This is a genomic window from Fictibacillus nanhaiensis, from assembly GCF_042686385.1.
GTDB classification, from domain to species: Bacteria; Bacillota; Bacilli; order Bacillales; family Fictibacillaceae; genus Fictibacillus; species Fictibacillus nanhaiensis.
In genome coordinates this window covers 1-57,671 of the sequence record NZ_JBHUPF010000002.1, presented here as the reverse complement: position 1 = coordinate 57,671, position 57,671 = coordinate 1, and the positions used below count along the sequence as shown (strand labels likewise).

Genomic DNA, 57,671 nt, shown 5'->3' with positions numbered 1-57,671 from the left:
TCTTTCTCAGCTTAAGCAACCAAAAGAAGCCATTCGAGATGAGAAGATGTTTAAGCTTTCATGGATCATATTAGCTGTTCTACTGATCGGGTACTTAACAAGTGAATTTATCGGTATTCCAGTATCGTTTGTTGTAGGAGCTGCGGCGCTATTCTTTATAATCGTCGCTCGAAAAAGTCCTGCGATACACACAAAAAAAGTAATCAAAGATGCACCATGGACTGTTGTCGTCTTTTCAATTGGTATGTATGTAGTGGTTTACGGTCTTCGTAATGCAGGACTTACAGATTTACTCGGCAGCTGGATTCAAGTGATCGCTGATCAAGGTTTGTTCTCCGCTACAATTGGAATGGGATTCTTGGCCGCTGTTTTATCATCAGTTATGAACAACATGCCAACGGTTATGATCGATGCACTAGCTATACAGGGAACGGAAACATCAGGCGTTATACGAGAAGCATTGATCTATGCGAATGTCATTGGTTCTGATCTAGGACCAAAGATTACACCGATCGGTTCACTTGCCACTCTTTTATGGCTGCACGTCTTATTGAAAAAAGGTGTGAAAATCACTTGGGGCTACTATTTCAAAGTCGGAATCATCTTAACTGTCCCAACACTTTTCATTACGCTTACCGGCCTTTACTTATGGTTATTGTTACTATCTTAATTCAGAGGGAGAGATCACGATGATTCAACGCATGCATGTTGCAGTAAATTGTTCAGACTTAGAAAAATCCCTAGAATTCTATAAAAGTTTTTTCGGTACAGAACCCACAAAGGTAAAAGAGAACTACGCGAAATTTGAGCTTGATCAACCCGCTCTTCACTTTTCATTGAATGTGCGTCCCTTTTCAAAAGACGGAGTTCTTAATCACCTCGGTTTCCAGGTTAATAACACGGAAGATGTTCTAGCTATGGGAGAAAGACTTAGAGAATCAGGATTGCTGTTGATCGACGAGATGGATACAACTTGCTGTTACGCCGTTCAAGATAAAGTATGGGTATATGATCCTGACGGCAACGCTTGGGAGATTTTCTATACGAAGGAAGACTCTGAATTTGAATCTGCTGGTGATGCACGAGATTTATCTTTATGCTGTGCACCCCCTCAACAACCTCAGCCCATAACGCTAGGTTTCACAAAAAAATAAACAAAAAATCCCTCTGCACTATTTAAGGTGCGAGGGATTTTTTTATGATCAAATGGTAGATATCGCAACAATCTCCTCAATACGAATAATGATCTGATCCCAATAGTTATGGCTATCGCTCATCACACATAGCGTAATATAATCTCTTTCAACTGCTCTAAGTCTGCCTTCGTAAGAATGATTTGTTGTATCCACCACAACCTGCCTCTCCAAAAGACACTTTGCTTCTCTTCTGAAGTTCTTCAACACCAATCACCTTCCCTATTTTGCACTGCAAGCAAGGGGCTTTCTATACTATTACATGCAAAAAAGAGAAAAGAGACACGGACAAACACCCTGTGCAGATGACTATTCTTGTACAACCAAGCATATTATATAGAAATAATCTTAGACAGGGTGAATGCCATGTTTGAACGGACGATAGCGATTTTCTTAGGAAGCGTGTTACTTGGCATAGGCATCAATGGTTTCATTGTTCCCTTTCATCTTCTCGATGGAGGCATGATCGGCATTAGTCTTCTCGTAAAGTATGTATGGGGTTATAAAGTCGGGCTTACAATCATTATTTTAAGCATTCCTATCTATTTAATAGCTTGGAAACTAGAACGTCGATATTTCATAAACAGCATTCATGGCTTACTCGTATCTTCTCTGATCATTGACTTATTATCTCCATTAAGAGGTGTGTTTTCCGTTTCTGTGATGGAAGGTTCTGTGATCGGAGGACTGTTCATCGGAACAGGGATTGGTTGGATGCTACGTCATGAAACGAGTACAGGTGGAACGGACCTGATTGCCCTCTTTCTGTCCAGATGGTTTTCCATTAATGTTGGGATGGTAATCTTCTTGATTGATGCTGCAGTCATCATTGCTGGTCTTTACGTGATGGGAGAAGGTATTCTCTTCTACTCGCTCGTAACGATTCTTTCCGTCGGTTTCGCAACCATGACGATGACACTGATCCGGTCGATCAATTTCTATAGAAGCATCTAGGGGGACTGACCCCTTACAATTTATTTCCCTTTCTTCAATTTGCTCTTCGAAAGCTATGCATATGCTCAATATCATATAGTCTTTGATATTGCTTTCAATTTTGTTAGGTAAGTCAATCACACTATTTCCTACTACTAGTTCAAGAATTATAAAGGGACCTGAAGTACTCTTAGAGTATTTCAGGTCCCTTCATTCTTCTCGACTATCTTAAAGCTTTAACTTCAACCAAGTATATCCCACCAAATTTTGATTCGACGTAGCGATAATAAGTGCTGCTAAGATAAATTGAAGAATTCTTGTATTTATCTTTTTCCCAAACTGTGCCCCAAGTGGAGACGCGATCAGACTAGGTACCACCATAATCACAGCTGGCCATAATAACACTTGCCCAGTCGTAATCTTACCTACAATAGCACCGATTGAAGAAATAAAAGTAATGGCAAGTGATGTTGCAATCGTCATTCGTGTCGGTATCTTTAGGACGACTAACATGATGGGGACAAGGATAAATGCACCTGCAGCCCCTACTATTTCCGCTGCCACACCTACAATAAATGTGAGAATAGCAGCAAGCCATTTATTAAACGTAACTAGACCTAATGGAATGCCATCGATCCCTTTTTTAGGAATTAACATCCTTTAGGAAAATAGGCTGCAAGGTAAGATCCTCACAGCCTCATACTATTTATTGTGCCACTTTTTGCATTCTTTCATGAACTAAATCCATTACGGATTGTTTTAGATCTGTTAATGCTTCATCTGCTTTCTTGTGTGAATCCGCGTTAACACCAAAATAAAACTTCACTTTCGGTTCTGTTCCTGATGGTCTTACGCAGAACCAAGAACCATCTGCCAATTGATATTTAAGTACATTTGATTTTGGAAGATGGATATCACTCTTTTCGTCTTTCACTACATCGTACTGAACGCTCGCTTTATAGTCTTCAGAAACCATTAACTTTTGACCGTTCACTTCAAGAGGCATCTCAGCTCTAAAGCTTGCTAGTAAGTTTTCGATCTGTTCTGCTCCAGACTTCCCTTTTAAAGTTAGTGACTCTAGACCTTCTTTATAAAAGCCATGTTTCTTGTAAACATCATCTAATGCATCAAAAAGTGTTTTTCCTTGTTTTTTGTAATAAGCCGCCATTTCAGCTCCCATCAAACAAGCTTGCACAGCATCTTTGTCACGCACAAAATCTCCGATCAAAGAACCGTAGCTTTCTTCATATCCGAAAATAAACGTATGTTTTCCGCTTTTTTCATATTCTTTGATTTTTTCACCGATAAACTTAAAGCCTGTTAACGTATCTTCACACGTTAAACCGTATGATTCAGCAATTACTCGTCCAAGTTCTGAGGTTACGATTGTTTTAAAGATGATTCCTTTTGAGCATAAACTGCCCTTCTCTTCACGTTGAGAAAGGATATATTCAATCATGAGTGCACCAGTCTGATTACCTGTAAGAATTTCGTATTCACCATTACTGTTCTTTGCCGCGATTCCTACTCGGTCTGCATCAGGGTCCGTTGCCATCAAAATATCTGCATCAGCTTCTTGTCCGTACTTAATAGCCAACTCGAACGCAGCATGCTCTTCTGGATTTGGTGATTTCACCGTAGAGAAGTTAGGATCTGGCTGTTCTTGTTCTTTTACGACTGTAACATTCGTAAAACCTAACTGTTGAAGTCCTTCTCTTACAGGAATGTTTGCTGTTCCGTGAAGAGGAGTGAAAACGATGCTTAAGTCATGCATCTCTTTAATCACTTCACGATTCAAACTGATTTTTAATAGTTGCTCCATATACGCTTTATCGATTTCTTCACCAACAACTTGGATCAAGCCTTCACTTTTGAGTTCCTCTTCAGATTTCACACTAATAGAAAGCTCATCTTCAACGGCATTTACTTTTCCGATGACTTCATCAGCCTCTGCTGGTGGCAACTGTCCGCCATCTGGACCGTATACTTTGTATCCATTATATTCTGGTGGGTTATGGCTTGCTGTAATGACTATTCCTGAATAAGCTTTCAAGTATCTTACAGCAAATGATAACTCTGGTGTTGGTCTCAAGCTTTCGAACACATAAGCTTGAATACCTTGAGATGCTAATGTTTTCGCCGCTTCCATCGCGAACTCTGGTGATTGATGACGTGAATCGTATGCAATCGCAACACCGCGTTTTTTCGCTTTCTCACCTTGCTCTTCAATAAAATGAGCCAGCCCTAAAGAAGCTTTACGAACCGTGTACGTGTTCATTCGATTTGTACCAGGTCCTATTTCTCCACGCATACCACCTGTTCCAAATTCTAAATTCTTATAAAAGCAGTCTTCAAGCGCTGTCCTGTTTTCCTTGATTTCCTCTAATGCAGCCTTTAATGGTTGTTCGAGTTCTTCGTTCCCTACCCATTTCTCGTATGTTGTCTCCCAGGACATAGTACTGCCTCCTTATGTTATAAAAAATGAATGCTAATTGTTTTTTGTTAGTTTCGATATGAATCGAGTTTTTCCTGCCCTATCTATTAAATACGGCCCTTATTATACCGCTTTCAGCACAAAAAATAAAATCTCGCTCATAATTCCTATTCTCCCATGACAAGGTTCGTGATATTTCCCGAGAAATAGAAAAAAAGCGGCAAGCTACCTATCGCTTACCGCTCTCGTCATCTTATTTGCTTTTATCTTTTTGAACAACGCTGTAGAGATCTAACCTTCTATCTCTGAGTAGAGTTACACTTCCTGTTTTACGTTGTCTTCTTAAAATCTCTAAATCCACATCACCTACAACGACTGTCTCAATATTGGGGTGACATTCCCCAACGATTCCGTCTCTCGGGAACGAAAAATCAGAAGGAGTAAAGATACCAGACTGTGCATACTGAATGTCCATGTTCTCAACTTGCGATAAGTTCCCAACTGTTCCTGCAATTGCAGTATAGATCTCATTTTCAATCGCTCGTGCTTGCGAACAATAACGAACGCGTAGATAGCCTTGACGATCTTCCGTACAGAAAGGTGTGAAGATGATCTTGGCACCTTGATCGGTTACGATTCGTGAAAGTTCTGGGAATTCAATATCATAACAGATTAAAATCGCTACTTTACCGCAATCTGTATCAAATACTTGTACTTTATCACCAGCCGTAATTCCCCACCATTTTCGTTCGTTCGGTGTGATATGAATCTTGTATTGCTTATCTATCGTTCCATCTCTTCGGAATAGATAAGCAACGTTATAAATATCTCCGTCTTCTTCAACAAAGTGTGAGCCACCGATAATGTTCACGTTATAACGTACTGCAAGATTCGTAAAGAGTTCGATGTATTGCTCTGTAAATTCGGTTAGCTTACGAATGGCTAAGCTAGGACTCTTCTCTTCACAGAACGATAACAGCTGTGTAGTAAGTAGCTCTGGGAACACAGCGAAATCTGAACCTTGATCAGATGCAACATCAGTATAATATTCGACCTGTGTCGCAAAATCTTCAAAAGAATTTATCGTCTTCATCATATACTGAATTGTCGTGATCCGAACAGGTTCACTCGTTTTAAAATACTTTTTCGTTTTATTCGGAATGTAGTCAACATTGTTCCATTCCATTAGTGTCGCATAAGCATTTGATTGTTTATCGTCAGGCAGATAGCTCTTATTTAAACGCATCACTGTAAAGCCGTTCATCAATTGAAAGGTTAAGACAGGATCATAAATGTTATGCTGAATGACTTCTCTCACATATTCTCGAGGCGTCATTTCTTTAGAATGTTTATGGTAGTTTGGGATTCTGCCACCTAAAATAATACTTTTTAAGTTCTTCTGCTCTGCTAACTCTTTACGTGCTTCATATAGTCGGGCACCAATCTTCATTCGGCGGTATTCTGGGTGAACCATCACTTCGATACCGTATAAGTTAAAACCTTCAGGATCATGATTCGTAATATAGCCTTTATCTGTAATCTCATCCCATGTATGCTTGTCATCATACTCATCGAAATTAACCATCAAGCTTGAGCAGCTTCCAACAATCTTTCCTTCATACGTTACACAAAATTGTCCTTCTGGAAAAATACGAAGGTGGCTCTCTAGCTGCTCACGTTCCCAAGGCTCCATGTTTCCTGGAAAACAAATTTGCTGAAGCTCTAAGATTTCGTCAATATCTTCAAACTCAATGTTGCGTAGTTCTATTTTTTTCTCAAATTTAGAAACATCAATTTCACTCATGTTATCCACTCCTCTAACTTACATGCTTACTGCCAATTCTTCATCCGTTCTTGAAGGCTGCCAGTGAAGAACTCTATTTCATTTCCGTCCGGATCGTTAAAACTAACTGTGTTTCCGCCGCCTCTTTTTATCGGTCCTCTCGTGATTTTAATCTTTCGTTCGCGCAGCAACTGGACCGCTTTAGGAAAATGTTCTTCAGAAACTGTAAATGCAACATGATCAACCCCTATTTGATTTTTATCCATAGGTTTTGCATCTTTCATTTCTATCAAACACAGCCACACTCCCCCGACGTCTAAGTATATATCTGTATTCCCTTTATGAACGATTTTAGCACCTAGTACATTTAAATAAAATGTTTCGGAACTCTTTATGTTAGAAACTCGAATCGTAATATGATTGATACCTTGAACGTTAATCATATGGATTTCTTACCCTTTTTTCTCTGCCTGTTTAATGAGGGACGCAAGATTTAACTCTGCTAAAGATTCCATCTGATGATCCACATCACTAAATGTCATATGTTTTGTAACAGGGTTAGGAATAGCTACACAATATAGTCCTGCTTTTTTAGCCGCTACTGATCCGTTTACAGAGTCCTCAAAAGCGATCGCTTCATGGGGTCTTACGTTTAAGGCTTTTACTGCTTCAAGATATAGTGTGGGATCTGGCTTTACTTTTTCAACATCATCAGCTGTTTTGATCACTTCAAAATGATGCCTTAAACCAATTCGATCTAAATGCTCTTCAACCCATTTTCGCGAAGAACTTGATGCAAGACCCACTTTTAATCCAAGTTCTTTTGCAGCTTCAAGGTACTCAACAATTCCAGGAAGTTCCTTTTGTTCCGATATTAGAGCAAGTGCACGCTTTGTCTTTTTGGCTCTAAGGACTTCATGATCAAGCTTTTGATCGATCTGTTTCTCTAAATATTCGTAAGGATTAAAAGCAGAATGGGTACCAATACATTCTCCCCAGACTTCGAGCGGCAGATCGCTTCCATGTTCCTGATACAATTCTTGAAAAGCGTTATAATGCTGTGTTTCCGTATCCAGGATCGTTCCATCAAAATCAAACACCAATGCCTTGATCACCTTTAACCATCCCCATCTTGAGCGTTTTATACTATTTTCTTAAATTTTTCTAAAAGACGCAAGAAAACCGATTATTAATGAAGGACATTCGTTCTAAACATGATCTTCTTTCCGTTGCTAGTGGCGATAATTGCCCCAAGCTGATCGGTTCGATAGACGGTCATCTTTCGGTTTTCTAAACGATACATCACTTCTTTTGACGGAAACTGATAAGGGTTATTCCTGCCCACCGAAATCACAGCTGTTTTTGCTTTGACTTTTTTCAAAAATTCCATTGTCGTACCTGTATTGGCTCCATGGTGGCCCAATTTGATAACATCTGCTTTAACACCACCACGTTTCAATATCTCTTTCTCTTCTTCAGCACCTGCATCTGCCATGAGAAGAAAATTCTTTTTGCCATGCTTGATCTTAATCACAGCTGAGTAATCATTGATATGTTTATAATACGAACCTTTAGGGGCCAGCATCTCTACTTTTACAGAGAAACCCATTTTAAAATTCACACCTGCTTTTGCGCGATCTACCGGAATTTGCTTTTCGTTGATCACACGAAAGAGATCATGATAATATTTGGTGTCGTATGGGAGGTTCGGCATGTACAGCACACTCACGGGGAACGCTCGTATCACATCATCTAAAGAACCGATATGATCGTGATGAGGATGAGTAGCAACAACGATATCCAGATGCGTAACGCCTTCTTTTTCTAGATAAGAGATAACCTTATCTCCGTCATCTTCATCTCCACCATCGATAAGCATCGTTTGTCCGTTTGGCGCTTTTATAAGGATACAATCAGCTTGCCCTACGTCTAAAAAGTGGATCGTCAACGGATCAAACCAATCCGCTCGAGCTTTTTGAGGAACGATCGTTAACACGAGCATCAAGCTCACGCAGAACACAGCTAACTTGTTAATGGTTTTCAAATCTCCCACCCCTTTACATTCATTTTTCGTCCATAATGCGTAACCTTAGTTATATGTAATTTTGTTGAATTCAACAACAAAACCCGCTATCCAATACATGGATGCGGGCGATTTGTTTTTTATGAATATTTGTTTTCTAAAAGCTTATCCCTAATAGAATATTGCTAGAAATTCTTCTGCTTTTAGAAAAGGTCATTTCTAAAAACTCATTTATGTTAGTACTTCATCAAGAAGTTGATTGGAGTGTAGGATGCGAGACTCCTGCGGGACAGGTGGGCAGGTGAGACACTTAAGAGTGAAACGAACGAATATGGCTCACCGCCTGCCCCACGGAAAGCGAGCATCTGAAACGGAAATCAACTACTTTCATATACATCAATGAGTTCGACTTACATTAAATATTTACTTCATTCTTCTTAAAAAAGCTCTTCATGGCATGATACACATCCGCTTTTTCTTTTAGGATATAATGACTAAACTTCGGATTATCCATATTCTTATACACACTCATCAAAGTTGAATGTCGATTATAAGCATTCACTTCACCATACCCAAACATATTAGAGTGCTCCATAATTTGTTGCACGAGCTTCACACACCTTGCATTATCACTCGTAAGGTTATCTCCATCCGAAAAATGGAAAGGATAAATATTAAAACGGCTAGATGAATATTTCGTCTCGATCAACTCAAGCGCTTTGCGATAAGCAGATGAACAGATCGTTCCGCCACTTTCACCTTTGTTAAAGAAGTCTTCTTCGGAAACCACCTTTGCCTCCGTGTGATGCGCGATAAATTCAATCTCTACTTTCTCATACTTCGATCGTAAAAAGCGTGTCATCCAGAAAAAGAAACTTCTTGCCATATACTTTTCCCAGATTCCCATCGAACCAGAAGTATCCATCATAGCCAAGACGACTGCTTTTGATTCAGGTTTGATGACTTCGTTCCAAGTTTTGAAACGCAGGTCATCATTGTGGATCGGAGCAACACTTGGCTTTCCGATCAAAGCATTACGTTTGAACGCTGTAAGAATCGTTCTCTTTTTATCCACGTTCCCCATGAGCCCTTTTTTACGAACATCATTAAATTCAATCTTTTCGAGTACGATCTCATCTTGTTCTTTTTGCTTAAGATTGGGAAGTTCTAGTTCTTTGAACAGCATCTCTTCCAGTTCAATGATCGAAACTTCTGCTTCTGCATAATCGACACCTGGTTTGTCGCCTGCAGGTCCTTTGCCTTTTCCGGCCCCGCTCTGTCCGGCACGTCCATCTCTGGCTACTACATCCCCCACCTGACTATCTCCATCACCTTGGCCTACGTGCTTGTTCTTGTCGTAGTTGTATCGGATTTTGTATTCATCCATAGAACGGATTGGAATCTTAATCACATCACGCCCGTTGGATAAAATGATATTCTCTTCACTTATCAAATCCGGCAAGTTGTTTTTAATGGCTTCCTGCACTTTTTCCATATGCCTTTGATGATCTTGATATCCTTTTCGGTGGAGGGACCAGTTTTCCTGAGACACAACAAAATTGTTCTTTTCCGGCTCGCTCATCGTTTTCCCCCTCCAAAGCAGCAAGAGTCAATGCTGCTTGTTCTTGATCAACCCGGGGCATAACTTGCTTGTAACAATCCGCTATTATCAGAAAAAAAGGGTTGGTTACACTATCATATGCACGTACTTCTTAGAATTGCTAAACTTTCATGATAAAAAAGCCTTCTTTTCTAAAAAAGAAAAGAAGGCTTCGTTTTGTATTTATTTATGATATTCTTCTTTGTCGTGCTGCTCGGGATCAGGCGTTTTCCCGCTTTTATGAACTTCTTCGTTAGTGGAAACGTGTTCCATCACTTTTCCGTGTTCTTTCATTTCTTCAAAGTTAGATACCATTGAGCTATTTTTTCGTTTAGGTTCATTATTATTTTGTTTTGTCATAGGGATTCACCTCTTACTGAATTTTTCCCCATTTATTCCTTTTTAAAACCATTAAAAACTTTAAGCTCATCCATTGGCCAATAACGAATGTTAGCCTCGCCCACGATATCCGTCATTTCAACAAAACCAATATGGCGACTGTCGATACTGTGAAGCCTGTTGTCACCAAGGACGAAGATTTTACCTTTTGGTACCGTATCATGCCCTGTGATTTCTTCTAACGTAAAGTTACCAGTCAGCGTACGATTACCAGCAAAGCGTTTGAATTCTTTTAAATAAGGTTCTTCCACTGGTTTGTTATTGATATATAACTTGTCATCTCGGTATGCAATATGGTCTCCCGGAAGACCGACCACCCGCTTAATATAATCTTCTTTCGGGTTTGCCTTAAAAACGATCAGATCAAACCGTTCTGGCTGACTGATCTCATACCCGATCTTATTCACGATCAGACGATTGCCGTTTTGGATGGTAGGCATCATAGACTCTCCGTAAACAACATATTGCTCAATCAGAAACTTTTTTATAATAATAGCTAGAATAAGTGCAACACCAATTGCTTTTATCCAATCCATTAATCCGTTTCGTTCTTTTTTAGTCGAGCTCATTGGGCTCACTTCCTTTAGTTAGCTTATTAGTATCAATTTACCATTTTTAAGTAAGTAAACACAAGTTCAATTATTTTTAACATAAATATGATTGTAAATTCCACTCTGTAATTTGTTTAGTTTCCCCTAAATTTCTGTAAAAAAACACACCCTGACAGCCATAACTCGTGTACAGGGTGTGTTGCCATATTTATCGGTTCAGTAAACTGCCTACATATCTTAGTAGTTCGTTGGCACTAGTGGTATTATATCCGTGTTCATCCACTAGCCGTGCGATAACCTCATTTATCTTCTTCAGTTGGGACTCATCTGGCGTTTTAGATGATGTCGTAATCTTTACAACATCTTTAAGATCTGCGAATAATTTCTTTTGAATCGCTTCTCTTAATCGCTCATGAGAATTATAGTCAAATTTCTTTCCTTTTCTGGCATAAGCAGAGATTCTGATCAGGATTTCTTCACGGAATGCTTTTTTCGCATTCTCAGAGATTCCGATCTGTTCTTCGATCGATCTCATCAACTTCTCATCTGGACTCATCTCTTCACCAGTAAGCGGATCACGTAATTTATTTTTATTGCAGTACGCCTCAACATTATCGAGATAATTGTCCATGAGTGTTTTTGCAGACTCTTCGTACGAGTAAACGAACGCTTTCTGAACTTCTTTTTTCGCAATATCATCGTACTCTTTACGAGCTGCCGAGATAAAGTTAATAAACCTCTCTTTATCTTCCTTCGATATGGATGCATGATGATCAAGCCCGTCTTTTAATGAACGCAGAACATCTAATGCGTTAATAGAAGGTGTTTCTTTGCGGATGATGGCTGATGATATTCGGTTGATCACGTAACGCGGGTCGATACCAGACATCCCTTCATCAGCAAACTCTTTCTTTAGTTCCTCAAGGTCGACATGATTGAATCCTTCTACGATCTCACCGTCATATAATCTCATCTTCTTCAAAAGATCCATACCTTGTTTCTTAGAATCCTTTAATCGCGTTAGCACTGAGAACGTGGCTGCCACTTTTAAAGCGTGAGGCGCAATATGAACATGAGACATATCACTCTCTGAGATCATCTTCGCATAAATTTTTTCTTCCTCTGAAACTTTTAAATTATACGGAACGCCCATTACGATAATCCTTGAATGCAGGGCTTCGTTTTTCTTATTCGCGATAAACGACCGGTACTCCGATTCGTTCGTATGCGCGACAATCAATTCATCCGCTGAGATCAATGCAAATCTTCCCGCTTTAAAGTTTCCTTCTTGCGTAAGAGAAAGGAGATGCCATAAGAATTTCTCATCACACTTCAGCATTTCCTGAAACTCCATCATTCCTCGATTCGCCTTGTTCAGTTCTCCATCAAAGCGATAAGCACGGGGATCTGATTCTGATCCGTACTCTGCAATCGTGGAAAAGTCTATGCTTCCTGTTAAGTCAGCGATATCTTGTGATTTAGGGTCAGATGGACTGAACGTACCGATCCCTGTTCGCTTATCTTCTGAGAAGAAAACACGTTCTACCATCACATCTTCAATGCGATTGTCATATTCGTGTTCAAGTCTCATCGTATTAAGAGGAGATAAACTTCCCTCTACTCGAATGCCATAATCATTAAAAAACTCTTTTCTTAAGTGCTGTGGAATGAGATGTAATGGATCTTCGTGCATCGGACAGCCTTTAATCGCATAGACCGCTCCTGCAGGAGTTTTTGTGTATTGCTCTAAACCTCTTTTGAGCATTGTAACTAAAGTGGATTTACCACCGGATACTGGTCCCATCAACAATAAGATACGTTTTCGAACATCAAGGCGTTTAGCGGCAGGATGAAAATACTCTTCAACAAGTCGTTCGATTGATTCTTCTAATCCAAAAATCTGATCGCTGAAAAAATGATACACCTTTTGACCATTTTTTTCTGAAATGCCAGCATCTTTGATCATGTTGTATACTCTTGAATGCGCAGACTGGGCAACAAATGGCCGATCTCGTAAAATATCAAGGTATTCAGCGAAGGTACCTTCCCAGGCTAAACGCTGTTCTTCTTCACGATGCAGTTGGATTCTCGATAAAATATCCATGAGTACCTCCTTGATTGTATTGGCTCCATCAAGTGTTAATCTACTCTATGCGGGGATGTCCGTAATCATTCTGTTTGAATAGCGATTTTTATTTAAAAAAGTTGGAATTCCCATTTGCACAATCATGGTAAAATATGTTTATCCTTATGTTTTGAAACGGAGAAAGCGTTATGAATCAAAAGCTTGGCCTTCTAACAGTGCTCTTACTGCTCGGTATTGTGTTTTTTTCATTTATAGGTTTAAAAGCGGAACACGAAAACTATATTCCATTTCAAAAAGCAATTTCTTCTCTTGCTCAAGTGGAGAATATGAAAGTTGATGAAAACAGTCGCCTCCTTGATCGAAACGGTGATCTTCTTTATGAGTTTAATAGTAAGGAGAGCCGTGTTTACCTGGACTACAACAAAATACCAGAACCTGTGCTTCAAGCTTTTATCGCAACAGAAGATCAAGGATTCAACCAGCATCATGGCATCGATGGAAAAGCGATCGCTCGTGCTTTTATTACGAATTCGTCAGCAGGGTCTGTTCAGCAAGGTGGCAGTACGATCACACAGCAGCTGTCACGCAATTTATTTCTTACACATGAACGTACCTATGACCGAAAACTAAAAGAATTATTAATCTCATACAGAATCGAACAACAGTTATCAAAAGAAAAAATCTTAGAGCTATACATCAACTCGATCTACTTTCAAAATGGTGTTTATGGAATTGAAAAAGCTAGCCTTTATTACTTCAGCAAACCGGTCGGTGAGCTTTCGTTAGCTGAAACAGCAGTGCTCGCAGCCATACCAAACAACCCAAAGCTTTATGATCCTCTTACAAACTTTGAGAACACGATAAAACGGCAAAAGTGGATTTTATTGAAGATGAAAGAGCAAGGCTACATCAACGAAGCTACTTATGAAAAATCACTTGATCAACACATTAAATTAAATGTTTCACAGCCTGTCGTTCCCTTCCCTGAAATTGTGGGTTATGTAAAAGAGGAACTTCTTAGTTTAATATCGGCCTCTCCTAGCCATAAGAATCAGACTGCAGAAGAATTAGTGATAGAGAGAGATTCACTGTTAAAAAGCGGTGTAGTCGTTGAAACTTCATTAGATCCTCTGCTACAAAAAGAAGCTGTACATGCTGTAAATGCCCGATTGCCCTATAACGGTGTAGAAGGTTCTGTCGTTATTGTCGATCATGTTTCAAAACAGATCGTCTCTATGGTTGGGGGAAAGAATGTTGGTTTAGAAGAGTTCAACCGTGCTTATCAAGCGAAAAGACAGCCTGGTTCTACAATAAAACCGCTTCTCGTCTACGCTCCTTATGTTGATGTGTATGGTGCAAATTCAAACTCGCTCATTTCTGCAGCACGTATCTGTGAAGGTAACTATTGCCCTAACAATTATGGTGGAGCTTCTTACGGTACAGTCTCCTTAAAGAAAGCGATGGCGAGTTCCATCAATACTGCAGCTGTTAGAGCACTAAGTAAAACAGGAGTGAACAAGGCGTTCTCTTATTTGCAGCCCTTCGGATTTTCATCTGTAACGCGAGAAGATTATCAGCTTGCAAGTGCACTCGGTGGATTCTCAAAAGGCTTCTCGCCTCTTGAGTTAACAAGTGCTTATACTACATTTAGTTCTGATGGGGTATTCGTAAAGCCAAGGTTGATCACTTCAGTAAAAGATAAGAATGGAAAGGTGTTATTTGCTTGGAAAGAGAAACCTGTTTCAGTATGGAGTGGGAAAACCAATAGCGTGATGCGTGAGATGCTAGAAGCCGTAACAATTTCAGGAACAGCAAGAGATGCTCGTTTTGCGGGGTCCTCTTATATTGGTGGAAAGACAGGAACAACAAACGAAGTGCGTGATCTTTGGTTTATCGGACTGACTGATCGTTATACAGCAGGCGTTTGGGTGGGGCGTGATACACCGAGCAGTCTACGTTCTATTGAGAGCGCGTCTCCCGAAGTGATGATCTGGCGAGATATTATGATAAAAGCACACCAAAAATGAGATAAAACCCTGTCACTACAATAAGTGGCAGGGTTTTTAGCTGGTACTTGAATATGAATATTTAGGATAATTCCGCGATATTTCATATTAATCCCGCGAGATTTTGAGACAATCCCGTAAATGATTGAAATATTCCTGCGAGTTTTTATGATATTCCCGCGAGTCTATAGATAAATCTCTACGTAATAGCTGCCACAAACGCATTGTACAAACGCATCACCGTATAGACCACAAGCAGCCCGAAACCTGTCCAAAAGAATAAGTTCAGAAATACCATTCCCATGATCCCTATGGTTGATAAACTGTAGCTGATACGCAATAAGAATTGAAAAAAGTACAAAAGAGATGCAACAATAAACACAATCCCTATCAGCAGCACGTAATGGTTCAGCGCGATCGCAAGCATACCGCCTACAAAAAAGTACCAGCTCCCGCCTTTTCCTTGCTGAAGCAGGTTTCCCTCTGTATCTTTTGAAAAAAAGAACAAGCTGAGGTGCGTCAGCGTATCAGACAGCAGCTTAAGAGCTGCAAACATCATAAAGAACAGCAGAAACAAACAAAAACCGATCGATAAGTGAATCACATGATCGTCAAATAATTCTTGCATCCCCTGATACACACCAAAGTATGTAAGCTTATCAATCAAGAGTCTTTCAAAATAAATGGCAAACCCTGAACTGAACAGAATAATAGAAAACAAGGGAAGATACCCTGTCATATATACGTTTTTCTTCATCGATGCTAGCACGAATCCCCTCAAATTGTTAAATTTCAGCAGAAATACATTCCCATGAAAACCGTTTTCATTTATAATGAGAAAAGATACTGGAAAGAATAATATTACTTTCAAAGGAGGAGTTCAAATGGATTTTATCCTCATCCTACTCGTGATGCTCGCCTTCCTGACTGCCATCTTTACAGCAGGCTATAACGATCGTCCTGGAAAAAACTAATCCATATACATATGGAAGTAAAAACGTCCCTTTAATCAGGACGTTTTTTTATTCTCTCAAAGATATTGTGTTTGTTCATCATTGACAAGTTGATTGGAGTGTAAGGTGGGAGACTCCTGTGGGACAGGCGGGCAGTTCGAAAAGTGGAAGTGGCTCGTTCAGCCCCGACAAGCAAAAGTTGAATGAGCAAGGAAGGCGCACTTTGCCTTCTGGATCATTTAGCTTTTGACCTCGAGGGGCTAGCCACTGCCACTAGACAGGTGAGACACTTATAAGTGAAACTTGCGAATGTGGCTCGCCGCCTGCCCCGCGGAAAGCGAGCACCTGTAACGGAAATCAACCACTTACAGTACGAAAACAGCTTATTTCAACTCTCCAAAACTTTGTTGACGCAATGCTTCATAGATTAAGATCGCAGCCGTATTCGATAGGTTCAATGAACGAATGTGTTCATTCATTGGAATACGCAAACATCTTTCCATGTTTGAATCGATCACTTCACGGGGAAGTCCCTTCGTTTCTTTTCCAAAAACAAAGAAAACATCCTTCTCTGAATCAGAGTAATCAAAATTGGAGTACGTCTGTTCACCAAATTTGGTGATGTAGTAAAACTCCCCGTCTGGGTATTCATTATAAAAAGCATCCAAGGAATCATGATGAGACAATTTTACATGCTCCCAATAATCAAGGCCAGCACGCTTTAAGTATTTGTCTTCTAAAGAAAATCCGAGTGGATGAATGAGATGCAGATGTGCACCTGTTCCGGCACAAGTACGTGCGATGTTTCCTGTGTTCGCAGGAATTAACGGTTCGAATAAAACAACATGTATAGCCAAAAAGCTCACCTCAAAAACAATATTCCAACAAGTACTTATTATAGCACTTTTTTTGGAATATCACTCTCTGAAGGCAAGCTTCTTCTTAAAGAATATGAAAAAATTTATATTGAATGCGCTTCGTGTACGCTGTTGAATCTTCATAGCCCCAGTACCTCATTCTACTGTTTGTTGTATGGGCATTTACGAGTGGTTCTCCCGAAGGATCCTTTGCGACCACAATCGTCGTATGTTGATAATGGCCATCTCCATCAAAGTCATAACAGATCACATCTCCCGGCAAAAGAAGATGCGCAGCTGATTTCTCTTGTGCTTGAAGAGTCGATTTAGAACCGCTCAAATACCATCTCATCGCATTGGCTACAGACCAACTATAGCTCCAAGAATTATTTCGCATCCACCACCCCTTCGACTTAATCGATTGAGAAGTCATCGGAATGCCACCTGCATGTAGACTTTGAGAAATATAATTCGTGCAATCATTCTCAAAAGATTTATAGGCAGGATTAAACGTATTCCACCATCTTTCTGCATAGCGTACGGCAGCAAGCCGATCATACCCACCCTTCGTCGGTGCGATCGATTCGTTCTCCCGCTCGATCTTCGGAAGTTCTCTATAGTTTCCTTCCACATTCACGGGCTCATCGCTCTTCATATCACCATCTTGAAACGTAGCACGTCGCTCTTGAGAGATTTCTTCCACATAGAAATCAAACCCCTGTTTGATCAAAAAGCTGTAATGGACTAGATAATCCACCTGAACCTTATCCTCAGATTCAGTCGTTCGTAAGACGCTTCCGTTCGTTTGATTGTTCACGATAAACGCATTTCTATCGGTATACATTTGTTTTTTTCGAATAAAACTCTCTTGTTCTTCTCGTAAAAAGAAACCTCTTCCATCTGCATCTGCATGAATCATCCATTGGGATTGGTTTTGAATATAAGCTTTAAGTGTTTCCATCCACATCAGACATCCCTCCTGCTTCTACTAACATATGAGTGGGATATCAAAAAAAAGAACCCTTTAAGGGCTCTCTAGGATGTCTTCTTGCAGCTATTCTGTTCAATCGACAACAATATTTCTTTTTTATCTAATCCCCCGCCATAGCCTACAAGTGCTCCATTACTTCCAATCACACGGTGACATGGAATAAAAACAGGTACTGGATTTTGGTTGTTCGCGCTGCCTACAGCTCGAACGGCCTTAGGGGCACCAATGCCTTGAGCCACTTCCTTATATGAACAAGTTACACCATAAGGAATACTCGTCAGCTGATTCCATACCTTTTTTTGAAAAGCGGTACCAAATAAATCATAGTTCACACTAAATGCATGCAGGTTGCCTGCAAAGTAAGCGTGTAGTTGTTGAACGGTATCATCCAATCGTTCAGGAGAGTGTATCAGTTCTCCCTTAATAAAATGTTTCGCCATCCATGAACGTAAAGTTGGAAGGTTATCCTCCATTGAACCAAAATCGAGACGGCAGATTCCGTTCTCCGTTGCAATGATTGTTAACGGTCCGATTACGCTTTCCATTTCTTCGTAATAGAGTAACGTTTTAATCTGACACATAATTATCCCTTCTTTTCATTACTTGACCTTACTATATCGGACACTCCAAACATATGCGATTACGAAATTTCTTGATTTCGAACCATTTTCAGTCCCTTTTCAATCTCTAGCGTGACCAAATCGTCTTTTTCACTCTCTTTTGCAGTTAATAGTTCTAATTCCGCATTTTCTCCGCCAATCTTACCAATTGCCCATGCCGCAGTACCTCGAATTACGGGACGTGGGTCATGATTGAGTAACATTAATAGATCCGGAATGGCTGTTTCATCTTTAAAATGAGCTAAAGCGATAATCGCATTTCGTTGAATAGGCTTCTTTCCCCTCCAACTGCCTGAAATGTAACCGAATTTTTCTTTGAACTCTCTATTGCTTATCGACAACAACGGCTTTAAAAGAGGCTTAACGATCTCTGGATCAGGCTCCATTTCCATATGATGATGAAAATCTTTCCCCTTATTTTCAGGGCATACGGTCTGACATGTATCACACCCATATAAACGGTTACCGAGCTTATCTCTATACTGATCAGGCAGAAATCCTTTCGTTTGCGTTAAAAAGGCGATACACTTTGACGAATCAAGCTGTCCTCCTTGTACAAGAGCATTAGTCGGACATGCATCGACACATTTATTGCACGAACCGCACTGATCCTCCATTGGTGTGTCTGCAGGAAACGCAATGTTAGTAATCATTTCACCGAGATACATATAAGAACCAAACTCAGGTGACATGATCGCACAGTTTTTGGCACTCCATCCGATCCCGGCTCTCTCAGCAACAGCCCGATCCGATAGTTCACCAGTGTCTACCATTGATTTCACAGCGGCACCTGGAACTTTTTCTATAATAAAAGCCTCCAGTAATGAGAGCTTTTCTCTTAATATATGGTGGTAGTCTTTACCCCATGATGCTCTGCAAAAAATTCCTCTGCGCTCTCCTCGAACACTTCTTGGAGCATCTTTCATCTTGGAGGGATATGCAAGAGCGATTGATATGATACTGGAAGCACCGGACAGAAGCCGATCAGGCTCTGTTCTCTTTTCTATATCACTTTCTTCGAATCCTGATTGATAATTAAGGTCTTGTTGTAATCGGAGACGTTCTTTGAGCTCGGCAAATACATCAGCATGTGCAAACCCAATTTTGTCGATTCCGATTTCTTTACTATATGCAACGATCTCTTCCTTCAACTGGGCACTTGTCACGCATATCCCTCCTTTACATTTATTTTCAACAATTATGATAAACTACAATTACTTAAATAAGAAACGGGGTTACATGATGATAACGATTCATCCTAAACTAAACGAACTTGTCCCTGACTTTAAAATAGGCACAATTACATACCATAATATCGCGATTAGCGAATCACCGCAAATGATTAAAGGCAGGTTCCAGCTATTTACAGAATCACTCCGACTTGAAGAAAAAAATCCTGCCGATTACCCTGGTGTCGCAGAATATCGTCAAGTGTTTAAAACATTAGGAATGGATCCTTCTAGGTATCGTCCCGCTTCAGAAGCATTGTTGCGACGGGTGTTAAGCGGGAAAGACCTACCTCCAATCAATTCTGGGGTCGATGTAAACAACTTCTTCTCTATTCGATTTGCAATTCCGATCGGTCTTTATAACTTAGATCGAATTCAAGGTGATGTGGAGATACGTATGGGTGGTGCTGAAGATTCGTATGAAGGGTTAAACGGACGTGAGATGAACATGGAAGGTAAGTTACTGTCTAGAGACGATGTTGGTGCGTTTGGCAGTCCCATCGTAGATTCAAAACGCACGATGGTAGATGAGAGTGTAAAAAACGCGCTGCATATCGTGTACCTGCAGCCATCTATGGATAAGAGTGAGGCTCATGAGCTGTTGGAATCTATGGCTAAGATGTTCACTCAAGTGAATGGTGGGAGTGCTGAGATTCAGGTGATTTAAACAGTTGTTTAAATTACGAAAAGCTCATTTGGCTACAAGTTATTATTAAATACAGCTGATGTCGAATGATGTAGACTCGTCGATATAACATACAAACTCGTCAATATAATGGGGGAATTGGTGAATATATCGTGTAAAAGTTTCAATAAAATAGGCAAACTCGTCATTATATATTAATTGCGCTTTATAAAACAAAAAAATGCAGGGCTTCATTGGATCAACGAAGCCCTGCATTAAAACCTACAACTAACTTGTTCTATATATAAGCAGCAAGTAGGACATTTATGACAAGTTCTTTTAAACTTCCTTTAAAAAATTCACCTGTCTAACTTTTTTATTACTCTACTAACGTATATTTCACAGACAATGTTGCTTCAATCTCGTCTCCTTCAACCAATTCAAACACGTATTCAGGTAGGAACAGGTCATTCCCTCTTCCTAAGATGATATTGACTTTACTGCCTCCATTCACAAAGTAATTTCCAAATCCGTTCACGGGCTCTACTTTATACCTCCCTGGCGCTATATCTTTACCTGCTATAAAAACGCCTGCCACTAATGTTCGTGGCTCTTTCTTTTTAACTAGAATGCCTTTATTTAAAGTATCAAGCTCACCTTGTTTATTTGCGATCTCTCCGCTGAGGTTTTTCAATTCATCTTTCTTTCCTTTTACTTGTACGCCTAATTCATCTAGCTCTTTTTGAATCGCATCTTTTTGGCTGATCAATTCTGAAGCTTCATCTACCTGTATCTGAAGACCATTCAATTCTGCTTGTTTGTTACTCTTTTCTTCCTCCATTGTCTCCACGTTTTCTTCTAAACTTTCTAACTCTTTTTGCCATTCTTTAATCTCACCATCAATTTCCCTTGCTACAACTTTTTTATCTTTGAGAAGAACAGAAGCTTTGTTGTAACCTATTGCATGTGCTGAAAAAGCGATAACCGCTGCTAAAAAAAGTCCTATTAAGCTTAAATAAACCCACTTCTTCTTAACAACGGATAATTCCCATTTCATTAAATCTCCTCCTCCTGATGAGATATGTATGGCTTTTGAACTATTTTATTTTATTGATAAAACATTATGCTTTTTTATCAAAATAAAAACCCCTTTAAAATAGGGGTATAGAACTCATCTATAAATATCGAAATAATACAAGGATAGAAAAGAGAAAAAGGATTACCATGACAAATAACAAGCGAACCGATTGGAAAAGCCGGATCAACAGACCATTAATCATATGCATATAGTGAAAAATATCAGCAGAAATGAAGAGGATCGAAACGAAGGAGACGGTCATTAAAATCAGACATACTGTAGCACGCCGGTCTCTATACATTAGAGAAATAACCTCCTTTACACCTACATATTCAGTGTACAAGAAGAAGATTCAAAAAAAGTTCCCAGCTTAAGTTGCCAGGAACTTTTTATTTTAATCCATTGATGTTGATCAGCTCGCTAAATCTAGATTTTTAGGTTCGCTTTTTGGCTTTGCAAACAAATAGACTGCGATCGACAATAAACTAAAACTTAATAGATAGATGAACAATATCCCCATATTAGAGAATGCAGAGCTCGTACTGCCCAATGAGATCAATGCCTTAAACCCAGCGATGGAATATGTGAACGGCAAGAACTCACTTAGCGCACGCAAATTCTCTGGCAGCATATCGATCGGCAAGTTGGCACCTGTCGTTGAAAGCTGTAAGATTACTAAAGCAAAAGCAATGAATCGTCCAATGTTCCCTAACGAAGCAAAAAATAAAACTATTCCTGTGAATACTAAACTTACAAATACCGCAAAAGCTATGAAACCAAGTGGATTTCCAGTTTTCACATTTAAAAGTAGTAAAACGACCGTCGAAAGAAGTAATGCTTGTACAACCGCCAGCGCACCTAGATTCATGAATTTAGCACCAAACCAAGAGAACGCTGAAACTCCTTCTGGCTTCTTAAAGTTGATGAACATCGACATGATTAAGATTCCAACGAATAGCGCTAGTGAAAGAACATAAGGAGCTGTTGAGTCACGATAGAGTGGGTACTTATTTACCGTTTCACTCTTCAACTCAACAGGTGAAGAAAACATGCTCAAATTCTTATCATTGGCTGCTTTAATGGAACCTGTTTTATCTGCTCCGTCTTTAAGACCTGATGATAACTCGTTACTTCCATCATTTAATTTCCCTGCACCGTCATTTAATTTGGTTACACCTTCCGTTAAGTCACCCCAGCCTTTTTCAACTGTTGCGTTTCCATCACTCACCTGTGACATACCATCGTTAATCTTTGTTGCGCCTGAAGTTAGGTCACGCCAGCCTTTTTCAACAGAAGAGTTACCTGCTGATACTTGGGTTGCACCGTCATTAAGTTGGGATGCGCCTTTTGTCAAAGATGTCCAGCCCGTATTGACCGATTGGTTTCCTGCTGCAATCTGAGATGTACCTGCGTGCAGCTCTCCTACCTTACCTACCATCGTGTTCCAGCCACTCTCAATCGACGCAGTCCCTTGTTGAAGCAGAGGTACCTTTTGGCTTAATGTCGCAACACCGTTATCCACTAACGTTTGGCCAGCTACAAGCTGATTTACCCCATCAGCGACAGACTTTGGATTAGGTTCAGCATTTGCAGTAAAAGCTCCTGCGATTTTTGCAGCTCCTTGTTGTAGTGCCTGGAGCTTTTGTGCTTTTGCTGGATCAGTAGCAGCTGTTGTGATAGCTTGGCTCGTACCATAAATCTTCATAAAAGCAGGATCCTTGGATAGTTCAGGGTGTTGCTCTAAATATGCCTTTAAATCACTTGATAACACTTGCAGCCCCTTACCTAGGTTTGCAGATTCATCTGCCACTTGAGCAACGCCTTGCGAGATCTGCTGTGTTCCAGGAGCGATTTCATTCTTGATCGCACTTTGAACACCTTTTAGTCCTGTTAAGATTCCCGTTGTTCCTGCTTTGAGTTGCGGTATGCTGTCTCCAAGTTGTTTCGCACCCGCTGCAAGGTCTTTTACTCCAGATTGTTTATCTTTTAAATTTTGTAATAAAAGTCCTGTTCCTTCATTAGCTGCAGCTGAACCTGCTGCAAGCTTTGAAATATCACCTGATTTAGATTGAAGGGAAGAAAGCATTTCCTTCATACCAGCACTTAGTTGCGATGAACCGTTGGCCAGTTTGCTTATATCCGGCTGTTTGGCTGACAAAGAACTAGCCATTTGTCCTACACCATTTTTAAGTTCTTTTGCACCACTTGCAAGCTTTGAAATATCAGCCGCTTTATTTGTAAGCGATTCCAAAAGTGTGTTTGTTCCATCTCGTAGATCAGTCATTCCCGTATTTAATTTCGCAGATCCATCTGCAGCTGATTGAAAACCTTCTGATACATCACCGAGACTAGCGAACATATTGTTTGCATACTTCTCCGTAATTTTATCTCCCAGTTTTTCTCTGAGCTTTTCAGTCGCACTTCTTGTGACTTGTGCTGCCATGAAATTTAATCCTTCGTTTTGAATATACGTAAGCTGAAGCTTCTCGGGATTATCACTTAAAACAGTTGTTACCCTTTGTGAAAAATCTTCTGGAATCTCAATAACCATGTAATATTTCAGACTATCGAGGCCTTCTTTTGCTTCCTCAGCACTTACAAATTCCCAACCGAGATCTTTTCCTTTCTTTAAATCTGCGACTAGATCTTTTCCTACATTGATCGGCTCATCGTCCGATAAAGCCCCCTTGTCCTTGTTGACTACCGCAACAGGCAAGTTTGACAAGTTGTCGTAAGGCCCCCATTTTGGTGATAGAAGTATACCACCATAGACGACAGGTACGAGCAACGCAGCAATGACTGAGATCAGCAGACCCTTTTTTCCTACTAACTTCGCCATTTCTGCCACAAACAAACGAAAAGCGTTCATCCCTTTACCCCCGTTCTCCCCTAATATAAAATACATTCTGTAAAAATGAACAGGTATTCACTTCTACTAGAATGTATTATTCGGAAGAGATAGGAATAAATCCTTCTTATTTATCAGAAAATTGTAAAATATTAAATAATAATGAGGTATTAAGTCCTGTTATAATATAAGATTAGATAAAAAACTGTTTATCACGTGTGAACTAAAGGCTCTAAAAGTCCCATTTCCAAACACGCACTGATTGATAATTTCTTTTCCTTAGACTGAAATTTTAGAGTGATAAATTCTTCACTGACCTCTGTTATCTCTCCAGTCCCAAATACACGGTGAGTAACACTTAGACCAACTTGTAATTCTTCCTTCTTTTTGATGCTATTCGGATTAAAAGGTACTCCATTAATCTTCTTTACATTCTTTTTTATAGGTTCAGATTTCGTCATTCTTGTCGGATCTAATATATTTTTAACATCAGTTACAAACACAGATTCTTCAACTTTTTTCCCATCTCGATAAGGATACGTCACTACGGTTAATTGTTTCTTGGCACGCGTCATCCCTACGTAAAATAAACGAGCTGCTTCTTCTAACATTTGATGATCAGTACGATCTTCTTTAGATGGGATGATTCCGTCCACTACATCAATCATATATACCCTCTCAAATTCGAGCCCTTTCGCACTATGAAAGGTAGAAAGTGTTATCGCGTCATGCCCCTTCTTCTTTTTTGCTGTCTTCAGAACGAATTCAAGATGCTTTAATCGTTTAGCAAAATCCTCAAGGCTCTCAAGATCTGTTGCAATTTCTTCGAGTGTGTTTAAGATCCCCACTAAATAATCCATTCGAAAACCTAGGCTCTTACTAATCTTTTCTATGGCTTTGTCATATCCTAATCGATCTCTGATCACACGAATAGCTTGAAGAGGCTTCATCTCTTTCATTTCTTTAAAGGTCTCTTTACTAGCCTTTAGAAGTTTTACTTGATACTCCTGTAGTTTCACATGTTTTAGCAGGTTATCAAATACAGAATCGTTATTGTTCAGTTGTTTGAGTCCTTGCATCTGCTGCTTCGAAATATAGCCGTTAAACTTTAAATGAATTTTTTCTAAAATGTCTGGTCTCTTGTCTGTAAAGGCCATTCGCATAAAATTCAATATATCTTGAACTACCCAATGTGAAAAGAAACGATTATCAGCATCCTTCATATAAAACGGAATTCCTGCTCGTTCTAAATCATTCATCAATCCAATGGATGACGAATTGTTACGATATAAAATAACGATTTCCTTTAGATCAACGACTTCATTCAGTTCACGTACCAAGTATTTGGATTGCTCCTTAAAATTATGAAGTTGCTTCACTTCTATTGGTTGCTGCGAAGAATTTTGAGTAAACATATTTTTTTCATATCTATTCTTGTTTCTTTTAATAAACGAGTTAGCCACCTGAACGATATCGTTAGAGGAGCGATAGTTCTGCTCCATAAACAAGATAGAAGCATCGCTATACTTTTCCTTAAAGTTCAGTAAATAAGACGGCTCAGCGCCTCTCCAGCTATAGATCGATTGATCGTCATCGGCAACCACACACAAATTCCGATGAGTAGAAACCATCTTTTCTATAATAGAGTGCTGAACAAGGGATGTATCCTGGCTTTCGTCTGTTAAGAAATAATCGTATCTGTTTTGATAATGACGTAAAACGTGGACATTATTTTCTAATACATCATTTCCGATCGTGAGCATGTCATCAAAGTCTAACAATACATGATGCCGATCTGAACGTTTAAGTTCCTCATATTGCTTAAAGATCGCCTCAGCTTGTGGAACCTCACAGGAAACTTCTGACCACCGTTCGATCGGTATCATCTTGTTTTTTATGTAACTGATATAGGTCGTAAGCTCATCCATTTGATCTTCAGTTATGTTCTCTCCTACAAGGGACTTAAATAAATGCCTAAGCATAAGTTTTTTGTTGTACTGAAAGTTTCCTGCCGTTCCTGCTCTTTCATCTGAATCGTGATCACCCTCTATAATTGTAAAAGGGATTCCCAACTTTCTATAATGATTCCTGACTACTTCAAAAGCAAAGCTATGAATGGTGGAAAAGTCCACAGAAGGAAGTTCAGGATAAAATCTCGTAAAACGCTCTTTCATATCATTAGCTGACGCCTTACTGAATGTAACAGCTTTTATACGAGACGGATGAATTCCTTTTTCCATTACCAAATAACCGATTCTCATAATAATGGTGGTCGTTTTCCCAGAACCGGGGGAAGCCAGTAAAAGAAGTGGCCCTTCTGTCTTCATAACAGCTTTCTTTTGCACATCATTTAAAGTGATGCCAAGATCATTTTTCATTTTAGTGAAGAAATCTCCCATGAGTCAGTACCCTTTCGTATTATGAATATGATAAATGAAGTTTAAGCTCTTTAAGCAAATAAAAAAACTCCCCACAAAGGTGAGAAGTCTTAAGTTTAAATGTTAAGTTAAGTAAAATGGTACCGGTGGTCGGGGTCGAACCGACACTCCAGAAGGAACACGATTTTGAGTCCCAATTGAAAACCAAATCTTAACTAACGGTGTCATAACAAGCCTTCAAGCAGTTATAGAAATAATCGATGCACACGATTACTGTTAATTATACATTTGACCTCTTGAAATTTAAAGTGTCTTCTTATTAAACCTGCATAAACCAGCCTTCTTATATTGCTGAATTAGTTTGCTCTCTAATTGTCTTGCTTCATATAAGTTATCAAATTCTCCAATGAACTTGTAGGTAAGTTTTCCTTCCTTCATTAGCTGTTTATGTTCCGAGTTTCTTCTATTAGAATAACGCCTACATCTGTACCAAATTCCAGACCCTGCATAAACAACTTTTTCATTCAAACAATGCTCATAAACAATAAATTTTTTAACTCTTCTAAGATTATCAGGATTGAGTTTGTATCTTTTTATCAGTTGTATTATTCTTTGAAAAGTGGTTCCATACATTTTTGCTATATCCTGATTTGTCATTTTTTCTTTTAAGTGTTCTTCTAATTCACTTTTTGTTGGTAACACATCTATCACCTCAAAAGTCTTATATCTTTGAATAGTAACTTGTAAAGTTTTGCTTGCATTTTAGAAAATAAAAAAACCAAGTTGATTTTTTTCAACTTAGTTTTTTATAAATATCTCTATTTCTCTTTCTTCATCAGCGAGACTAATTAAATCCAAATGTCCATATTTCTTCTGGGTTCTTATTGGATAAGTGCTATAAACATAATCTATAAACTCGGACCAATGTAAATTTTTAGTCTTTTCTATTACTTGGTCTAGAATCTCTTTTTCTGAGTCACTAATAGTATTTAGGTGTAGTTGTTCCGCATTATACTCTTTCTTCAATCCAATTATGCCTTTAGGTGTTCCGTACACAGAATAAGTATGATTAATTACAATTTTACGGTCACTTTCTGCTTCATCGTAAACATCACTTACGTATGGACCATAATGATCAAAATACCATTTAATATTAGTTAACTGCTTTTTATGCTCTTTTGCTGAAAACCAATCAGCTAGATAAACCATTTTTGTTATTCTTGTTTTTGATAATTCGTTTTTATGCGGGTAGTATAAGGTAAAATAACGTAATAATCCACGTATCTTATTCATACACTTCACTCCCTTGCTAAAGGTAAATTTGTTTTGATGACATTTACTAGTAGTTGACCAAAAGAACCTTCTATTAGTTTGTCTATGTCACTAACTAAGGCTGGTAATTGTTCTGAAAGAGATTCAAAGACAATGACAGCAATGGGTTCTCCATTTTCTAGCAAATTCCTACAATAATAAGCTCTGCTTTTCATAGAAATATTTTCGATAATATCCTGATCAATATTACATTCGGACGTTACTTGAGTAAAATACCCTTTTTTTGCCCTTAACGGGTCGGGTAATCCTTCAATATGAACATACCCGAAGTTCCAAGTTTTACCTATAAAACCTTGATTATTTGGATAACTATTTCTCCCAGACTTCTTAATGGTATTGTTAAGTGAATATCTTCCAACTGAAACAAAAGATTCATTTTCAAATCGATAGATTGTAATTCATTCATTATATGTGAAGTCTAATTTGTTATAAAAGGCCTTAACAACTTTTTCAGGTACACTTTCTAATGTACTAATAAGATGTTCAACATCCCTATCTAACTTTTCGGCATCATTTTTATATTCTTCACAGTTCATTATGTTATTGAGATTATGTGACCATCCCATAATAAACAAAACTACTACTCCCACGATTCCAAAAACACTATCTGATATAGTGGCCAACAGTGGTGGTATTGTCAGAATTATAGGTATTAATAAAAGTAATAATTGACCCCAATTTGATCTTAGGTTTTTAATATTAAATAAGTATACAATAATTTTAGTAAGGTTTTCATAAACTCTTTTTATCTTAAGCAATCCTACTCTCCCCCTAGAATTACCAATTCGACAAATAAACAGAAAACCCTTCCTTAAATGTAATAATTACCCTAAATGATTGTTTTTTAAATCAATATTTTAGATTTTCAAAACATTTATTCATGATTAAATTCTTTATTTGTTATTTATTCAATATATATTGAATTTGCTTCTCTTTTGTTGGCAATATTTAAGTCTTTATATTTGATAAACCAATTGTTTAAATTAAAAAGGGAACATAATTTTAGGAGGAACTTAATTTGAAAACAGCAGAAGAAATCAAAGCAGAAATTAGAGAAATGGAAAGTACTGAACGTTGGAAGCTCGTAACGGAAATAAAAAATTTTCCTAATTATGAGGATCAATGTAATTTGTTAATTCAACTTAGAGAAGAAGTTACAAGATTGAATAAAGATATAGAATTCCTATCGAAAAAAACCGGATTACATGATATGTACTTAGAACGTATTAAATAGAAAAAAATCACCTTGATAAAAGAATCAAGGTGATTTTCTTATGAAATAAAATTGATATTTCATATTAATTTATTTAACTTATTCCTCTATTACTAATGCTGGTAAATTATTGACCAAATCAACTGTTTGAACAGAAACATTAATAATAGAGAGTAGCAAATTGAATATATACTTCTCATCATCAGAATAGTTATTTGGATCATCTGTAATGCCTGATTTTTTATCGGTTTTTACTTGATACTGTTCAATAATCCATTCAATTGCAGAACGACCATTTAAATTGTATTCAAATGCTTTTTCAGGAATGTTCTTTATTTTTATATCATTGTTAAAAACGATAATAGACTTATTTTTTTTATCTTGTTTGATTTTATTCACTCTATATGATGGATGATTCACTAAAAATTCTATCTTAGTCTCGCTACAAGGAGGACAATTTTCATAATTCAAATGAATTTCCGCTAATTTATATCCAATTTCAACATATTTTTCTGCATGCTTAACTTTAGGAATACGAGGAAATTCTTTTCTTAAATTATTTTCAAACATTGTCCGATAATCTTTTGAATGCATTACAGCGTAGGTGTAGTAAAACATTTCTTCTGTAGATAAATCAAACTTTTTTGCTATATCCTCTGAAATATTACTTTCATTGTCTTTAAATAACTCAACAACATTCTTCTTATTGAAAAGTACATATCCTTGAGCTCCACCATGGAAAAAGTTTAAATCTGGGACTGTATCAACCATTAAACAAGCGAAACTTCGTTTAGAACCATTATTTGGAACAAGAATAGCTCTATTACTATCTCCAAATATTTCCTTCCATTTACGAGGGCGTTCAATAACTTTTTTATCGTAGTACAACCATTTTTTAGTAAAAGGACGATAAATATGAGTTTGAATTTCAGCAGGATTTAATAAGAGCTTCTCACCTTTAGCAAAAACATTTTTTAGACCACTACTCCAACTAACAAAATTAGGGGCTATATTTAAAAGAGATATCCTTTTTTCTTTATTTGAAATTTCTTTTAATCTGTCAATTTCAGTATTAAAATTATTCAACATTATTTGAGTGTTGAGTTCTACTTGTGTTTTAGAAAAACCATAGACCCAAATATCCCTATTTGTACTAATACCAAGGGATTTTTCTAAAAAGACTCCTGATTCTTCAGGATCTATTGAAACAAAGTTGGAATACTCGCCGCCCCTTTGATTTACCCAATCGTTATTCTTGTCGGGAAAAATTTGTGTCCATTCAGTTGAATTAAGTAGAGAAGATTCTTTTAAAAGCTGAAGCTTTTGCTCCTTGTTTAGATAATCTCCTATGTCACGATAATATATTTCATGATTATCGGAACCATCCTTTATTAAAAGGGTTATAGCAATAAGCGTTCTACTACCTTCACCAAAAATGTTGCCCCCTTCCTTACGTCTATCCTCTCCTTGTAAATACGCATTTCCACGAAGGTTGTAAACATATATATAGTTAAATTCCTCATGAAAGCATTTTCTAATCCCTTCTGCAGTTGATGTATCAATATAAGATCCATTTGTAATAAAACCTATTACACCTTGCTGACCAAGCCTATCTGAAGACCACCTAAATGCTCTAATCAAAGGATCGTAAAGTGTATTTTTATTAACAGCATTTGAATTCTTTACATACGTATCTCTAATTCTATTATCAAGTCCCTGATATTTCTTATTCTGTTGTCCATCATTTTCATTAGTTTGCCGAGCGCTATATGGCGGATTTCCCATTATTACGAATATTGGTTCTTCTTGCTGCTTCTTTAATCTGGCATTATTTTCATCAAATAATTCATCCATAAATGAATCTTTGTTTTCGGTAGTTTCAAAAGTATCTGTTAAAACAATACCTTCGAAGGGCTTATACTCCCCTTCCATTATTGCATGATACGTTTCTTCAATGTTAATAGCAGCTATATAATAGCTCAATAGAACAATTTCATTAGCATGAAGTTCTTGAGTATACTTTCGAACTAAATCCTCTTTAGGTACCAACCCACTTTGTAAAACACTTGTAATGAATGTTCCTGTTCCAGTAAATGGATCAAGTATATGTACCCCTTCGCTCGCTAATGATTTTCCAAAGTGTTTTTTCAGTACTTCATCCATAGAGCGAACAATAAAGTCTACAGCTTCTATAGGTGTAAAGACTATTCCCAAACGTTCAGTTGTGTCCTTAAATCCTACTTTAAAGAACCGATTATAAAGTTGAATTATGATTTCCTGCTTAGCTTTTAGATTATCAATTCCCTTAGCACGGACACTAACACTTTCATAAAATTCCTGTAGCCTTCTTTGTTCTTTAACTAATCCTTGTTCATCTAGAATTGTTAGCATAGAATCCATTGCTTTTGAAACTGGATTATTATTAACAAAGCTATAAGAATCAAATAATGCTTCGAATACTGGTTTTGTTATTAAATGTTGGGCAAGCATTTCAATAGCTTGGTTCACAGTTATGGAATCATTGATATTGTATCGTAAACTCGCTAAGAACTTTTGGAACTCTTTATATGCCTCAGTGTTTTCGTCCTCTAGCATGACGTGTATACGCATAATATGTTTTCGGGCAATGTCAGCAACATCTTCCGACCATTGTTCCCAATAGCGTACATTTCCTACTTTCCTTACAATCTTTCCATATATCGCTCGTTCGAGTTCAGACCAATCTTCATCTGTAAGAGAAAATGATAGCTGTTCATCCTCAGGCTCTGGACTAATTAACCCATCTTCAGGCGGATCGCCTACTCCAATGACTTGAATCTGACCTGGTTTTTTCTTGTTCAACTCAAGTTTGTTGATTGTTGCATCAAAACGCTCATCTAATGAACGTAATGCGTTTAAAACTTCCCACACTACTCGATACTTATCGTTATTGTCTAGAACTGAATTAGGATCCACACCAGCTGGAATACCGATAGGTAAGATTACATAACCATAATCTTTTCCCTCTACTTTTCTCATTACTCTTCCTACAGCTTGTGCAATATCAATTTTCGATTTTCGAGGTTTTAAGAACATAACCGCATCTAAGTCGGGAACGTCAACACCCTCCGTTAGGAACCTCGCATTAGATAATATTCTACACGTATGATCAGGAACATCAGCCTTCAACCATGAAATCTTTTCATTCTTCTTAAGTGCATTCATCGAACCATCTGCGTGTTCAATTTCTATTGAGAAACTGTCTTCATTAACTTCACTAATGTATTCATCAACTACTTGAGAAAACATATTAGTTATTAATTTTGAATCTTTAATAGTACCTGTAAATGCAATTGCTCTTTTCATCGGTTGACCTAGGGTTTCATCAGAATGACTTTTTCTTTTTACCAACCCATTCCAACAGCCGATAATCTTTGTTACATCATCAAACTCCAGTTCTGATTCTCGAGCAAGCATTTGTTGAAATCTACGAGCGATGACTTCTTCATCAACAGCCAAAACCATCACTTTATAATCAGTTAGAATATCTTTACGAATAGCATCACCAAATCCAATTCGATAGAATTCTTCACCATATATTTCGGAGTCGCCCATATCTGCAATTAATACTGACATTTCATCAGCTTTCTTTTTTGCATCTTCTCCATAGACCCTAGGTGTTGCAGTTTGGTACAATCGTTTAACAGTTTTAATATTGTCATCACTATGTACCTTGGTAAAAGCACTTCCTTCTCTCCCATTTTCAGTTGCGCCTGTAGTTCGATGTGCTTCATCACATATAACTAAATCAAATTGGTAAAAACCCTTTTTTTGAGCTTCAATAATTACATCAATAGACTGGTAGGTCGAGTAGACAACTAAAAAGTCTCCTGGATTCTCATTGCTTTCAATTTTGTTCTGATATTCCAACAATTTTTGAGTGTTTGTAGTAGCTGGATATCCAATATCAGCAGCAGCAATGTCTTCTAGTTCATTTTCACCTTTTTCTTTTGTAACTTTTCTATCTGAACACACAGCAATGGAATCCATCTTGTAGTTGGTATCAGCATTCCAACTTCGCAATGTTTGAGATAATAACTGTATACTCGGAACTAAATATAAAACTCTATATGTATCCTTTTTTTCAGCTGCGAGTTTTTCTGCAATTGCCATTGATGTATAAGTTTTCCCTGTTCCTGGAGCCATAATTAGCTTTCCACGATCAGCGTTTTTGAACCCATTCACCACATCCTCAATAGCTGGAATTTGATGAGGACGTGGAGTTTTTTTCTTTTGTAATTTAACTTTCTTTGGATTATTAAAAGAATAAGCCGACCAATCAATTTGACTTTGTTGCAAATCTGATAAGGAAATCCTTGAAATGATTTTATTTCTGAATTTTAAAGCGTCGTCTGCATTATCACTCCACTTATCAGTTGTTGTGACAATGATTCCTTCCGAATAATAACTCTTTCCTACTTCATTTAAAAAAGAATCGATATGTGCTTTCCTTATGACCATACCTTCTGAGTAATACTTACACTGAATAGCTACCAATTCGCCTGTTTCTCGTTTTCTTGCTACTAAGTCTACACCGGTATCCTTTTTAGGAATATTATATTCAGCTGGAACATCACTTAATTTCCATACTTTTTCAAATAAACGATTATACATTGGCTCATTTTCTAAATATGCAACAAATAATAATTCAAATAATGTTCCTCTATCACGTTGTGTATGTTGTTTCGTGTCTATTTCATTTATTAATGTCACGAAACTTTTATGATTTTTTTGATCCAAACTCTTCACCTAACTTTCATTGAATAACATATACTATTCTATCAAACATGATTACTATTTTATCATGAAAATAGTTCTTTTTAGTAAAAGGTTTGAAGATAATGGGAATTAAGATCAAGTGTTTGTCTCAGAGCAATAATATCTTTTGCAATTTGCTATAAGTTTAACGTGTTTGGGCGTTTTGGTACCTTGTGTGCAAGTGACACCTCCCTGTTATATCAGTTCATTCACCTTTTTTTCTTACAAAGATAGGCCATACCTTCTACTTGTCACAGAACTTCCTTACAAAGCCGTAGCTGACAGGTTCGATTTTCAATGCTCTTAAGCTTAAGTTGACCTTATCGACAACCTTCTGTTTGCTCAGCTCTTCATTCCTTACTTGAATTTGCTTAACAATATGTTTAACAATAGCTTCAGCTACAACAAATCTATATGTCTCCCTATCAACACATGATTCTATACACTTTAATTGTTTCATCAATTCATTCATTTCCTTACTCCTTTCAGACAAATAAAAAAAGAAAGGTCCGAAGACCTTCTCTATTAAGCAATAATCTCTAACTTTGTTAATGCATCTGGATTGTATACTGCTCCATCCACGTAAATGTCAAATAAGAATCCTACTGAACCTTGCAGAGCATGCTGAGAATCTTGAACCTTTGTCATCTTACCACCTTGTTTAATCATTACCGCATAAGCATCTTCAATACTACCCACTATACAAGGTACATGGCTGACATCACCAGCATCTAGAGAACTAGTAATAATTACTTCTAATCCGAATAATGTATAAGTTGGTTTACCATTAACAAACCCATTTTGAACGTAAAAATGTCCTGCTGCATCTTTCAATTTTGCAATACGGTTATAGAATGGTCTCGACATAATGAATTGTGAACGTTGGAGATATTCAGGATGAATCGATAGTGACATATCCATAAGAGTATCAAGAGCTTCTTGGTCTGATGCACCTACTTTTAATGTTTGTTTACCAATCTCAGAGTTAGGAACAATGCCTGCAAATTCATCTACTTGAGCTCCTTGAAGAATAGAACGTTCAATAGCTTTAAATGTACGCTTTACTAATAAATTTGAAGTATACTCTGCCATATTCATAGCAGCATCATTTATTAGTTGATTAGTTAAAGCAATATAAGCTCCAGCACGTTTTTGAGTTAATGTAACTTCTCCTAAAGAAAAAGCTTCTTCAATTAATTCTTTCCCTTCACCAACAAAGGACCCAATACCCACTGCTGTTTCTCGAGGAATTTTTATTGATCCAGCAACAGAACGTATCTTTCTTGCTTTTGCGAATATAGGTGAAGATTCATCTAATTTTTCAACAATCATCTCTGCTACTGCTGTTGGAAGAACAGATTCATTTCCAGAAGTTAAATTTAAATCACGTAACCCTTCGTTAAATTCTCGTACTTCTTCCTGTCGTACTTCAACTTCATTCTTTGGAACTTCTACATAACGATGTTCAATTTTCATATTTGTTTTCTCCTTTGTTTTTTCTCTGCTTACATCTTCAGGAATTTCAACTTCTTCAACTAAGTCAATACCACGTGCAGCAATAGTTGATTGTGAATAAGCCGGACTTTTCACCACAGAAACTTCGAACAGTTCTAGTTCTTCGATTGTTCTTTCAAATAAGCCTGAACCAATATTCTTCCATGAATCTTTAATTGTCCTAAATCCGAATGACATATTTCTGTGTATCCCAGATTTAATTAATTCGTAATAATCTCTCCCGTAAGAAGTTGGGGTAATTACTGCAGACATAAAAAGTCCCTGCTCATCTTCAGTAAGGTTCAATGAACCGTTACGAGTTGAAGCAAGGATTTTTTTACTATCATGTTCTGCTAAAAAATCAATGTCGTTTTTAGCTTTTCTTATTGCAGAACTGAAAGCTCCTTTTGCAATTTTTTCTTTAAATTTCTTTGTAACTCCAAGGATTTCACTCCACTGACCAGTTTTGTTTACATAGCCAGAAACGGTTAATGAATCATCTTTATTTGCACGTAATTCGACATTTTTGACTCTGAGCTCAATTTTCATATTTTCTATACGCCTCCAGATAGTATTATATTTGCTTAGTTAAGCAAATCATGAACAAAAATAAAAAGATGCACCCATTTGGATGCACCTTCGACTAGCAATTTATCATTTTATAAGTAAGTTATAGTATAAAAAACTATCCGAGATAAAAAACCAAACTTGGAGGAATGGAAAAACAAAGACTCGGATAGTTTTGTTTAAGTTTGGAGGTGAGATCAGTCATGGAAAAAACTGATCTCGTTTAGATATAGGTTTAGCTACATCCTTTGAATCTTAAGCAATACAAGAAACAGTTAATATCAAATTGAAGATATCAATTAATGAAAGGTGCTCGAGTAAACAACTCTTATATAAATATTTATACACAAGTAGGGTTTGATAGACACTTCTCGAGACACTATTTTGCATAGGCAAGCAATTTAGTAGCCTCTATATAATAATATACATAAGCACAACTTACTGTACGAATTAATGATTTTGTTCAATAATATCAAATTTTATTTGTTTTCCATTAACTCTGCTTTTACCTGATGTTATTTTAAAACCATTTTCAGAAAGCATTTTTTTAACGCTCGTCCATTTCAATTGGCGACCATGACCATTGATTAAATTAAGCTCTTGAATAAATTTGTCCTTTATCTCTTTAGTCAATGGAATACCAATGTACTTTTCAAGCTTGGTTGGACAGAGCTCAACAACAGTACCATCTCTTTTAATTGTTTCAATTGAACCACTCTGATTTAAAGTAACTAAACTTTCAATGTCATGTCGAATTCTTCCACGTACCTGAGTTATCACTTCTGAATTTCTACTATGGACAATAACTGTTTGAGCCATATTCTCTGTATCAAAGATATTGTAACCAGTTTCATAAGCAGCATTAATAATAACTATATCTACATACTCTGGAATTTCTTCATTTTCGATAATATGCTCTCGAACTTTTCTAGACAGATTATCCATTTTTCTTTCGTTATTAATACTCCAAAGACAAGCAACATTAAATCCATTCATTTCTAGTTTAGATCGAACCTCCTCTGCTTTCTTAATAGTTTCAACATACATGAGAATTTTATTATCTTCGGGTAAGTCACTTTTCCTAAGTTCCTTCAAGATGTTATTGATATTTGTATAAACTTTTTGACTGTTAAATAAATATCCTCGTAATTCATTTTCAGATACGATTTTGTTACATGTATAATTTAAGCTCATTTTTAAAATCTTTGTAATTCTATAGGGAGTCGCCGTCATAAACAAAGTTTTAAAAACTCCTTTTTCAGTAGAGCTAACAATTTTTTCAAGAGCTTTATATAATTTTGTTTCTTCTTTTTTAGCACCAAGTTGAACTTCATAACCAATATACTTCGCCAAGTTATGAACTTCATCACAACACATAAATTTAATGTTATTTAAAAAATTATTGTCTTTACTGACACTCAAAACATGTGCAAATTTTGCATATGTCATACAGATCGCACGATTATCCTTTCTTATTTCTTTATTCATCTGAATACCAAATCCATGACTAGGAAGTTGATCGATACTATACTCCATTGTTCCTTTAACAGTAGGATTGTAAGGCTTCAAGTATTCTTCATACTTAGTTAATAAAGATTCCTCTAAAACAGATGTATCAACCAAGTAAAGGATTCGTTCTTTATTCTTTGCTTTTTTAATAACTTCATCAATAAAGAAAGTTGTTTTACCAGTACCGCATGGAGATTCAATTAAGTTAATTATTCCTTTTACTATTTTTGAATAAGTAACTAATTCAGATACATACTTCGCTTTATACCCATTTGATAATTTTATTGACTGTAAGTACATTTCATTTCCTGATTTCATTATTGCATTTCTCCTTATGTTAGTTTTTATAGAAGAATTTTATCTTCTAGAATAAAAACGTAAATCAATTAGAAGAAAGATTTTTATCTTCTTGGTACCAAACTGTACTTGAGAGTATATACTCGTGTACAATTTAGTACCACTTTGCGATCAAGCTTCGCTTGTCGCATGGCAAAGGCTTCGCCTTTGACCATCATATAAAAAGAACAGCATTACTGCTGCTCTAATTCTGACCATTTTATTAATCGATATTCATTTATTTCTTTGTCTAAATTATGAATTTCAGGAGAATTATTTTTTTTCCAATGATATTCTTCATCGTCTGTTAACCGATATATTAAAGAAGATACATAGTCAGCAATTGCTCTTTGCACTTCATATCGTACGGGATATTCAAAATCACTACAAATTATTCTGTCGTTTCTAATATCGCCAAGTTTATTACTTAATTCTTTTTTTAATGCCACTACAATTTCATCTTTAGTATTAAGATTTGTGTTATTGCATGAATATTCCTCATGTGTATAGTAATCAAATTCAGAGCATAAGTTGTCATGTTCGAACATTTCTGCCATTGCTTTATCTGTTATACCTTGTCTTTCTTCTCGGCGTAAATCAGCTTGTTCTCTTTTGAGGTTAGCTTCCTCACGTTTCTTTTCCCAGCAATTCACCTCAGCAATTTTTATTAACGGTATGTTTTCTATTTCATTTTTAAACAATCGTTTTATCATTGTTCTAGGAGTATACCAATTTTTGTCGGTTGGCTTCTTATATTTAACAAATTTATTGAATTGATAAGTTAAAACAATAAATTCAGCAACACAAGTAACTTTTGCTTCATACACAAATTCATATTCTGTTTTCTCTGAGAAAGAGTTATTAAAAGAATTGTAAATCGAAATTTGGATTGTCTGCGTATTTTTCATAATTGTATTACCTCCGCAAGTTGTATTTTATTTATCTTACAGAGTTGTTATATCGGAACATATGTTCTTGTAAAGCAATTTTGAAAAAAAATTTTAAAAAAATTGGCTTTTTAACTAGATTATGAGAGATAATATGAATTATTTGTATCCTATTATAAAATGTCATGTCGCCAATCCTAGGACCTCAGGAAGCTATTCTAGAGAAGTTTAATAAGGTATTCCTTCGTTGTCATAATTAAGCCAATCATAAACAGGAACATTTTTACTTACTCGATTCTTTAAATCAATTTTTCCATGCTTGAAATCAGATTTATATGCAATATTCTTTAATGACTGATAAACATATCCTTCAATCTTTTCTTCTGGTATTTCTACATATCGATTGTCATTAATCACTTCGTTAATAAATTGATCTGCAATCGTAAAGTAATCTTTCTTGCTCCATCTTCCTACAGCAAACTCAGTATAGTGATTTTCAAAAGAATTCATCATCAGACTTTTAAAATTGTTAATGTCCTTGTTAATTAACAATATTTCATTGTTATCTTTATCTTGTTCTTTTTTATTTTTCTTTTTAATAGCGGTGCCCTTTTGTAAAGGCTTGCTGTGACCTTTTGTCATTCCTAGGGTTGACCTTTTGTCATAGCTAGGTGTTACATTATGTAAATGCTGCTCCTCAACCGTTGATACAATCAGGTCTTCCCTTTTGGCAGAGCTAGGGTTTCCCTTTAAATATTGTTCAACAACCTTTTCAGTTATATGAAAGTATTTCTTTGATGGAACACCCATCATTCGTGTTTCAATATACCCCGTTTGCTCAAGTTCTTTTGTTGCTTTAAGCTGCTGCTTATACGTTAATGATGTTTCTTCTAATAATGTCTCACTAGTTAAAAAGAAGTATTCTTTTTCTCCCCTAACTGTGAGCATTCCTTTACTTCCAAAGCTTTCATAACTCGAACAAAGTTGTCCAAAAATAATTGATGCATTTACTGATACTGTTCGAGCTAAATCTTTGTTATACATAACAAATCCTTTACCACTTAATACCGACATTAACTTCATCTTCTCGCTCCTTCTTGACACTGAAGAAAACGACTTGCTATCATTAAAATGTAGAAGTTTTCTTCTGCGCTGTGTTTTTAGAGGGTGGAAAGGGTCCAATCTAGCCACTCTCTTTTTAATTTTAAAACACGAACAAACATTCGTACATTTATATATTCAATCCCTTTAGTGCTCCAAATTGTTTATGCTTTCTTTCTATATCCTCACCCCAAAGATTCACATACTTCTTTGTTATTGTCATATCTGAGTGACCTAATAGAGTCATTAAAGAAAAAGCATCAATTCCAGCCACAATCATCCGTCTAGCCATCGTATGCCTGAATGTATGTGGACTAACTCTTTTACTAATTCCTGCATCCTTTCCATACTTCGTAAATCTTGTTTGAATACTGTGTGGTTTTAGATCATTGTTATCATGACTAATAAAAAGTTTATCTGTCTCTAAATCTCCCCTAATGATCAAATACCTCTTCAATTGCTCTTGAGTAATTTGCGAAAGATAAACAGTTCTTTCAAATAAATTTTTGGTGCGTTTTATTATTAAGCTACTACCTCTAATATCTTTTGTCTCAATACCAACAATCTCAGACAGCCTAACTCCAGTATCCAAAAATAACAATAGAATTACTTCGTCACGAAAAGAAACAAATGTCTTATACCTTCTAATCGTCTTTATTAATTTTTCTATTTCACTATTGTCTAATGTCTCAATAGTCTTCTGCCGATCTCTTAATAACTTAATGTTCTTCATAGGATTTGTGTAGATTAATTTGTTTTTCTTTAAGAAGTTATAGAATGAGCGTAGCGCTCTTAAACGAGTGTTTATTGTGGTTACCTTTATCAACTTCTTACTATTCAAAATAAGATCTTCTAGGTCCCTTTGCACACACTCAACTAATGGCTTATTCAATAACTTTTTTGCAGCATGAAATTCATTCTTATAGTACTCAATTGTTGCAGGTCTTAAGTTCCTTAAATAACAGTCTCTAAAGAAGATTTCTAGTGCTTCATCATCACTAATCTTTTTTGAAATTAGTTTTAACTCTTCTTCTGATAATTCTTTTCGTCTTTTCATAACAGCCTCCTAAGCACACGATTCGAGGCACACGATTTTCACTTTTTTTAGTCGTCTTTTTAGACAACAAAAAAGACCTTCTACAACTGTAGAAAGTCTTGAATTCACGCTGTTAAGTTAAGTAAAATGGTACCGGTGGTCGGGGTCGAACCGACACTCCAGAAGGAACACGATTTTGAGTCGAGTTTTCACTTCATTCTTTCAGTTATATGTGTGTGAGGTACCGAGATATTAACGTTTCTTCAACAGTAAATTGTGGTCATTACTGAAACACTTCATACGATTAGTGAACAATTACCATTATAGTAATTTTGCTTTATTAATGCAAGTTAAAATTATCTGCAACTAATAAGATACCTTATGAAAATATAAGTTCATTGAACCATTTGTTTAACTCTGTATTCTCGTCGTTACTTTTATAGCGATTGGTTATTTCACTATTAGTAAAAATAATCTTAAATAAGCGTCTTATATAGTTATCGAATTCAATACAAAGTTCAGTCTGTTTTTCAATACTTCTATATTTTCTTGGTAATTTGTCTCCATGGAAATTTGCTGACCTAACAGAGTAAGCATCTTTAATAAACTTATAAATCTTTTCTCTTTCCTCAATACCTTTTCCTAATAATAAAGCTGTTCTCTCTGCTAATTGATGTCCAATTTCAGCTTTACTCGTTGATAACAATGTTTCTAATAACATGCAATACATAGCAATTCTACCTGGTGGAAACCCTTGGGTCCTAGTGGATTGAAGAAAGTATACAAACCTCTCTAATCTATTCGCTTCCATGGTAATTATTTTGCTTGTTTCATAATGGTCTAAATCAGCATTAGTATTTTCTCCAAATATGTCCGTATATAACTTTATTGAGTCATTAATTTCTTCAACTGAGAAAACAGTATCTTCATTGCCACCTTTACAATCCACAAATTGTGTTGTTCTCATATTAGATGATACTGATTGAATTGTTAATAATTTTTTATCATACACATATAAGAAACCTAGTTCAGTTCTTACACTGTTGTCTTTAGTAAGCCATAAGGATGTCCCTACTGTTTGACATAATCTAAGGTAATAGTTCAAAAATTCCAATCTGCCATTTTCTACATTTTCACTATCATCCTCGTAATCACCTTCTGCGTACACAAATGGACCTTGAAGTAAGCTGTTATATTCTAATTTACCAAGCATTGTTTTAAAGAAGTCGTCACTTCTTGACTCAATTATACTTTTATTATTTGTAACCCTTAAATTTTCTAATACCCTTATGCCTCTATTCAACACCTGATTTATTGTTAACCCATGCAATCTAGCTACAAAAAAATATTTCAAACGTCTCCCCTTCTCCACACTAATTTCTACTATATTAAATAGCTACGTTTATTATCAATATTTCTGTTAACATGATGGAATTTCTTTTTAAAGAAAAGACAGTTTAATTAGTTACTCTATCTACATTTAGACTACGTTTTATTTCTTCCCACTCTTGCGTAACCTCCGGGTTTATTTTGTGGAAAATCTTTGAATCCTGCTTCACACCCGAATATGCTTTTGCAGATTCATACTTAACGAAACAATCAAGTAATTTTGCAGACATTCTCTTATCACTTTCACTTGTTCTTTGATTATGGAAGAGAAAAATATCATGTAGGGAATCAAAAATTACTTTGTTTTTAAAATGTAAAACTTCAAGCCTAACATAAGCAGGAATTAAGGTGCTGGCAAACAAAGTTTGTGCAAGGATAGAGATTAATTCCATTTCAGTAGTTCTTAACAGAAGTGCTACAAAAAACACCACTATAAATATCCCGATTTTAATTCTTTCTCTCTTTGCCATTTCGTAAGTAACTCTTTTAGCAAACAAGGAATTTTCAAAGATATTTGCCCCTAATTTTAATAAGGAAGGTTCTATTTCATTGTTGTAGTACATGTTAGTTTTTTCGTTATCTAAAGGAACATTAAATGAGTTCGTTAACAAATGAACCCTTCTTATATCCTCAACTTTTGGGATTTTGAAAATGCTTAAATAATTATCAATTACAAAGTAACCAAACGTAGTAATAGTAAACACAGTTAGCAAAATGTTCTTTACAGTTAAGGAATTATCTACAAAAAATACCGCAATTGATAAAGCAGCGTTTACCCAAAATAATGTAGTAGTTGCTGTATTAAGTTTTTCTATGTCCTTGTAGTGTCTATCTAAGGAATCATAACGTTCACTCATACATTACCTCACATAAACTTCTGGAAAGAGATTCTTAATTGTTTCTCTAGCTTGAACCTCGTAACCTCTTTGTTCATGCCATTTAGCTTCATAGATAATTTTTTTTGCCCTTCCTAAACGTTCTATAAATCTTTGAGAATCACCGTAGCTAGGAGTCATTGTTTCAAAAGTATCGTAAACATACTCTTTTAATGAACCTCTGCTATTGTAATTGTATTTCTGTACCAACATATTTTCTAAATCAAAAGAATAAAGATAACCGTCTAATTTGTTTGTGTTCCAGTATTTAAGTAAACGAACCAATGGTTTAATTCTAGAATTGTTATACACGTTAACTCTAGTAATTTTCTCATTGAATCCCAAAGGGTCAGTGGGCATCCATTGGGAAAAGATATTTTGCTTTGAGGGAATTGAGAAGTTGCCCCAAGCGTCTTGAATAGCTGGAACTAGTTCGAACTTAATATGATTCAATTCAAGAACCATTGTTGGGCTATCTTTATATATTTCTGAACGGTTGTAATAGGTGTACATAAAATCTTTTAATTGTCTTAATAATGTTTCTGGGGTAAATCCTCTAGGATTCTTAAACACTACCATATAATCGACATCTGATTCAGAATCTACTCTACGAGGAAGAATCGTTCCTCTTGTGCTTGAACCAAATTGAAAATGAGTGTGTAACTGACCTTGATTAAAATAGGAATTTAATTTTCTTGATAAATTCTCGATTGAAGTTCGAATGTTGGCAGTTTCCGTAGCTGAAAGGACTAGGCTACTTGATAAAGTAGATAAATAATTATTAACCGACAAAAATTTCCCCTCCATACTTATATTTATTGTCATTATACAACAATATGTTATTTTTTGGATAAATTTATTGTATTTTGTCAGTTAACGAGACTATATGAAAACTTCTATTTAGATGATACCTATATGTACTATGGAAAACCAAACACAGTAATCTCTCTAACACCACTACTATATATACATTATGAAACTATATATATGGACATATTTAATCCCTATTCAGTTTGACTTTTACAGGGGGTAACGACAATTTGTTTCATTCTGAATAGTAAACCCTTAGGAAGCCATTTTTGACTTCCTAAGTCCTTGATACTATTGATTTCAGCTATGGTTAATTTGTCGTTTACTATTAAACTTTCTATGTGTTTTTTTCCTAGCCAATGCCCTACAGTTATCACTACAGTAGTTACTGGCACTGGATGAAGGTTTAAAAGGCTTATTACATTGGTTACAGTGTTTATATGTGAATAGCTTAACTTCAACCACTTTATCTATACCTACAACATTCTTTTCAAAGTATTCACATTTAGCTTCTTCGCAAAGGAACTTATGTCCGTTGTACTCAAAAGGTGTTACTAATGGGCATGCTATGTCTCTTACCACACACATTCCATCCACATAATTAGCACATTTTGATTTCACTAAAACTTTTCTATTCATTTTTATCACTCTTCCTTAGTCGATTATTAATATTCAAAAAACAGATACAAAAAAGGAAGCACTGTAAGGGAATTAGATGATAGGTTACTCGCCTATGCCAATCTAACTTCGCTACAATGCTTCCTAGCAACACGCTTGCTTATTCAATTAGCACCTTATAAATCTTTCTTGTGTGAGAATCTTATCAGGTAAGATAAATCTTCAGGCTTTATAGTACCTTTAATAAGCTGCCTTATTTCGTCTAAAGACAACTGTAGATAAACACCATTGAATCTATCCTTATAGCTAGGGATAGGGGCGGTTAGCACATCTATTTCTGTGTATATGCCGTTAGTTCTTCCAGCGTTGTACTGAATCTGTTGAAGCTGCACGTCTACATCCTTTAGTTCCTGTAGTACTGCTGCTTCTTTTTGGATAGAATCAACATATAGCTTTTTAGAGTGCATCATCATAGCGTAAGCCTTAGCTTCAGCTATCTTTTTATCATTCCTAAACATATTATCCAAATCAGTAACCTTATCGGCTGATTCAATCAAGTAGTTAGATAGTAACTTTTTAAGAATCATTACTTCCTCTGTTTTCCGTACTACTTCAGCTTCAAGCTTGGCTAGTTTCTTCTTAAGTTTATCTTCAAAGCTAGAATCACCTTCAACTACACGCTTTTCAATAGCAGGTGTCAATTCAACTTCATTTATGAACTTAATTTCTAGCTTCATATCCTCAATAGCTTTTTCTGAAGCTTCAATATCATTATTAAACTTTGAAACTCTGATGTTGTATTCCTCTACAAATTGAAGCACTTTATCTTTTGCTTTCGCTGACATTATTCATTACCTTCTTTCTTATCGTGAATCACCATATAAGGGAGGCTATTGCGAAACAGGTGTACATCTTTAGCATCAACGTAAGCTACTCCGTGTTTAAACTCATAGCCCGCACGCTTACCGTTGAACTTGTGAACTACATTTCCTTTTGTTGTTTTGCTAATAGAAGGTAATACTTCAACCTTTACCTTTTCTTGATTAGCATAATAGTTTCTAATAAAGTCTAATCTGTCTTGATTACTCATTTGTAACTTCCTCTTTTCTTAGTATTAGTAACTGAAAATTTCTAACATCTTGCATATCGTTTCTTCTTATCCAGCCAATAATGTTTCTTTCCATAGTTTTATGAAGGGAATGAAAGAAAAGCTTCCGGTTTATGATAGCACTTCCCTTATTGTTATAAGATTTCTTGTTAGTTGTCTCCTTCAGTAAATCTAAGCTACCTACAGCCTTATGAATATACCGTTTTAACAGCTGATTAAATACTTGTTTTGCTTCTTTTGAGATATACAACAAGGGCTGCCTATCATAGTTTAAGTCTAGCTGTTGTATCTGCTGAATTAGTAAGTCTATTCGTAGATTCCTTACTTCTGTGGTAATCTCACGCTTATTCCATTCAGTTGATATATCAGTTAACTCATGTACGATTTCATCAATTAACTTCATCTGCTTTCACCTTCTTCTGTTTAGTTACAAGCTGATTGATAATAACTAATTCAGCCACTTCCAAGCCTTGTTTAAAAAGTAGTTCTAATATGTTTTCACGCTGATATTGTTTAAAAGTGTCATGTTTTAAGTGGTAATGAATATTCGGCCGTGTACATCCAAGCCTTACAGCTAGAAACTTATAATCAATTCCGTAAAGCCTTAATAACGCCTTCAGTGTTTTTTCATCTAACAGCTTCATTACTTCTGTTTTGTCGTATTTATTCATCATGTTTTGATAGTCCTTTCGTTTTTAGGCAATGAAAAAAGACAGTTGCCTGGCTAGGAGGAAGCCAAGTAACTGTCAATTATTGCGATTCAGTTTGCCGTGTTTACTGAATCTATGTTGGGATTGGTAATGGCAAAAGAGAAATCATACCTTGCCCTAAGTAGTGATTTCATTTGTCCGTAGGAATGATAAAAATCATTCCCTTACTCTTATAAGTGCTAAAACAGGTGAAAGTACTACAGTTATCTTTATTTTTGTTAAAAAGACATTGTTGATATAGCAGCATTTAGTTTGAATTTCGTTTAATCACCGTAGATCACTGTGATTAAACTGTAATTGTTAAAATCGGTTCTACATTTTCACTAAGAAAGTTGAAGATAGCGAGGGCCAGAAAACGTTGATATAGCTGGGATTATTGGACTGTCACAAAATCTTAATATTTCTTTTGTCGTACTTTGACCTATTTTAACGCTATATATACTGTAGAAGTGTAACGCTAATATAACTGTAGTATTCTGTTAGAACCTTAGGTTCTTCGGTAATACTTCGGTAATAGCGTAACAAACTCGAAGCTAAAGCTTCTCGTAACTTACTCACTAACGTTCGTAAGTTAACACTTATAAAAACCTAACTGTTATTAATACTCTATAACAGAAAATAATAGTGTCAGATACAGTTAATAAATTTAATGGATTTACCGGAACGAAGTGAAGGTAAAGACATTTGGCGAAGCCAAAGAAATAACACTAATACAGGATTATAGTTTCAATTGTTTAGTTATAGTAAAGTTTGTTTACCTAACCAATTAAAGAATCTTTATCTATGTGGTAAAGAATCTTAACCTAACCTAATACATTTATTCCCTCACTTGCTTTTAATTAGTTGGTGGGGGAAATTTGTTGTTTTCAAAATAAAAAAAGCACTCCGAAGAATGCCTAAAAATCAATTAACCCTAACTGAACTGATAAAGCTTCATCCACTTTATTCATCATTTCTTCATCAAGATGAGTGATTTTATCTTTGAGTCTTTGCTTATCAACTGTTAGTGTTTGTTCCACAATAATTACTGAATCTTTTTCGAATCCCCATCGTTTAGCATCTATTTCTACATGAGTTGGTAATTTTGCCTTTTGAATTTGTGCCGTAATAGGGGCTATGTTAATGACTGGTGAGAATTTGTTAGCTATATCATTTGATACCACTAAAACCGGTCGTACTCCACCTAGTTCAGAACCGACAACAGGGGATAGGTCAGCAAAATATATATCTCCTCTTGTTAAAGTCATGAATTGTTCGAGATTTACAGATGATACATTTGGATTTTCTCTTTCCACTTCTTGCTGATTCCCGTTAGTTTGTTGAATTGGTTTTTCATCTTGTGTATATTTTAATTCTTGACTTTCTTCATTCGGCAGTATAAAGGATTTTTCCGATTCTTTATAAGCTTTTCTAAGTGATTTTACCTCGGTATTTGTATTTGTGACTTCTTTTTCTAGTTTTTCGAGTTTATGTATTAAATCTCTCATTGTGTCTGTATTTGAAATAATCTTATCTAAACCCACTTGAACTTTTTCTTCTTTATTGCTTGATTTTACACTTTCAGCAACTGCAATTATTATAGCGACTATGGCTAATGCAATAGATACTAGTCCGCTTCCGATTGAAATTAAATCCGATATGGAAATTTTTTCAGTGATATTTAAAAATATAGCAGTTAAAAGAAAGATAATTATTGTTATTAAAATACTAACAATCCATTTCCAATCCCTCGGCCTCATTTTGTCCTTTTCTTCAATTCCACCTTCCATATATTACCTCCTCTAATTTGATATTATAATTGAAATAAGAGGAAAATTCGACACATTTTTTTACTGCATATAAGAGAAATATTAAGGAGATACCGATTAACCAAGAAAACGGGGCATATTTTGAAATCTCTTTTAATTGAGAAATTTTATTTTTAAAGGAATCTATATTTAAAATTGGTCATGACCATGCCTTCCACTGAAATTTCTTGAGGTCTACCGCTGGCTTACTAGAAGTAAAAACTTACCCAAAACTTAACAGTATTGACACCGAATTCTATAAGCAGTATTATCAAGATATCAGAAGGTGTCAAAACATAGTGTCATAATTGAAGGGGAACAATACATATGAAATACGGCTATGCACGAGTAAGTACAGTATCACAAGAGTTAGAAGTACAACTACAAGCACTTGAAAAAGAAGGCTGTAATAAAATTTATTCAGAGAAGTTTACGGGGACTAAATCAGATAGGCCACAATTTAAAGAATTACTAAAACTACTATCTGAAGGTGATACGCTAGTTGTTACTAAACTAGATAGGCTAGCCAGGAATACTGTAGAAGGAATAGAGATAGTTAAGGGCCTATTTTCTAAAGGGATTAGGGTACATGTATTAAACGTAGGTTTACTGGAAGATACCACTATGGGTAGATTCTTCTTAACCACTTTACTTGCTGTGGCAGAAATGGAAAGGAATCTTATCATAGAACGTACACAGGAAGGTAAGGCCATTGCAAAACAGCGTGAGGATTACAGAGAGGGCCGGCCCAACAAGTTCAGTAAGAAACAGCTGGAACACGCTTTAAAATTATTGGAAACACGTTCTTACAAACAAGTTGAGGAAATAACAGGCATATCTAAAAGTACCCTCATCAGGGCCAAAAAAAAAATAGTTTAGCCTTGTTTTAGTTAAAACATTGAACAAAATATTTGAGACCCCCCCCCACGGGGGCCACCCCCTTCTTCCCCAGCAAACTACCTCACGATAAAATTTTTATCATTTTTATAAACTTTGCTTGTTATTAATAGGAATGATTTTTAATTTTTTTTTGAAACTAAAAAGTTAAGTTAAGTTAAGTTAAGTTAAGTTAAGTTGACTGAAATTACATTAACTTTATATTATATAAAATTTATTTTTCGTAGTCAATAAATTTTCTGGTTTTTTTTAGATGAAATATGATATTATTTTTGTGAAAGTATTACCGTAATGACTGGGAGGTGTCATATTGAATTTTCAAGAATCTAAAGATGAAAACAAAATTCCGAGTTTAAAAGTAATTAAAACCAATAGGTATAGCAGCAGAAAAGCATATCAATGTTTAAATAAAATAATTTACCTCGACTGTATTCATTGTGGGGTTACTGAGATTAATAACTTCGGTGAAGATTATCGGGGTTTTATGGGGAAACGTTCGGAATGTACCCCTTGCCGAAGAAGGACTAAAGATGCCAGGAATAAAATTGGTTCAAAGGTTAAATTATCAGTATCTGATGGACAAAAAGAGTTTACATATTATTTAGTCAGTCAGGCCAGGAGATATGCATTTAAAGATTCTAGCGAAGAAATTTACTTTATTTGCACTGTTTGTGAAAAGGTAAAGGAAATTAATGAATTTTATAATGAAACAGGTAGTCTCCTTAACAAGAAAAGTTCTTGTAAGAATTGTACTGACAAGAAGAACGACAAGTGGAAACTTGATAATACCCACCGTTACTTAGAAACTCATAGAAAATACTATTATAAAAATCGAGAAGAGATTCGTAAACAAGTTAAGAAGTTTAGAGATGAAAATAAACAACATATTTATTTACAAAAAAAAGCATTTAGAGAACGACACCGTGAAAAGCTATACTTTAAGAAAAAAAATTATAGGGAAAAAAATAAAGAAAAAGAAAGGATGCGAATCAAAAAATGGTTTGAGAATAATCCACTAAAACAGCGTTTTTATAGTCAACTTCGTTTAGCACGAAAAAAAGCTTTACCCGATACATTAACAGAAAAACAATTATCTGAAATTTTAGCCAGATATAATAACTTATGCTGTTTAACTGGTGCAGAGGCAGATTTAGACCATGTTATCCCTCTTTTCATCGGCCATGGAGGAACAACTTATGAAAATATATTACCTTTATCAAAAGTACTTAATGGTTCAAAACAAGATAAAAATATATTCGAATGGGCTAAATTAGTTCATAAAGATTTTGGTTTTACAATGGAACGCTTCAAAAAAGTTATAAATGAAATTTCGAATAGGAACGGCATGACATATGAAGAATATGAAAAATATTACAATTGGTGTTTTGATAATCCCCAAATGCAAGCAAAATTTATAATACGAAACCGCAAATTGGAACAAGAAGCATTTCTTATTAAATTGGAAGAAGCAATAAAAATGTATACTAAAGGTTTTGCTATAAAAGAGATAGAAAGAGAAGTTGGTATAACAAGGAACACCATTTATAGACATATTAAAAAAAGAGGTATGAGGTGTAACAGAAGGGAACGAGATTAAACAATAATATTAAAGAAATAACCTCTAATATATCATTACTTTATTTAGGTTTCCTTTAGGAGGACGAGAGAATTGGTGCTTTCATTAATATTGGTGATTGATGTCATTATTTCCTTACTATGTAGTAGTTTTTAAAAGGTTCAAATCCTTGAAAAGGGAATGTATATAGTGAAACGCACTGTTAGGAAAGTAAAAAGTTTTACTTGATAAATGGGGAGTTAAAATAATTCTTTCGATGCTGTGCTATTGGCTTTGCTTTACGCAGCAATAAAGCACCCTACTTTTGTTTTTTTATCAAGCACAACTAACATAGGTACGTTCTCATATGATTTCTCGTTCTTTAATAAACTTAACTTTGTTGATTTTAGTCTTGAATAATCAGCAAGTTTGGTCAATGATGCGTTCAGCTTCCCTTTTTCCTTTTTATATGTTTAATTTCTTTTATTGGTTGTTTCAGCAACCCTTTAAAGCGTGGTGGTTATAATACCCCAGTGCGGACAAAACCCCTATATTCTTTATTACTGGTTCATGACAATTTCCAGCAGTGTAGATATAGGGGATTTTTTTGTGATTACAATACAATAAGCTAACAACTTTAACAGTGCACAATTCTATCTTAATTAAAAAGGTAATTCATTATCTTGTGCTTCTTTAACAAATCTAATTAATATGTTTTTGCTTACCCTTTTAGGGTCAATTTGATTGAAACGAAGGTACTCAATAAATTCTTGTTTACGAATAACAATATCAGCTGAATCAAAAGTATCTTTTGTTTCATTAATGTAATTAGCGATTACTTGTTTTAAACCAGAAGGAATAATATCATAATTAGATGTTTTAGTGCTGGCGACTTCCTTCTTGAAAACTGATAATTCTCCACGTATAGCACTCATTTCATCCAAAATTAATTGGTTTACGTCCGAAACGGTTGTTTGTTCTAGTGATGGTATTTTAAATTCTCCAAAATTCCCTAAAAATGTAGAAAAGTTTGGGTCACTTATGGATTTCTCGTAGGTTAATTTAATTCTTCTAGCTAATTCTTTTTTAAAATCCACTACCTTACTAAAACGTAAATCTTTAGGGTAGGTTATATGTTCAATTACACCAGTATCAAAAATAAAGTCTGTTTCATCATCCTTAATTAGTATCGTAGGTTTATCAAAAGTTAATCTCATTCCAAGTTCAAAAAGAACATTTGGGTTTCTTCCACTAATATCACATACTACAATATCTGCATTATAGAGATTTTGAATGATTCTTTTATGTATTACATCTATTTCTCCATCAGAATTACTAACAATCTCAGTTGTGAAATTAAATTCCGATATTAGCTGTGTGGATTCAATAATTATGGTTTTTACTTCTGACCAATGTTCTGCTGTATATCCTGGCATTGCAGCTATAGGCATAATAATTCCACATCTTTTAGCTTGTACTTTTTCCAATTCCCTTACCTACTTTCCACAATTTTCTTCTATACAATACATAACACTACATATGATATTTAACTATAAACCCCAAAAACTTAACTACACATTTGATAAATCATAAATATTATTATCAATCTGACTAACATCTTGGTTATTTAAAACCATTAAGTAAATACCCTCAGCCTTAAATGTTAGTAATTTTATCTCATTTATCAATTCATCAATAAATGATTTAGAACTGTTATCATAGACTTCAAAATACCAAAATGTATTAACTATAAATAATAAATTTACACCAGAATAATTTTTTAGACTTTTCTTTTTGAATGATTCTGTTACTTGTTTTAAATATTCTTTACTTCTATATTTTAAACTTTTTCCATCCCCAAAACGTGTATCACCTAATCCATTTTTAATTAATCTTTTTGCATCTTCAAATTCCCACTTACCATTTACATAAGTTGTTAGTTCAAACTTTTGTTGGGTTCCATCCTGCTTTAAAATTAAACCATCGTAACCTTGATTACCTATAACTATTTTCACCTTTGAATTATTCTCGAAAAAACGTGACCGACTAAAACAATACATTGGATAAAATTCTTCAAGTAACTCTTTAAAGAGTCCCTTTTTTAAAAGACTTAATTGATAGTAATCATCATCTAGATGTATTTCACGTTTTTTTTCTTCAAAATAAACTTCCATTTCTTCAGGTGTTCTAAAACCTTCAATATCACTTAAAAATTCATCAGCACTTTTCAAGAAAAATCTCCTTTATTCAATACTTACATAATTATATCTTACATCCTTTCTTGTTGGAATTATTTTCAATAAATAAAAACACTGATATTACAATTCTTCTCACTCGATATTTAAGACTTGCTGTTATTACCCTTAATTGGTGTATAGGAAAAACACACTGGAATATATGTGTGTTTTAATTTTTTGCTTCTATTCAATTGATTTTCTTGACTCTACAGTAAGAGTCAAAAAACACTTAACGACTTCACAAAATTCAATGCAAAATTCTTTTTGAATTAATATCTGTCCCCTATTTGATAACTCAATAGTAGGAATTTTATTAATAATGACATTTAACTCTTTTTGTTTATTCGCATTAGAAATATTGTCAATATCACCACCGTTATGAACTAGACAATTTCTAATTTTATTATAATCATTGATGTTATTCCATTCGATACTTTCAAATGGTGTATGTATACCATAGACTTGTTTAAAATACTTCTTGCCCTTTTCAATACCACTACCCTTAATACTTCTTAACTTCTCTTTATTATCACATTGATTTAATAAATGGTATTCTAGATACGAATATATGCTTATGAATATTGAATTTCTTAAAAAGGATGGATACAATTCAGAGTAATCGTGGTATTCATCAACATGCCAATCCCAATAATTTTCTTGTTCATCTTCGTGTAATGCTTCTGCTTTTTTTATATAATCATCTGCTTTAGCCCATAAATTGTGTTCAACTTCATTTAAATATTTTATAAAATCATCTAATTGGCTTAAAACCATTAACTTAAAAACTACATTGTTTCCTCTTAAATACATCAAATCACCTTTTTAAGCTATAACGTTGTTTAAAGCCTAAACTACTCACGTACTTCTTTCAAGCCTTTATATGTCTTTGCCATGCTGTTTTAGCTTCAAGATATTCAATACCACTCATAGTTCTTTGCTGAAGATAACGATACATAGTAAACTGAATCATCAGCATATAGGATAGTAATTCCCTTTGCATAACCTTCATCACGTTTAATTCTGCCATTTCTCCCCACTGTTCCATATCCAGTTCATAATTCCCATGTTTAGGTTCGTTACCACCCTGAAGTTCCTTTAAGATGCTGAATAGCAGTTTTCTTCTGTCCGATTATCATCATCCCCTTTTAGCCAATAGTTCGACATATTACTTCTTAATTCCTGTATTTCCCTGAAATATGGGGTTGACTTTGTTTTTCTCTTTTGTCTGAATTTTTGGGATGGGTGGAAAACGGCTGGACACAGAAAATGACTACCTTTTAGCAATAAACAAGTAAATGTTTAAAGCTAAAAAGCAGACGTTCATGTACTTCTGAATTTCCCTTCAAGGAATTGTATCCGTGTGTATCACCCTAGTTTAAACGCTGGTTTTCACCACAATGAACTTTTCACATACAAAGCTTGTCCTATATGCTGAAGCTGTTTATTCTCCTTATTCATCGCTACCTGCACCTTAATGCACCAAGCAACCCACCGAACCGATTATGTGCGTTCTCCACATAGACTTTCCACACAGAAACTAGGAACTGCTTAACGTGGAAACGCTGAACTTTTTGCATCTGCTTCAGCTTACATATCTAGGTTTTATTTACTTGCTATTAGTAGGCATTCCAGCAAGTGAACAACACCATTTCCCCACAAAAGGGTACAATTTAATAAACCTTGCTTCATCCAATTTTTTTCGATAAGATGAATTAAAGCTGGTACTGTTCAGTATTCAGTTTTTTACATTTGTTTTACTTTGGTCACGTGTTGGTAGCACGTGGCTTTTTCTTTTGTCTTTATATATCACGTCTCTCCAGTACCTTAATAGGTGAAAACTTCTTGTGGCTTTCACGTACATCAGTTCCAAATAGGTTTACATATGTCTTAACTATTTCCATACTTGTATGGCCAAGAATAGCTTGAAGTTCAAAGATATTAGCACCCTGTTGGACACTTAATTTTGCAAATGTATGTCTGAATGTATGACAGCTGCAACGTACCCCTTTTATATCAGCAAGTACCCCATACTTTTCAATTCTGTTCTGTATACCTCGTCTAGTTAAAGCTGTTCCATCTATCGTTACAAACAATGAATTACTTTCAACATAACCACGAATAGCTACATACTTTTTAAGCTGATTCTTCATTTCATTTTGTATAGGTACTAAACGTTCCCTGTAACTCTTTGCATTTCTGATGCAGATAAGGTTATCTTCCCAACGTACATCAGCAAGTGTTAAACCTACTAATTCATTCACACGTATGCCGGTTTCCAAAAACATCATCATAATAGTGTAATCACGTACACCAGTGAATGTTTTTAATTCCGGTTGTCGAAACAACTTATTCAATTGTTCCTTTGTGAATGTTGGAATAACACGCTTCCTATCCTTCAGTAATTTGATATTAACCATAGGATTCTTTGGTATGTGTTTTTCCCTGTAAAGAAAGTTAAAAAAAGAACGTAAAGCACGTAAACGGGTATTAATTGAAACTATCCTTGAACCTTTTGTATTACGCATATAAAGGATTACATTTTCTTTTATATGTTCTTCAGTTACATTCCCAGGTTTAAATGTGGTTAATTTAATCCCCTGTTCAGCAAGATGTGTAAGAAATGCTGAAATCTCATTCCGGTAATACTTAATTGTGTATGGTCTTAAATTACGTAAATCACACTCCTTTTCAAACAGTTCTAAAGCATCCTTAAATGCTTCAACATACGATTGCTTATTTTTACGCACAATGGAAAGTTCAGCATCATTTAAAGCGTTCTTACGTCTTGTCATAACTTGTATTACACCTCCATCCAAGCACACGATTAGTTCACACGATTAGAAGTGATTCTGTATTAGGTATTTACAGTAAAATGAACACAAAAAAACCGTTCCCCACACTGTGAGAAACGGTTAATATTACGGTTATATTCACTGTTAAATTACTAAAAAAATGGTACCGGTGGTCGGGGTCGAACCGACACTCCAGAAGGAACACGATTTTGAGTCGTGCGCGTCTGCCAATTCCGCCACACCGGCATTTGAATCTTTTTGAATTGGAATTTATGGAGGCGGCACCCGGATTCGAACCGGGGGATAAGGGTTTTGCAGACCCGTGCCTTACCACTTGGCTATGCCGCCAGAAAACAAAAATGGAGCGGAAGACGGGATTCGAACCCGCGACCCCAACCTTGGCAAGGTTGTATTCTACCACTGAACTACTTCCGCAAACATTTAATTAACTTATAATATGTTTGTTAAAATCATCTTATGTTATAAAAATAAAAATGGCTGGGCTAGCTGGATTCGAACCAACGCATGTCGCAGTCAAAGTGCGATGCCTTACCGCTTGGCTATAGCCCAAAATTTAAATGGGGCGGACGAGGGGAATCGAACCCCCGAATGTCGGAACCACAATCCGATGCGTTAACCACTTCGCCACGACCGCCACAGTATTAAAATTGGCAGGGGCAGTAGGAATCGAACCCACACCAAAGGTTTTGGAGACCTTCGTTCTACCTTTAAACTATGCCCCTATATAAGGAATAAAAGATGGTGGAGGGGGACGGATTCGAACCGCCGAACCCGGAGGGAGCGGATTTACAGTCCGCCGCGTTTAGCCACTTCGCTACCCCTCCACGAATGAAGACAGGTTTTATTATAAAACATAATCACCCTGTTTTTCAATAAGTTTTTTGTTCCAATTCAGGAAGAAAAAACTGGTGCCGGCTAGAGGACTTGAACCCCCAACCTACTGATTACAAGTCAGTTGCTCTACCAATTGAGCTAAACCGGCAAAAAAAATGGTGGCTCGAGACGGAATCGAACCGCCGACACGAGGATTTTCAGTCCTCTGCTCTACCGACTGAGCTATCGAGCCAAGAAAAAATCTTGGTGTTATAAAGCCACCGTTTAAATAAAAATGGCGGACCCGACCGGGGTCGAACCGGCGATCTCCTGCGTGACAGGCAGGCATGTTAACCACTACACCACGAGTCCATTCATGAAATAAAATTGGTTGCACCCTAAGGGCACTACAGATATTTCATGGTCAAGAAGTAATCTCGACGTTGTCCATGAAATAAAATTGGTTGCGGGGACAGGATTTGAACCTGCGACCTTCGGGTTATGAGCCCGACGAGCTACCAGACTGCTCCACCCCGCGATGATATATATGATATAAAAGTTAATGGTGGAGGATGACGGGTTCGAACCGCCGACCCCCTGCTTGTAAGGCAGGTGCTCTCCCAGCTGAGCTAATCCTCCAAAGTATTTATAAGAAATGGTGACCCGTACGGGATTCGAACCCGTGTTACCGCCGTGAAAGGGCGGTGTCTTAACCGCTTGACCAACGGGCCAGTTGTTTTTATTTAGAGAGTATGTATCTGGCGGAGAGCAAGGGATTCGAACCCTTGATACGGGGTTGACCGTATACACGATTTCCAATCGTGCTCCTTCGACCTCTCGGACAGCTCTCCAATATGGCTCCACAGGTAGGACTCGAACCTACGACCGATCGGTTAACAGCCGATAGCTCTACCACTGAGCTACTGTGGAATATGTATTGGCTCAGCGACGTCCTACTCTAACAGGGGGAAACCCCCAACTACCATCGGCGCTAAAGAGCTTAACTTCCGTGTTCGGTATGGGAACGGGTGTGACCTCTTTGCCATCATCACTGAACCAAATTATATTGAGAGATGTTCTCTCAAAACTAGATACGACGTTTCCAAACGTTATGCTTTTTTAAGGATAAGCCCTCGACCGATTAGTATCTGTCAGCTCCACGTGTCACCACGCTTCCACACCAGACCTATCAACCTCATC

48 protein-coding genes, 15 tRNA genes, 1 rRNA gene and 1 pseudogene (1 of these 65 running past the window's edge) are annotated in these 57,671 nt (G+C 36.1%); 8 read left to right on the top strand and 57 right to left on the bottom strand.

Annotated elements, in window-relative coordinates:
* A protein-coding gene (locus ACFS5O_RS00715; protein WP_379838569.1) for an arsenic transporter crosses the window boundary here: on the top strand, window positions 1-670 show its 3' portion. Its footprint begins 623 nt before the window's first position; only the last 670 of its 1,293 coding nucleotides appear in the window; the start codon falls outside the window, past its left edge; its stop codon occupies window positions 668-670.
* Between the two features lie 22 nt (window positions 671-692).
* Window positions 693-1,154: an ArsI/CadI family heavy metal resistance metalloenzyme gene (locus ACFS5O_RS00710; protein WP_379838567.1), complete on the top strand. Its 462-nt coding sequence runs from the start codon at window positions 693-695 to the stop codon at window positions 1,152-1,154.
* 48 nt (window positions 1,155-1,202) lie between these two features.
* Here ACFS5O_RS00710 and ACFS5O_RS00705 read toward each other — a convergent pair whose 3' ends face one another.
* Window positions 1,203-1,403, bottom strand: a complete 201-nt coding sequence (locus ACFS5O_RS00705; RefSeq protein WP_318243542.1) for a DUF2642 domain-containing protein — start codon at window positions 1,401-1,403, stop codon at window positions 1,203-1,205.
* A gap of 156 nt (window positions 1,404-1,559) precedes the next feature.
* On the opposite strand from ACFS5O_RS00705, the gene ACFS5O_RS00700 reads away from it, so the two are divergent.
* Window positions 1,560-2,147, top strand: a complete 588-nt coding sequence (locus ACFS5O_RS00700; protein WP_066391252.1) for a YitT family protein — start codon at window positions 1,560-1,562, stop codon at window positions 2,145-2,147.
* Window positions 2,148-2,368: 221 nt separating this feature from the next.
* Here ACFS5O_RS00700 and ACFS5O_RS00695 read toward each other — a convergent pair.
* From ACFS5O_RS00695 to ACFS5O_RS00650, 10 genes and pseudogenes are all read right to left on the bottom strand, one after another.
* Window positions 2,369-2,783, bottom strand: a pseudogene (locus ACFS5O_RS00695) (sulfite exporter TauE/SafE family protein); the annotation flags it as partial.
* 49 nt (window positions 2,784-2,832) lie between these two features.
* On the bottom strand, window positions 2,833-4,581 hold the full coding sequence (locus ACFS5O_RS00690) for a phospho-sugar mutase (protein WP_205724546.1): 1,749 nt from the start codon (window positions 4,579-4,581) through the stop codon (window positions 2,833-2,835).
* A 232-nt stretch (window positions 4,582-4,813) separates the two neighbouring features.
* Window positions 4,814-6,364, bottom strand: a complete 1,551-nt coding sequence (locus ACFS5O_RS00685; protein ID WP_205724545.1) for a GNAT family N-acetyltransferase — start codon at window positions 6,362-6,364, stop codon at window positions 4,814-4,816.
* A 26-nt stretch (window positions 6,365-6,390) separates the two neighbouring features.
* Window positions 6,391-6,786: a VOC family protein gene (locus tag ACFS5O_RS00680; protein WP_318300072.1), complete on the bottom strand. Its 396-nt coding sequence runs from the start codon at window positions 6,784-6,786 to the stop codon at window positions 6,391-6,393.
* 9 nt (window positions 6,787-6,795) lie between these two features.
* Entirely contained in the window at window positions 6,796-7,458 is a 663-nt protein-coding gene (locus ACFS5O_RS00675) for an HAD family hydrolase (RefSeq protein WP_205724544.1), read from the bottom strand.
* 74 nt (window positions 7,459-7,532) lie between these two features.
* The gene (locus tag ACFS5O_RS00670; RefSeq protein WP_205724543.1) at window positions 7,533-8,387 is read right to left on the bottom strand and encodes a ComEC/Rec2 family competence protein; all 855 of its coding nucleotides are present in this window, start codon (window positions 8,385-8,387) and stop codon (window positions 7,533-7,535) included.
* Between the two features lie 394 nt (window positions 8,388-8,781).
* A complete protein-coding gene (yhbH, locus tag ACFS5O_RS00665) occupies window positions 8,782-9,948 on the bottom strand; it encodes a sporulation protein YhbH (RefSeq protein ID WP_066391233.1) in 1,167 nt (388 codons plus the stop codon).
* Between the two features lie 201 nt (window positions 9,949-10,149).
* Window positions 10,150-10,326 (bottom strand): hypothetical protein, encoded by a 177-nt coding sequence (locus ACFS5O_RS00660; RefSeq protein WP_205724542.1) that lies wholly within the window; start codon window positions 10,324-10,326, stop codon window positions 10,150-10,152.
* A gap of 32 nt (window positions 10,327-10,358) precedes the next feature.
* Window positions 10,359-10,934 carry a signal peptidase I gene (lepB, locus tag ACFS5O_RS00655; protein WP_205724541.1) on the bottom strand — a complete coding sequence of 192 codons (576 nt, stop codon included), beginning with the start codon at window positions 10,932-10,934 and terminating at the stop codon, window positions 10,359-10,361.
* A 190-nt stretch (window positions 10,935-11,124) separates the two neighbouring features.
* Window positions 11,125-13,020, bottom strand: coding sequence for a PrkA family serine protein kinase (locus tag ACFS5O_RS00650; RefSeq protein ID WP_205724540.1), 1,896 nt, complete (start codon window positions 13,018-13,020; stop codon window positions 11,125-11,127).
* A gap of 170 nt (window positions 13,021-13,190) precedes the next feature.
* On the opposite strand from ACFS5O_RS00650, the gene ACFS5O_RS00645 reads away from it, so the two are divergent.
* Window positions 13,191-15,029, top strand: a complete 1,839-nt coding sequence (locus tag ACFS5O_RS00645) for a transglycosylase domain-containing protein (protein WP_205724539.1) — start codon at window positions 13,191-13,193, stop codon at window positions 15,027-15,029.
* A gap of 178 nt (window positions 15,030-15,207) precedes the next feature.
* On the opposite strand, the gene ACFS5O_RS00640 is transcribed toward ACFS5O_RS00645, so the two are convergent.
* From ACFS5O_RS00640 to queG, 5 genes are all read right to left on the bottom strand, one after another.
* Window positions 15,208-15,777, bottom strand: coding sequence for a DUF5366 family protein (locus tag ACFS5O_RS00640; protein ID WP_205724538.1), 570 nt, complete (start codon window positions 15,775-15,777; stop codon window positions 15,208-15,210).
* A gap of 567 nt (window positions 15,778-16,344) precedes the next feature.
* A complete protein-coding gene (gene trmL, locus ACFS5O_RS00635) occupies window positions 16,345-16,818 on the bottom strand; it encodes a tRNA (uridine(34)/cytosine(34)/5-carboxymethylaminomethyluridine(34)-2'-O)-methyltransferase TrmL (protein ID WP_205724537.1) in 474 nt (157 codons plus the stop codon).
* 85 nt (window positions 16,819-16,903) lie between these two features.
* Complete coding sequence (locus ACFS5O_RS00630; protein WP_205724536.1) at window positions 16,904-17,785, bottom strand: amidase domain-containing protein; 882 nt, start codon at window positions 17,783-17,785, stop codon at window positions 16,904-16,906.
* Between the two features lie 68 nt (window positions 17,786-17,853).
* The gene (locus ACFS5O_RS00625) at window positions 17,854-18,390 is read right to left on the bottom strand and encodes a methylated-DNA--[protein]-cysteine S-methyltransferase (RefSeq protein WP_205724535.1); all 537 of its coding nucleotides are present in this window, start codon (window positions 18,388-18,390) and stop codon (window positions 17,854-17,856) included.
* A gap of 59 nt (window positions 18,391-18,449) precedes the next feature.
* Complete coding sequence (queG, locus tag ACFS5O_RS00620; RefSeq protein WP_205724534.1) at window positions 18,450-19,595, bottom strand: tRNA epoxyqueuosine(34) reductase QueG; 1,146 nt, start codon at window positions 19,593-19,595, stop codon at window positions 18,450-18,452.
* A gap of 73 nt (window positions 19,596-19,668) precedes the next feature.
* On the opposite strand from queG, the gene ACFS5O_RS00615 reads away from it, so the two are divergent.
* Entirely contained in the window at window positions 19,669-20,325 is a 657-nt protein-coding gene (locus ACFS5O_RS00615) for a B3/B4 domain-containing protein (RefSeq protein WP_205724533.1), read from the top strand.
* Window positions 20,326-20,662: 337 nt separating this feature from the next.
* Here the strand turns inward: ACFS5O_RS00615 and ACFS5O_RS00610 are convergent, their stop codons facing one another.
* From ACFS5O_RS00610 to ACFS5O_RS00585, 6 genes are all read right to left on the bottom strand, one after another.
* Window positions 20,663-21,340, bottom strand: coding sequence for an OmpH/Skp family outer membrane protein (locus ACFS5O_RS00610; RefSeq protein ID WP_205724532.1), 678 nt, complete (start codon window positions 21,338-21,340; stop codon window positions 20,663-20,665).
* Window positions 21,341-21,773: 433 nt separating this feature from the next.
* Window positions 21,774-24,230, bottom strand: a complete 2,457-nt coding sequence (locus tag ACFS5O_RS00605) for a YhgE/Pip family protein (protein WP_205724531.1) — start codon at window positions 24,228-24,230, stop codon at window positions 21,774-21,776.
* Between the two features lie 191 nt (window positions 24,231-24,421).
* On the bottom strand, window positions 24,422-26,587 hold the full coding sequence (locus tag ACFS5O_RS00600) for an ATP-dependent helicase (RefSeq protein WP_318300071.1): 2,166 nt from the start codon (window positions 26,585-26,587) through the stop codon (window positions 24,422-24,424).
* Window positions 26,588-26,890: 303 nt separating this feature from the next.
* Window positions 26,891-27,289 carry a hypothetical protein gene (locus ACFS5O_RS00595; RefSeq protein WP_205724529.1) on the bottom strand — a complete coding sequence of 133 codons (399 nt, stop codon included), beginning with the start codon at window positions 27,287-27,289 and terminating at the stop codon, window positions 26,891-26,893.
* 96 nt (window positions 27,290-27,385) lie between these two features.
* A complete protein-coding gene (locus ACFS5O_RS00590; protein WP_205724528.1) occupies window positions 27,386-27,880 on the bottom strand; it encodes a Panacea domain-containing protein in 495 nt (164 codons plus the stop codon).
* 437 nt (window positions 27,881-28,317) lie between these two features.
* A complete protein-coding gene (locus ACFS5O_RS00585; protein ID WP_205724527.1) occupies window positions 28,318-28,677 on the bottom strand; it encodes a hypothetical protein in 360 nt (119 codons plus the stop codon).
* A 260-nt stretch (window positions 28,678-28,937) separates the two neighbouring features.
* On the opposite strand from ACFS5O_RS00585, the gene ACFS5O_RS00580 reads away from it, so the two are divergent.
* Window positions 28,938-29,153, top strand: a complete 216-nt coding sequence (locus tag ACFS5O_RS00580; protein WP_205724526.1) for a hypothetical protein — start codon at window positions 28,938-28,940, stop codon at window positions 29,151-29,153.
* A 78-nt stretch (window positions 29,154-29,231) separates the two neighbouring features.
* Here ACFS5O_RS00580 and ACFS5O_RS00575 read toward each other — a convergent pair whose 3' ends face one another.
* The 15 genes from ACFS5O_RS00575 to ACFS5O_RS00505 form a co-directional block, all read right to left on the bottom strand.
* Window positions 29,232-33,920: a DEAD/DEAH box helicase gene (locus ACFS5O_RS00575; protein WP_318300070.1), complete on the bottom strand. Its 4,689-nt coding sequence runs from the start codon at window positions 33,918-33,920 to the stop codon at window positions 29,232-29,234.
* A 253-nt stretch (window positions 33,921-34,173) separates the two neighbouring features.
* Entirely contained in the window at window positions 34,174-34,401 is a 228-nt protein-coding gene (locus tag ACFS5O_RS00570) for a hypothetical protein (RefSeq protein WP_205724524.1), read from the bottom strand.
* A 53-nt stretch (window positions 34,402-34,454) separates the two neighbouring features.
* Complete coding sequence (locus ACFS5O_RS00565; RefSeq protein WP_205724523.1) at window positions 34,455-35,972, bottom strand: phage major capsid protein; 1,518 nt, start codon at window positions 35,970-35,972, stop codon at window positions 34,455-34,457.
* Window positions 35,973-36,440: 468 nt separating this feature from the next.
* Entirely contained in the window at window positions 36,441-37,817 is a 1,377-nt protein-coding gene (locus ACFS5O_RS00560; protein ID WP_205724522.1) for a DEAD/DEAH box helicase, read from the bottom strand.
* 212 nt (window positions 37,818-38,029) lie between these two features.
* Window positions 38,030-38,743 carry a hypothetical protein gene (locus ACFS5O_RS00555; RefSeq protein ID WP_205724521.1) on the bottom strand — a complete coding sequence of 238 codons (714 nt, stop codon included), beginning with the start codon at window positions 38,741-38,743 and terminating at the stop codon, window positions 38,030-38,032.
* 207 nt (window positions 38,744-38,950) lie between these two features.
* A complete protein-coding gene (locus tag ACFS5O_RS00550) occupies window positions 38,951-39,805 on the bottom strand; it encodes a hypothetical protein (RefSeq protein WP_205724520.1) in 855 nt (284 codons plus the stop codon).
* Between the two features lie 148 nt (window positions 39,806-39,953).
* Complete coding sequence (locus ACFS5O_RS00545) at window positions 39,954-40,880, bottom strand: tyrosine-type recombinase/integrase (RefSeq protein ID WP_205724519.1); 927 nt, start codon at window positions 40,878-40,880, stop codon at window positions 39,954-39,956.
* A 358-nt stretch (window positions 40,881-41,238) separates the two neighbouring features.
* Window positions 41,239-42,213, bottom strand: a complete 975-nt coding sequence (locus ACFS5O_RS00540) for a HEPN domain-containing protein (RefSeq protein WP_205724518.1) — start codon at window positions 42,211-42,213, stop codon at window positions 41,239-41,241.
* Between the two features lie 103 nt (window positions 42,214-42,316).
* The gene (locus ACFS5O_RS00535; protein ID WP_205724517.1) at window positions 42,317-43,105 is read right to left on the bottom strand and encodes a hypothetical protein; all 789 of its coding nucleotides are present in this window, start codon (window positions 43,103-43,105) and stop codon (window positions 42,317-42,319) included.
* Between the two features lie 3 nt (window positions 43,106-43,108).
* Window positions 43,109-43,915 (bottom strand): SMODS domain-containing nucleotidyltransferase, encoded by an 807-nt coding sequence (locus ACFS5O_RS00530; RefSeq protein ID WP_205724516.1) that lies wholly within the window; start codon window positions 43,913-43,915, stop codon window positions 43,109-43,111.
* A gap of 812 nt (window positions 43,916-44,727) precedes the next feature.
* Complete coding sequence (locus ACFS5O_RS00525; protein ID WP_205724515.1) at window positions 44,728-45,396, bottom strand: hypothetical protein; 669 nt, start codon at window positions 45,394-45,396, stop codon at window positions 44,728-44,730.
* Entirely contained in the window at window positions 45,396-45,641 is a 246-nt protein-coding gene (locus ACFS5O_RS00520; protein WP_205724514.1) for a hypothetical protein, read from the bottom strand. Before ACFS5O_RS00520 ends, ACFS5O_RS00525 begins: the two co-directional genes overlap by 1 nt.
* Window positions 45,634-46,062, bottom strand: a complete 429-nt coding sequence (locus tag ACFS5O_RS00515; protein WP_205724513.1) for a hypothetical protein — start codon at window positions 46,060-46,062, stop codon at window positions 45,634-45,636. Before ACFS5O_RS00515 ends, ACFS5O_RS00520 begins: the two co-directional genes overlap by 8 nt.
* Window positions 46,049-46,333, bottom strand: coding sequence for a hypothetical protein (locus ACFS5O_RS00510; RefSeq protein WP_205724512.1), 285 nt, complete (start codon window positions 46,331-46,333; stop codon window positions 46,049-46,051). Before ACFS5O_RS00510 ends, ACFS5O_RS00515 begins: the two co-directional genes overlap by 14 nt.
* 932 nt (window positions 46,334-47,265) lie before the next feature.
* On the bottom strand, window positions 47,266-47,616 hold the full coding sequence (locus ACFS5O_RS00505) for a type II toxin-antitoxin system PemK/MazF family toxin (protein ID WP_205724753.1): 351 nt from the start codon (window positions 47,614-47,616) through the stop codon (window positions 47,266-47,268).
* Window positions 47,617-48,483: 867 nt separating this feature from the next.
* Here ACFS5O_RS00505 and ACFS5O_RS00500 point away from each other — a divergent pair.
* Both ACFS5O_RS00500 and ACFS5O_RS00495 read left to right on the top strand, forming a co-directional pair.
* Complete coding sequence (locus ACFS5O_RS00500; RefSeq protein ID WP_205724511.1) at window positions 48,484-49,035, top strand: recombinase family protein; 552 nt, start codon at window positions 48,484-48,486, stop codon at window positions 49,033-49,035.
* Window positions 49,036-49,363: 328 nt separating this feature from the next.
* On the top strand, window positions 49,364-50,650 hold the full coding sequence (locus tag ACFS5O_RS00495) for a helix-turn-helix domain-containing protein (protein ID WP_205724510.1): 1,287 nt from the start codon (window positions 49,364-49,366) through the stop codon (window positions 50,648-50,650).
* A 620-nt stretch (window positions 50,651-51,270) separates the two neighbouring features.
* Here ACFS5O_RS00495 and ACFS5O_RS00490 read toward each other — a convergent pair.
* From ACFS5O_RS00490 to rrf, 20 genes are all read right to left on the bottom strand, one after another.
* Window positions 51,271-52,095: a hypothetical protein gene (locus ACFS5O_RS00490; RefSeq protein WP_205724509.1), complete on the bottom strand. Its 825-nt coding sequence runs from the start codon at window positions 52,093-52,095 to the stop codon at window positions 51,271-51,273.
* An 84-nt stretch (window positions 52,096-52,179) separates the two neighbouring features.
* The gene (locus tag ACFS5O_RS00485) at window positions 52,180-52,839 is read right to left on the bottom strand and encodes a hypothetical protein (protein WP_205724508.1); all 660 of its coding nucleotides are present in this window, start codon (window positions 52,837-52,839) and stop codon (window positions 52,180-52,182) included.
* Between the two features lie 189 nt (window positions 52,840-53,028).
* On the bottom strand, window positions 53,029-53,655 hold the full coding sequence (locus tag ACFS5O_RS00480) for a hypothetical protein (protein WP_205724507.1): 627 nt from the start codon (window positions 53,653-53,655) through the stop codon (window positions 53,029-53,031).
* 989 nt (window positions 53,656-54,644) lie between these two features.
* Window positions 54,645-55,637 (bottom strand): tyrosine-type recombinase/integrase, encoded by a 993-nt coding sequence (locus tag ACFS5O_RS00475; RefSeq protein WP_205724505.1) that lies wholly within the window; start codon window positions 55,635-55,637, stop codon window positions 54,645-54,647.
* Window positions 55,638-55,798: 161 nt separating this feature from the next.
* Window positions 55,799-55,883: transfer RNA gene (locus ACFS5O_RS00470), tRNA-Leu, on the bottom strand.
* Window positions 55,884-55,910: 27 nt separating this feature from the next.
* Window positions 55,911-55,985 (bottom strand) — tRNA-Cys (locus ACFS5O_RS00465).
* Window positions 55,986-55,997: 12 nt separating this feature from the next.
* Window positions 55,998-56,072: transfer RNA gene (locus tag ACFS5O_RS00460), tRNA-Gly, on the bottom strand.
* Window positions 56,073-56,132: 60 nt separating this feature from the next.
* Window positions 56,133-56,207 (bottom strand) — tRNA-Gln (locus ACFS5O_RS00455).
* 9 nt (window positions 56,208-56,216) lie between these two features.
* Window positions 56,217-56,292, bottom strand: a tRNA-His gene (locus ACFS5O_RS00450).
* A gap of 14 nt (window positions 56,293-56,306) precedes the next feature.
* Window positions 56,307-56,380 (bottom strand) — tRNA-Trp (locus tag ACFS5O_RS00445).
* 17 nt (window positions 56,381-56,397) lie between these two features.
* Window positions 56,398-56,482: transfer RNA gene (locus tag ACFS5O_RS00440), tRNA-Tyr, on the bottom strand.
* 82 nt (window positions 56,483-56,564) lie between these two features.
* A tRNA-Thr gene (locus ACFS5O_RS00435) sits at window positions 56,565-56,640 on the bottom strand.
* An 8-nt stretch (window positions 56,641-56,648) separates the two neighbouring features.
* A tRNA-Phe gene (locus ACFS5O_RS00430) sits at window positions 56,649-56,724 on the bottom strand.
* Between the two features lie 43 nt (window positions 56,725-56,767).
* Window positions 56,768-56,843: transfer RNA gene (locus ACFS5O_RS00425), tRNA-Asp, on the bottom strand.
* A gap of 89 nt (window positions 56,844-56,932) precedes the next feature.
* Window positions 56,933-57,009, bottom strand: a tRNA-Met gene (locus ACFS5O_RS00420).
* 25 nt (window positions 57,010-57,034) lie between these two features.
* Window positions 57,035-57,110 (bottom strand) — tRNA-Val (locus tag ACFS5O_RS00415).
* Between the two features lie 17 nt (window positions 57,111-57,127).
* Window positions 57,128-57,202, bottom strand: a tRNA-Glu gene (locus ACFS5O_RS00410).
* Window positions 57,203-57,230: 28 nt separating this feature from the next.
* Window positions 57,231-57,322 (bottom strand) — tRNA-Ser (locus ACFS5O_RS00405).
* A gap of 4 nt (window positions 57,323-57,326) precedes the next feature.
* Window positions 57,327-57,401 (bottom strand) — tRNA-Asn (locus tag ACFS5O_RS00400).
* 10 nt (window positions 57,402-57,411) lie between these two features.
* A 5S ribosomal RNA gene (gene rrf / locus ACFS5O_RS00395) occupies window positions 57,412-57,527 on the bottom strand.
* Between the last annotated feature and the right edge of the window lie 144 nt (window positions 57,528-57,671).

Excerpts from the sequence above, each read along its gene's own strand:
- ACFS5O_RS00590 (WP_205724528.1), bottom strand. The coding sequence starts at position 27,880 with ATGAATAAGATACGTGGATTATTACGTTATTTTACCTTATACTACCCG.
- ACFS5O_RS00550 (WP_205724520.1), bottom strand. The coding sequence starts at position 39,805 with ATGAAGTTAATGTCGGTATTAAGTGGTAAAGGATTTGTTATGTATAAC.
- ACFS5O_RS00525 (WP_205724515.1), bottom strand. The coding sequence starts at position 45,396 with ATGTCAGCGAAAGCAAAAGATAAAGTGCTTCAATTTGTAGAGGAATAC.
- ACFS5O_RS00605 (WP_205724531.1), bottom strand. The coding sequence starts at position 24,230 with ATGAACGCTTTTCGTTTGTTTGTGGCAGAAATGGCGAAGTTAGTAGGA.
- lepB (WP_205724541.1), bottom strand. The coding sequence starts at position 10,934 with ATGAGCTCGACTAAAAAAGAACGAAACGGATTAATGGATTGGATAAAA.
- ACFS5O_RS00565 (WP_205724523.1), bottom strand. The coding sequence starts at position 35,972 with ATGAAAATTGAGCTCAGAGTCAAAAATGTCGAATTACGTGCAAATAAA.
- ACFS5O_RS00600 (WP_318300071.1), bottom strand. The coding sequence starts at position 26,587 with ATGAAAAATGATCTTGGCATCACTTTAAATGATGTGCAAAAGAAAGCT.
- ACFS5O_RS00630 (WP_205724536.1), bottom strand. The coding sequence starts at position 17,785 with ATGTGGATGGAAACACTTAAAGCTTATATTCAAAACCAATCCCAATGG.
- ACFS5O_RS00505 (WP_205724753.1), bottom strand. The coding sequence starts at position 47,616 with ATGACTTTAACAAGAGGAGATATATATTTTGCTGACCTATCCCCTGTT.
- ACFS5O_RS00570 (WP_205724524.1), bottom strand. The coding sequence starts at position 34,401 with ATGAATGAATTGATGAAACAATTAAAGTGTATAGAATCATGTGTTGAT.
- ACFS5O_RS00650 (WP_205724540.1), bottom strand. The coding sequence starts at position 13,020 with ATGGATATTTTATCGAGAATCCAACTGCATCGTGAAGAAGAACAGCGT.
- ACFS5O_RS00545 (WP_205724519.1), bottom strand. The coding sequence starts at position 40,880 with ATGAAAAGACGAAAAGAATTATCAGAAGAAGAGTTAAAACTAATTTCA.
- ACFS5O_RS00500 (WP_205724511.1), top strand. The coding sequence starts at position 48,484 with ATGAAATACGGCTATGCACGAGTAAGTACAGTATCACAAGAGTTAGAA.
- ACFS5O_RS00610 (WP_205724532.1), bottom strand. The coding sequence starts at position 21,340 with ATGAAATGGGAATTATCCGTTGTTAAGAAGAAGTGGGTTTATTTAAGC.
- ACFS5O_RS00680 (WP_318300072.1), bottom strand. The coding sequence starts at position 6,786 with ATGATTAACGTTCAAGGTATCAATCATATTACGATTCGAGTTTCTAAC.
- ACFS5O_RS00685 (WP_205724545.1), bottom strand. The coding sequence starts at position 6,364 with ATGAGTGAAATTGATGTTTCTAAATTTGAGAAAAAAATAGAACTACGC.
- ACFS5O_RS00535 (WP_205724517.1), bottom strand. The coding sequence starts at position 43,105 with ATGAGTGAACGTTATGATTCCTTAGATAGACACTACAAGGACATAGAA.
- yhbH (WP_066391233.1), bottom strand. The coding sequence starts at position 9,948 with ATGAGCGAGCCGGAAAAGAACAATTTTGTTGTGTCTCAGGAAAACTGG.
- ACFS5O_RS00480 (WP_205724507.1), bottom strand. The coding sequence starts at position 53,655 with ATGTATTTAAGAGGAAACAATGTAGTTTTTAAGTTAATGGTTTTAAGC.
- ACFS5O_RS00475 (WP_205724505.1), bottom strand. The coding sequence starts at position 55,637 with ATGACAAGACGTAAGAACGCTTTAAATGATGCTGAACTTTCCATTGTG.
- ACFS5O_RS00520 (WP_205724514.1), bottom strand. The coding sequence starts at position 45,641 with ATGAGTAATCAAGACAGATTAGACTTTATTAGAAACTATTATGCTAAT.
- ACFS5O_RS00660 (WP_205724542.1), bottom strand. The coding sequence starts at position 10,326 with ATGACAAAACAAAATAATAATGAACCTAAACGAAAAAATAGCTCAATG.
- ACFS5O_RS00625 (WP_205724535.1), bottom strand. The coding sequence starts at position 18,390 with ATGTGTCAGATTAAAACGTTACTCTATTACGAAGAAATGGAAAGCGTA.
- ACFS5O_RS00515 (WP_205724513.1), bottom strand. The coding sequence starts at position 46,062 with ATGAAGTTAATTGATGAAATCGTACATGAGTTAACTGATATATCAACT.
- ACFS5O_RS00700 (WP_066391252.1), top strand. The coding sequence starts at position 1,560 with ATGTTTGAACGGACGATAGCGATTTTCTTAGGAAGCGTGTTACTTGGC.
- ACFS5O_RS00645 (WP_205724539.1), top strand. The coding sequence starts at position 13,191 with ATGAATCAAAAGCTTGGCCTTCTAACAGTGCTCTTACTGCTCGGTATT.
- ACFS5O_RS00690 (WP_205724546.1), bottom strand. The coding sequence starts at position 4,581 with ATGTCCTGGGAGACAACATACGAGAAATGGGTAGGGAACGAAGAACTC.
- ACFS5O_RS00510 (WP_205724512.1), bottom strand. The coding sequence starts at position 46,333 with ATGATGAATAAATACGACAAAACAGAAGTAATGAAGCTGTTAGATGAA.
- ACFS5O_RS00560 (WP_205724522.1), bottom strand. The coding sequence starts at position 37,817 with ATGAAATCAGGAAATGAAATGTACTTACAGTCAATAAAATTATCAAAT.
- ACFS5O_RS00615 (WP_205724533.1), top strand. The coding sequence starts at position 19,669 with ATGATGATAACGATTCATCCTAAACTAAACGAACTTGTCCCTGACTTT.
- ACFS5O_RS00555 (WP_205724521.1), bottom strand. The coding sequence starts at position 38,743 with ATGAAAAATACGCAGACAATCCAAATTTCGATTTACAATTCTTTTAAT.